Origin of the sequence: Capnocytophaga periodontitidis (assembly GCF_016126015.1) — a bacterium.
GTDB lineage: Bacteria > Bacteroidota > Bacteroidia > Flavobacteriales > Flavobacteriaceae > Capnocytophaga > Capnocytophaga periodontitidis.
This window is the reverse complement of record NZ_JAEFDB010000007.1, coordinates 57,672-115,342: the sequence shown is the minus strand read 5'-3', so window position 1 is coordinate 115,342 and position 57,671 is coordinate 57,672. Positions and strand designations below refer to the sequence as shown.

General features: G+C 40.1%; 54 protein-coding genes and 1 pseudogene (2 of these 55 cut by a window edge). 25 read left to right on the top strand and 30 right to left on the bottom strand.

Going from position 1 to position 57,671, the window contains the following annotated elements; genetic code table 11:
- The 9 genes from I7X29_RS10745 to I7X29_RS10705 form a co-directional block, all read left to right on the top strand.
- Positions 1 to 142: the final stretch of a YqiA/YcfP family alpha/beta fold hydrolase gene (locus tag I7X29_RS10745; protein WP_198474602.1), read on the top strand. The gene continues 383 nt to the left of window position 1, outside the view; the window shows 142 of its 525 coding nt (coding positions 384-525); the start codon falls outside the window, past its left edge; it ends in the stop codon at positions 140 to 142.
- A gap of 38 nt (positions 143 to 180) precedes the next feature.
- Positions 181 to 1,167 carry a porphobilinogen synthase gene (hemB, locus tag I7X29_RS10740; protein WP_198474600.1) on the top strand — a complete coding sequence of 329 codons (987 nt, stop codon included), beginning with the start codon at positions 181 to 183 and terminating at the stop codon, positions 1,165 to 1,167.
- Positions 1,168 to 1,261: 94 nt separating this feature from the next.
- On the top strand, positions 1,262 to 1,759 hold the full coding sequence (locus tag I7X29_RS10735; protein ID WP_198474599.1) for a c-type cytochrome: 498 nt from the start codon (positions 1,262 to 1,264) through the stop codon (positions 1,757 to 1,759).
- A 17-nt stretch (positions 1,760 to 1,776) separates the two neighbouring features.
- Positions 1,777 to 3,015, top strand: coding sequence for a DNA methyltransferase (locus tag I7X29_RS10730; protein WP_009413429.1), 1,239 nt, complete (start codon positions 1,777 to 1,779; stop codon positions 3,013 to 3,015).
- Position 3,016: 1 nt separating this feature from the next.
- Complete coding sequence (locus I7X29_RS10725) at positions 3,017 to 3,997, top strand: DpnII family type II restriction endonuclease (protein ID WP_009413428.1); 981 nt, start codon at positions 3,017 to 3,019, stop codon at positions 3,995 to 3,997.
- On the top strand, positions 3,987 to 5,009 hold the full coding sequence (locus tag I7X29_RS10720; protein WP_009413427.1) for a DNA-methyltransferase: 1,023 nt from the start codon (positions 3,987 to 3,989) through the stop codon (positions 5,007 to 5,009). Before I7X29_RS10725 ends, I7X29_RS10720 begins: the two co-directional genes overlap by 11 nt.
- A gap of 72 nt (positions 5,010 to 5,081) precedes the next feature.
- Positions 5,082 to 6,272: a phosphoglycerate kinase gene (locus I7X29_RS10715; protein WP_009413426.1), complete on the top strand. Its 1,191-nt coding sequence runs from the start codon at positions 5,082 to 5,084 to the stop codon at positions 6,270 to 6,272.
- A gap of 22 nt (positions 6,273 to 6,294) precedes the next feature.
- Positions 6,295 to 7,119 (top strand): helix-turn-helix domain-containing protein, encoded by an 825-nt coding sequence (locus I7X29_RS10710; protein WP_198474597.1) that lies wholly within the window; start codon positions 6,295 to 6,297, stop codon positions 7,117 to 7,119.
- Positions 7,120 to 7,204: 85 nt separating this feature from the next.
- On the top strand, positions 7,205 to 7,837 hold the full coding sequence (locus tag I7X29_RS10705) for a DUF417 family protein (RefSeq protein ID WP_009413424.1): 633 nt from the start codon (positions 7,205 to 7,207) through the stop codon (positions 7,835 to 7,837).
- Positions 7,838 to 7,929: 92 nt separating this feature from the next.
- Here I7X29_RS10705 and I7X29_RS10700 read toward each other — a convergent pair whose 3' ends face one another.
- The 3 genes from I7X29_RS10700 to I7X29_RS10690 all read right to left on the bottom strand — a co-directional run bounded on the left by I7X29_RS10700 (position 7,930) and on the right by I7X29_RS10690 (position 12,472).
- Positions 7,930 to 9,312: a vWA domain-containing protein gene (locus I7X29_RS10700; protein ID WP_198474595.1), complete on the bottom strand. Its 1,383-nt coding sequence runs from the start codon at positions 9,310 to 9,312 to the stop codon at positions 7,930 to 7,932.
- 107 nt (positions 9,313 to 9,419) lie between these two features.
- Entirely contained in the window at positions 9,420 to 10,043 is a 624-nt protein-coding gene (locus tag I7X29_RS10695) for a hypothetical protein (RefSeq protein ID WP_198474593.1), read from the bottom strand.
- Between the two features lie 128 nt (positions 10,044 to 10,171).
- On the bottom strand, positions 10,172 to 12,472 hold the full coding sequence (locus tag I7X29_RS10690; RefSeq protein ID WP_198474591.1) for an inorganic phosphate transporter: 2,301 nt from the start codon (positions 12,470 to 12,472) through the stop codon (positions 10,172 to 10,174).
- Between the two features lie 166 nt (positions 12,473 to 12,638).
- Between I7X29_RS10690 and I7X29_RS10685 the strand changes: the two genes are divergently transcribed.
- From I7X29_RS10685 to I7X29_RS10640, 11 genes and pseudogenes are all read left to right on the top strand, one after another.
- A complete protein-coding gene (locus I7X29_RS10685; protein ID WP_034555935.1) occupies positions 12,639 to 13,184 on the top strand; it encodes a CopD family protein in 546 nt (181 codons plus the stop codon).
- Positions 13,185 to 13,227: 43 nt separating this feature from the next.
- The gene (locus tag I7X29_RS10680; RefSeq protein ID WP_198474622.1) at positions 13,228 to 14,913 is read left to right on the top strand and encodes a 1-deoxy-D-xylulose-5-phosphate synthase; all 1,686 of its coding nucleotides are present in this window, start codon (positions 13,228 to 13,230) and stop codon (positions 14,911 to 14,913) included.
- Between the two features lie 53 nt (positions 14,914 to 14,966).
- Positions 14,967 to 15,986: a DUF3078 domain-containing protein gene (locus I7X29_RS10675; RefSeq protein ID WP_198474589.1), complete on the top strand. Its 1,020-nt coding sequence runs from the start codon at positions 14,967 to 14,969 to the stop codon at positions 15,984 to 15,986.
- Between the two features lie 3 nt (positions 15,987 to 15,989).
- Positions 15,990 to 16,580 (top strand): thymidine kinase, encoded by a 591-nt coding sequence (locus tag I7X29_RS10670; protein WP_002680155.1) that lies wholly within the window; start codon positions 15,990 to 15,992, stop codon positions 16,578 to 16,580.
- Positions 16,581 to 16,677: 97 nt separating this feature from the next.
- A complete protein-coding gene (locus I7X29_RS10665; RefSeq protein ID WP_198474587.1) occupies positions 16,678 to 17,022 on the top strand; it encodes a hypothetical protein in 345 nt (114 codons plus the stop codon).
- Between the two features lie 81 nt (positions 17,023 to 17,103).
- Positions 17,104 to 17,229: pseudogene (locus I7X29_RS15680) on the top strand (transcriptional regulator); the annotation flags it as partial.
- 24 nt (positions 17,230 to 17,253) lie between these two features.
- Positions 17,254 to 17,598 carry a hypothetical protein gene (locus I7X29_RS10660; protein ID WP_198474585.1) on the top strand — a complete coding sequence of 115 codons (345 nt, stop codon included), beginning with the start codon at positions 17,254 to 17,256 and terminating at the stop codon, positions 17,596 to 17,598.
- Positions 17,595 to 18,101, top strand: a complete 507-nt coding sequence (locus I7X29_RS10655) for an ankyrin repeat domain-containing protein (protein ID WP_198474582.1) — start codon at positions 17,595 to 17,597, stop codon at positions 18,099 to 18,101. The genes I7X29_RS10660 and I7X29_RS10655 overlap by 4 nt, the downstream gene beginning before the upstream one ends.
- A gap of 25 nt (positions 18,102 to 18,126) precedes the next feature.
- Positions 18,127 to 18,456 carry a transcriptional regulator gene (locus tag I7X29_RS10650; RefSeq protein ID WP_198474580.1) on the top strand — a complete coding sequence of 110 codons (330 nt, stop codon included), beginning with the start codon at positions 18,127 to 18,129 and terminating at the stop codon, positions 18,454 to 18,456.
- 129 nt (positions 18,457 to 18,585) lie between these two features.
- Positions 18,586 to 18,933 carry a helix-turn-helix domain-containing protein gene (locus I7X29_RS10645; protein WP_198474578.1) on the top strand — a complete coding sequence of 116 codons (348 nt, stop codon included), beginning with the start codon at positions 18,586 to 18,588 and terminating at the stop codon, positions 18,931 to 18,933.
- A gap of 1 nt (position 18,934) precedes the next feature.
- Positions 18,935 to 20,221: a type II toxin-antitoxin system HipA family toxin gene (locus I7X29_RS10640; protein WP_198474576.1), complete on the top strand. Its 1,287-nt coding sequence runs from the start codon at positions 18,935 to 18,937 to the stop codon at positions 20,219 to 20,221.
- Between the two features lie 271 nt (positions 20,222 to 20,492).
- Here the strand turns inward: I7X29_RS10640 and purL are convergent, their stop codons facing one another.
- From purL to I7X29_RS10515, 25 genes are all read right to left on the bottom strand, one after another.
- Complete coding sequence (gene purL, locus I7X29_RS10635) at positions 20,493 to 24,161, bottom strand: phosphoribosylformylglycinamidine synthase (protein WP_198474574.1); 3,669 nt, start codon at positions 24,159 to 24,161, stop codon at positions 20,493 to 20,495.
- A gap of 42 nt (positions 24,162 to 24,203) precedes the next feature.
- Positions 24,204 to 24,737 carry a GNAT family N-acetyltransferase gene (locus I7X29_RS10630; RefSeq protein ID WP_198474572.1) on the bottom strand — a complete coding sequence of 178 codons (534 nt, stop codon included), beginning with the start codon at positions 24,735 to 24,737 and terminating at the stop codon, positions 24,204 to 24,206.
- 90 nt (positions 24,738 to 24,827) lie between these two features.
- Positions 24,828 to 25,007 (bottom strand): hypothetical protein, encoded by a 180-nt coding sequence (locus I7X29_RS10625; RefSeq protein ID WP_009414160.1) that lies wholly within the window; start codon positions 25,005 to 25,007, stop codon positions 24,828 to 24,830.
- 154 nt (positions 25,008 to 25,161) lie between these two features.
- Positions 25,162 to 25,626 carry a hypothetical protein gene (locus I7X29_RS10620; RefSeq protein ID WP_198474570.1) on the bottom strand — a complete coding sequence of 155 codons (465 nt, stop codon included), beginning with the start codon at positions 25,624 to 25,626 and terminating at the stop codon, positions 25,162 to 25,164.
- Between the two features lie 63 nt (positions 25,627 to 25,689).
- A complete protein-coding gene (locus I7X29_RS10615; protein ID WP_198474620.1) occupies positions 25,690 to 26,946 on the bottom strand; it encodes a replication-associated recombination protein A in 1,257 nt (418 codons plus the stop codon).
- Positions 26,947 to 27,190: 244 nt separating this feature from the next.
- On the bottom strand, positions 27,191 to 28,429 hold the full coding sequence (locus tag I7X29_RS10610; RefSeq protein WP_198474567.1) for a type IX secretion system plug protein: 1,239 nt from the start codon (positions 28,427 to 28,429) through the stop codon (positions 27,191 to 27,193).
- A 130-nt stretch (positions 28,430 to 28,559) separates the two neighbouring features.
- The gene (locus I7X29_RS10605; RefSeq protein WP_317191535.1) at positions 28,560 to 29,075 is read right to left on the bottom strand and encodes a hypothetical protein; all 516 of its coding nucleotides are present in this window, start codon (positions 29,073 to 29,075) and stop codon (positions 28,560 to 28,562) included.
- A 100-nt stretch (positions 29,076 to 29,175) separates the two neighbouring features.
- Positions 29,176 to 29,631, bottom strand: coding sequence for a hypothetical protein (locus I7X29_RS10600; RefSeq protein WP_198474565.1), 456 nt, complete (start codon positions 29,629 to 29,631; stop codon positions 29,176 to 29,178).
- Positions 29,632 to 29,643: 12 nt separating this feature from the next.
- The gene (locus tag I7X29_RS10595; RefSeq protein WP_198474563.1) at positions 29,644 to 30,546 is read right to left on the bottom strand and encodes a hypothetical protein; all 903 of its coding nucleotides are present in this window, start codon (positions 30,544 to 30,546) and stop codon (positions 29,644 to 29,646) included.
- Between the two features lie 11 nt (positions 30,547 to 30,557).
- Positions 30,558 to 31,115 carry a Maf-like protein gene (locus I7X29_RS10590; RefSeq protein ID WP_198474616.1) on the bottom strand — a complete coding sequence of 186 codons (558 nt, stop codon included), beginning with the start codon at positions 31,113 to 31,115 and terminating at the stop codon, positions 30,558 to 30,560.
- A gap of 2 nt (positions 31,116 to 31,117) precedes the next feature.
- The gene (locus tag I7X29_RS10585) at positions 31,118 to 31,888 is read right to left on the bottom strand and encodes a Fic family protein (protein ID WP_198474561.1); all 771 of its coding nucleotides are present in this window, start codon (positions 31,886 to 31,888) and stop codon (positions 31,118 to 31,120) included.
- Between the two features lie 2 nt (positions 31,889 to 31,890).
- Positions 31,891 to 32,292 carry a hypothetical protein gene (locus I7X29_RS10580; RefSeq protein ID WP_198474559.1) on the bottom strand — a complete coding sequence of 134 codons (402 nt, stop codon included), beginning with the start codon at positions 32,290 to 32,292 and terminating at the stop codon, positions 31,891 to 31,893.
- Positions 32,293 to 32,400: 108 nt separating this feature from the next.
- Positions 32,401 to 34,260, bottom strand: a complete 1,860-nt coding sequence (mrdA, locus tag I7X29_RS10575; RefSeq protein WP_198474557.1) for a penicillin-binding protein 2 — start codon at positions 34,258 to 34,260, stop codon at positions 32,401 to 32,403.
- A complete protein-coding gene (gene mreD / locus I7X29_RS10570; protein ID WP_088593626.1) occupies positions 34,257 to 34,763 on the bottom strand; it encodes a rod shape-determining protein MreD in 507 nt (168 codons plus the stop codon). The genes mrdA and mreD overlap by 4 nt, the downstream gene beginning before the upstream one ends.
- Positions 34,760 to 35,596, bottom strand: a complete 837-nt coding sequence (mreC, locus tag I7X29_RS10565) for a rod shape-determining protein MreC (RefSeq protein WP_198474555.1) — start codon at positions 35,594 to 35,596, stop codon at positions 34,760 to 34,762. The genes mreD and mreC overlap by 4 nt, the downstream gene beginning before the upstream one ends.
- 74 nt (positions 35,597 to 35,670) lie before the next feature.
- Positions 35,671 to 36,699 (bottom strand): rod shape-determining protein, encoded by a 1,029-nt coding sequence (locus tag I7X29_RS10560; RefSeq protein ID WP_002680118.1) that lies wholly within the window; start codon positions 36,697 to 36,699, stop codon positions 35,671 to 35,673.
- A gap of 384 nt (positions 36,700 to 37,083) precedes the next feature.
- Positions 37,084 to 39,141 (bottom strand): S9 family peptidase, encoded by a 2,058-nt coding sequence (locus I7X29_RS10555; protein ID WP_198474553.1) that lies wholly within the window; start codon positions 39,139 to 39,141, stop codon positions 37,084 to 37,086.
- On the bottom strand, positions 39,134 to 41,158 hold the full coding sequence (locus I7X29_RS10550; RefSeq protein WP_198474550.1) for a glycoside hydrolase family 65 protein: 2,025 nt from the start codon (positions 41,156 to 41,158) through the stop codon (positions 39,134 to 39,136). The genes I7X29_RS10555 and I7X29_RS10550 overlap by 8 nt, the downstream gene beginning before the upstream one ends.
- 2 nt (positions 41,159 to 41,160) lie before the next feature.
- A complete protein-coding gene (locus tag I7X29_RS10545; protein ID WP_198474548.1) occupies positions 41,161 to 43,263 on the bottom strand; it encodes a glycoside hydrolase family 97 protein in 2,103 nt (700 codons plus the stop codon).
- A gap of 19 nt (positions 43,264 to 43,282) precedes the next feature.
- Positions 43,283 to 43,693 (bottom strand): Holliday junction resolvase RuvX, encoded by a 411-nt coding sequence (gene ruvX, locus I7X29_RS10540; RefSeq protein WP_198466747.1) that lies wholly within the window; start codon positions 43,691 to 43,693, stop codon positions 43,283 to 43,285.
- Between the two features lie 2 nt (positions 43,694 to 43,695).
- A complete protein-coding gene (locus I7X29_RS10535) occupies positions 43,696 to 44,187 on the bottom strand; it encodes a hypothetical protein (protein ID WP_225879492.1) in 492 nt (163 codons plus the stop codon).
- Positions 44,147 to 44,578, bottom strand: a complete 432-nt coding sequence (locus tag I7X29_RS10530; RefSeq protein ID WP_002680142.1) for a bactofilin family protein — start codon at positions 44,576 to 44,578, stop codon at positions 44,147 to 44,149. Before I7X29_RS10530 ends, I7X29_RS10535 begins: the two co-directional genes overlap by 41 nt.
- Positions 44,579 to 44,743: 165 nt before the next feature.
- The gene (locus I7X29_RS10525; RefSeq protein WP_088593632.1) at positions 44,744 to 46,792 is read right to left on the bottom strand and encodes a peptide MFS transporter; all 2,049 of its coding nucleotides are present in this window, start codon (positions 46,790 to 46,792) and stop codon (positions 44,744 to 44,746) included.
- A gap of 15 nt (positions 46,793 to 46,807) precedes the next feature.
- On the bottom strand, positions 46,808 to 48,772 hold the full coding sequence (locus tag I7X29_RS10520) for a putative porin (RefSeq protein ID WP_198474546.1): 1,965 nt from the start codon (positions 48,770 to 48,772) through the stop codon (positions 46,808 to 46,810).
- Positions 48,773 to 48,853: 81 nt separating this feature from the next.
- Positions 48,854 to 50,077: an exonuclease SbcCD subunit D gene (locus I7X29_RS10515; protein WP_198466745.1), complete on the bottom strand. Its 1,224-nt coding sequence runs from the start codon at positions 50,075 to 50,077 to the stop codon at positions 48,854 to 48,856.
- Positions 50,078 to 50,228: 151 nt separating this feature from the next.
- Between I7X29_RS10515 and I7X29_RS10510 the strand changes: the two genes are divergently transcribed.
- The gene (locus tag I7X29_RS10510) at positions 50,229 to 51,389 is read left to right on the top strand and encodes a THUMP domain-containing class I SAM-dependent RNA methyltransferase (RefSeq protein ID WP_198474544.1); all 1,161 of its coding nucleotides are present in this window, start codon (positions 50,229 to 50,231) and stop codon (positions 51,387 to 51,389) included.
- Positions 51,390 to 51,476: 87 nt separating this feature from the next.
- Here the strand turns inward: I7X29_RS10510 and I7X29_RS10505 are convergent, their stop codons facing one another.
- Positions 51,477 to 53,054, bottom strand: coding sequence for an NADP-dependent glyceraldehyde-3-phosphate dehydrogenase (locus tag I7X29_RS10505; RefSeq protein WP_009414130.1), 1,578 nt, complete (start codon positions 53,052 to 53,054; stop codon positions 51,477 to 51,479).
- A gap of 50 nt (positions 53,055 to 53,104) precedes the next feature.
- Positions 53,105 to 53,281: a CAL67264 family membrane protein gene (locus I7X29_RS10500; RefSeq protein WP_009414129.1), complete on the bottom strand. Its 177-nt coding sequence runs from the start codon at positions 53,279 to 53,281 to the stop codon at positions 53,105 to 53,107.
- A gap of 448 nt (positions 53,282 to 53,729) precedes the next feature.
- On the opposite strand from I7X29_RS10500, the gene murD reads away from it, so the two are divergent.
- The 4 genes in view from murD to I7X29_RS10480 are tightly spaced (at most 14 nt apart) and all read left to right on the top strand, a layout consistent with a single transcriptional unit that may run on beyond the window.
- On the top strand, positions 53,730 to 55,073 hold the full coding sequence (gene murD / locus I7X29_RS10495) for a UDP-N-acetylmuramoyl-L-alanine--D-glutamate ligase (protein ID WP_198474542.1): 1,344 nt from the start codon (positions 53,730 to 53,732) through the stop codon (positions 55,071 to 55,073).
- A 14-nt stretch (positions 55,074 to 55,087) separates the two neighbouring features.
- Complete coding sequence (locus tag I7X29_RS10490) at positions 55,088 to 56,317, top strand: FtsW/RodA/SpoVE family cell cycle protein (RefSeq protein WP_198474539.1); 1,230 nt, start codon at positions 55,088 to 55,090, stop codon at positions 56,315 to 56,317.
- On the top strand, positions 56,307 to 57,167 hold the full coding sequence (locus I7X29_RS10485) for a hypothetical protein (RefSeq protein ID WP_225883725.1): 861 nt from the start codon (positions 56,307 to 56,309) through the stop codon (positions 57,165 to 57,167). The genes I7X29_RS10490 and I7X29_RS10485 overlap by 11 nt, the downstream gene beginning before the upstream one ends.
- A gap of 2 nt (positions 57,168 to 57,169) precedes the next feature.
- Positions 57,170 to 57,671, top strand: partial view of a DNA adenine methylase gene (locus I7X29_RS10480; RefSeq protein WP_198474537.1) — the 5' portion only. 497 nt of this gene lie beyond the right edge of the window; 502 of the gene's 999 nt are visible here — the first part of the coding sequence; the start codon lies at positions 57,170 to 57,172; the stop codon falls past the right edge of the window.

The following is a 57,671-nucleotide window of genomic DNA, read 5'->3' as shown; positions in this document are numbered from 1 at the left end:
CCTGCCAAATGTTACCATCCATCTGCTCAACACTATGGAACATTCTTACCCCATAGAAATTTTCGAGAATGAAGTAAAACACTTTTTTGTTAATTGTAAATTGTTAATTGTTAATTGTAAATTGTTAATTGTAAATTGTTAATTGTAAATTGTTAATTGTAAATTGTTAATTGATTAAATATGTTCCCACTCAGAAGAAACCGCCGTTTGCGCGTAAGCGATACAATACGTAGTTTAGTAAAAGAAACTATCGTTACCCCCGATGATTTCCTCGTACCCCTCTTTGTAGTCGAAGGTACAGGTGTAAAAGAAGAAATTGCCTCTATGCCAGGTTATTATCGCTATAGCCTCGACCTCTTGGCAAAAGAAGTAAAAGAACTTTGGAGCTTAGGTCTCAAATCAGTTTTACTATTTGTAAAAGTCCCCGATAACCTCAAAGACAACAAAGGCACTGAAGCTGCCAACCCTAACGGTTTGATGCAACGCGCTATCAAAACCGTGAAAGAAGCAACTCCTAATATGCTTGTAATGACCGATGTAGCCCTCGACCCTTATTCTATCTATGGGCACGATGGCATTGTAGAAAATGGCAAGATTGTAAACGATGCTACCGTGAATGCCCTTTGTCGTATGGCTCTCTCACACGCCGAGGCTGGTGCCGATTTCATAGCCCCCAGCGATATGATGGACGGCCGCATTGTCGCATTGCGCGAATCCCTTGAGGATAATAGTTTTGAACACGTAGGAATAATGTCGTACAGCGCCAAATACGCCTCAGCTTTTTACGGCCCTTTCCGTGATGCCCTCGACAGTGCTCCTGTAGATCAGCAGGATATCCCTAAAGATAAGAAAACTTATCAAATGGACTATCACAACCGCCTCGAAGCCTTACGCGAAACCCGTATGGATATAGAAGAAGGCGCTGATATTGTAATGGTAAAACCAGGACTTTGCTATTTAGATATCGTGCGCGAGGTGAAGAATATGAGCGAAGTACCCGTAGCTGTATACCAAGTATCAGGTGAATACGCAATGCTCAAAGCCGCTGCTGCCAATGGTTGGCTCGACCACGATGCCGTGATGATGGAACAAATCGTGAGCATCAAACGCGCTGGTGCCGACCTTATCGCAAGCTATTTCGCCAAAGAAGTCGTAAAACTCTTATAAAAATAAAATTGTCTTCGTGTCACTACACTTTGTCAAAGTCCTTGGACTTTGACAAAGTCTATTATATTGCAAACGCCTAAACAAAAGATTTTCTATGAAAAAACACTTTTTAATATTCACAACTTTTACACTCCTAACCGCTTGTGGTGGCGGCACTAACAACAACAATAATAATAGCAACGATACCACCACCCCCGAAACTACTACCCCTCAGGCAACCACTACAGCCACTCCTGAACCCGATTTCCCCGATTGGCAAAACCAAAAAGGGGTAAAACCTATCACCCTCAATCCGCCTTTAGCCGATACCCCCGATGCGACAATGGCTGCCAAAGGTGAAGTAACTTTCAATAATCTTTGTATTGCCTGCCACCGCCCTAAAAAACGCTTAATAGGCCCCGCAATGATTGGCGTAATGGAACGCCGTACCCCTGAGTGGCTGATGAATATGATTCTCTACCCCGATGCAATGGAAAAACAAGACCCTATCGCTAAAAAATTAGTAGAAGAGTACCAAAGCCTAATGCTCAACCAAAATCTCACCCAGCAACAAGCCCGAGAAGTACTTGAGTATTTGAGAACAATAAAGTAAATATTAGTAGCTTGGTAATGAAATCAGTTTGTGATATAAGACCTTTTATCTCTGTCGTTTTAGGAGATAATATTACTTTATTACCTAATGTAGATGAATTATTTGAATTGGAAATGATGTGGTTAGAATATAACCTTTTAACAAAAAAAGAACTTTTAGAGCGTTCAGCTTTTATAAAGTCGATTGATAATCAATATACTAACCATTTTCTTTTGTATTCAGATTATAATGATAAGGTAAATAAAAACCGCTCAACAGCTGTACAAGCATATTTTGAAGAAGGTCAATTTTCAACAGGTTATGCTACTCACGGATTGTTTCCTTATAGAGGAAAATTCCATCCTCAGTTAATAAAAGGATTGCTCAATATTTTAGAAGTAAAGAGAGGTGATTTACTTTTAGACCCAATGGCTGGAAGTGGGACAGCTAATATAGAAGCTGCACTTTTAGGTATCAATTCTAAAGCCTGTGATATTAGCCCTTTTTGTCAGTTTATGATAAAGGTAAAATATGAATCTCTGACCATTGATTTATCATTACTTGAACATATTACACTTGATAATCAAAAGCTTTTTGACTTTTTTAAACAAGGAAATGTTTTGAGACGGATAGCTAAAGTAAAAGATTTAGAGAAGCAAAAAATTTACAATCTTGCTTTTTTAGCTTGGCTTGATGCCTTAGGATATTCAAAACGCGTAATTAGAAGTAATCACGAACAACTTTTTGCTAAAGTACTACCACGCTACACTGAAACTGTAAAAACACTTCTTAGAAATCCTCATTTTAGTACTGAATTACTTGGTGAGTTACAGATTCTATCAGATTCAGAAGCTTTGAAAATAAATATCCCTGATGAAAGTGTAGATTGTGTGATAACTTCACCTCCTTATTCATTCGCAATAGATTATATTGAAAATGATAAAGATCAATTGGAGTTTTTAGGATACAATACAAAGGAACTAAAAACAAGATTAATAGGTTTAAAAGGTAAAAATAAAACAGAACGCTTAAATAATTATTTCATAGATATGGATAGAGTTTGCGCTGAAATATCAAGAGTCTTAAAAAAAGATAAATATTTTGTAATGATAATAGGCTCAAACACTAATCAAACAGGAGGAATACGTTTAGAACAGACTATTATTGAATCAGCTAAAAAATATAAACTCTCTTTGATAAAAAACATTCTAAAGCCTATCAAAGGAATGAGAAATACAATGAAAGAGGAGTATATACTAATATTTAAAAAGAAATAATATGAGGAGTGTAGATGATAAATTTCTAACAGTTATTGATAAAAATACTTTCTATTTTTTTAATACAAAGTTCGAAGAGGGTTATGAAGGGTATATCAATTCAGTAAAAGAAACCCTTTTGATTGTTAAAAATAAAGTAGAAACAGAAGGTCTTAAGAAAGAAATTTTTGAATGGCTTTTAGCCGAAAAAGAAAATGGATTGAAAGCTTTGTTAGCTCTCACAGGATTTTCAAACGAATATCTTAAACGCCTTACCACCATTATTCGTATTGTAGATGATGCTGAACTCAATAAAATTGTATTCAAAGATAAATGGTATAATGAAAAAAATCCTAATAACATACAAGAATGGTCAGATAACACTATTCAAAAAAGAATACAAAACGATGAGTTTTTTCGCAAAGGTTTGGTGAATATTTTCTTTGAAGGAGCTTCAATACCTTTTCTCACAAATACAATCCCTCTTTTTGAACTGAAAAAACTCAGTATATCAAAACTGAAATTTGAAATTCCTGAGCTTATAGATTCTTTAGTGCGTTATAAAGAAAAAGGAAGCTATTCAGGTATGAAAGGTAATAATCCCGAAACTGTAATAGCTGAATTATTAGATAGATTAGGACTTACATACCAAACAGGCGATCTAACTGAATTGATTAGTAATGCTCCTAATAACAAACGTACAATGGATTTTATTATTCCTAACAAACAACATCCTTTAGTAATTGTAGAAAGTTCTTTTTTAGCTACTACTTCATCAGGCCAAGGGGACAAATCAAAAACTGAAATATCTATTGATGTCCTTATAAAATCACATTATCCTAATGCAAAATTTGTAGGTTTTGTTGATGGCATAGGTTGGTATGTGCGTAAAGGTGATTTGAAAAGAATGGTAACGGCTTATGAAGATGTGTTTACTTTTCATACTGATGAATTAAGACGCTTTGAAAAACTTTTAATTGAGACTTTTAAAAATGATAAATAATTACTTAAATAGAATACTCCAAGGAGATTGTTTAGAGTTATTTAAAAATATCCCTGATAATTCAGTGGATATGACTTTTGCCGACCCTCCTTTTAATTTACAGAAAAAATATACAAGCTATAAAGATAATCTTGCTTTTCAAGAATATTTAGATTGGTGTGAACAATGGATTGCTGAAATGGTTCGTGTTACCAAACCTACAGGATCTATATTTTTGCATAACATCCCTAAATGGCTTACTTTTTATGCTACTTACTTGAATAAATTTGCTCATTTTAAACATTGGATAGCTTGGGATGCTCCTACTGCCCCTATGGGGAAATCATTACAACCTGCTCATTATGGTATACTTTTTTATACTAAAGAAGCTAAAGGTGCTAAAATATATGAATTACGTTATCCTCATAAACGAGACCGTAAACAAGGTTTTTTATGGAAAGATTATGGGGGAAAAAAGGATGGATTACATCCTTTTGGTCCTTTAGTGTCTGATGTTTGGACTGATATACATCGGGTAAAACACAATTCTAAAAGAGACCCACATCCTTGTCAATTACCTTTACATCTACTAGATAGACTTATTTTGTTAACTACAGATGAAAATGATATTGTTTTAGACCCCTTCTCAGGTACAGGTACTACTGCTATCGCAGCTAAACGACTAGGAAGGCAATATATAGGATTTGAGTTAGATGAAAACTATGCTGAAATATCTCAAAAAAAAATAGCTTTTACAAAATCTGATTTTAAAATAGGAGATAGTTGGGTAAGTTTTTATCTAAACGATGTGGTAACTATCAGAAATAGAGATTGGGTTAGTTTAGAACCTTATTTTAATATTCCTGAACCTGCTCGAAGTGTTGACTTCCAAAAAACAACATTAAAACGCAATATTGTTATACCTCAAGAAAAAGTATATCCTCTTGAAAAAATAGTAGAAACTAAAACTTTTTTCAAGGAAATAGGACACTCTAAAGAGTTGGAGGCTAAACTAAATGCTGTCTCAAACTAATTTATAAATTTGCAAATTCGCTAATTAATCCGTACCTTTGTAGCTTGAAAATATTATTTATATATACAATATATGAAAACCATAGACAATTTTAACTTTGCAGGCAAGAAAGCCTTGATTCGTGTGGACTTCAATGTACCATTAGACGAAAATTTTAAAGTAACCGATAACACTCGTATTGAGGCAGCTAAACCTACTATCGAGAAAATCCTTAAGGACGGTGGAACCGCTGTTTTGATGAGTCACTTAGGTCGCCCAAAAGGTGAACGCAACGATAAGTATTCTCTCCGCCATATCGTTAGTGAAGTAGAAAAAGTATTAGGCAAAAAAGTAATCTTTGTAAACGATTGCGTAGGCGAAGTAGCCGAAAAAGCTGTAGCTGCAGCTCCTGCGGGTAGTGTAGTGCTCCTTGAAAACTTGCGATTCCACAACGAAGAAGAAAAAGGCGACGAAAACTTCTCTAAACAATTGGCTAAACTCGGCGATATCTACGTGAACGACGCTTTTGGTACCGCTCACCGCGCCCACGCTTCTACTACTATTGTAGCTAAATTCTTCCCTAACAACAAATGCTTTGGTTACCTCCTCGCTAAAGAAATTGAAAGTATCGACAAAGTGATGAGATCAGGTGAAAAACCTGTAACAGCTATCCTCGGTGGTTCTAAAGTTTCCTCTAAAATCACTATCATCGAAAATATTTTAGGAAAAGTAAACCACCTTATCATCGGTGGAGGTATGGCATATACTTTTATCAAAGCACAAGGCGGTAAAGTGGGAAACTCTATCTGTGAAGACGATAAACTCGACCTCGCTCTTGATATCCTTGCTAAAGCTAAAGCTAAAGGCGTAGAAGTTCACTTGCCTATCGATGTGGTAGCTGCCGACGCTTTCGACAATAACGCTAAAACCCAAATAGTACCCGTAAATGCTGTTCCCGATGGTTGGGAAGGTCTCGATGCAGGCCCTAAAACACTCGAAAATATTAAATCGGTATTGCTCGCTTCTAAAACTATCTTGTGGAATGGCCCTATAGGGGTGTTTGAAATGCCTAACTTCGCCAAAGGTACTATCGCTGTAGGTGATTATGTTGCCGAAGCTACTAAAAAAGGTGCTTTCTCACTCGTAGGAGGTGGCGACTCGGTAGCTGCTGTTAAGCAATTTGGCTTTGAAAACAAAGTGAGCTATGTTTCTACCGGCGGTGGTGCTATGCTCGAAAGCCTCGAAGGATTGGTACTCCCTGGTATCGCTGCTATCAATGAATAGACGATAAACAATTAGGTGAAAAATGACCTTATTTGTTGAACATATCAATTTGCAACAATTCTCCACACCCACAAGTGTGGAGAATTATTGTATATTTATGTTTGAAGGTACAGGTTCTTTTACAGTAGATGCTACTCCCTATACTTATAAGGGTTACACCTTGCTTTTTCTCTCTCCTTTTCAGCACTTTCAGTGGCAAGAAGCAAGCATTACAACCGCCGAACTCTTGCAATTTCACGGTGATTTCTATTGTATAGAATACCACAAAAAAGAAGTTGCTTGCAATGGTTTCCTCTTCAATGCCCTGTTTTTGCAACCTCATATCAGTGTGGCAGAAACTACTTTTGTAGAAGTTAAAAATCTATTTAGAAATATAACTGCTGAACTTATAGAGAACAATCCTTTTTCGGAAGCCGTACTGCGGTCTTATCTTCAGCTTATTTTGGCACTTTCTAGCAAGGAAAAAAGCCTATTACTCACTGATACTCCTCCACAAACCGACCATACTTTAGCAACCGACTTCCAAGAACTTTTAGAAAAACACTTCCTTAGTGAGCGCAATCTCTCTTTCTATGCCGAGGCGCTTTCTCTCACCCCCGATGCTTTTAGCAAAAAACTCAAAAAACTCATCGGGAAAACACCTTCTAAACTCCTCCAAGACCGATTGGTGTTAGAAGCTAAAAAACAACTGCACCTTACGCATAAGTCTATCAAAGAAATAGCCTTTGATTTGAATTTTGAAGATGAGTTCTATTTCAGTAGATTTTTCAAAAAAAACGTGGGACTCTCGCCTAAACACTTCCGCGAAAGCGTAGGTATTTCAATAGTTGCCAACGAAACACACTAAAATGTCTATGCAATCACCTTTTTTATCCATTTGTATTTGCTAAAAAAGACGTAATTTTGCACCCTGAAATTTAATACAAATTACTATGCAAAAGTTATTATCATTTTTAGCAGGAAGCGAACGTTGTTTCGTGAATTTTATCAGGGTTGCTATCTTCATCGTAATGGCGTGGATAGGAGGCTTGAAAGTATGTCAGTATGAAGCCGATGGCATTGTACCTTTCGTGACTAACAGTCCGTTTATGAGTTTTTTCTATGCTAATTCAGGTAAAACCGCAATCGATGAGAACGGTGTTACAGGTGAAGCTAACAAAGGCAAAGAAGTAGCACAATACAAATTGCACAAAAACCCCGAAGGTAAGATGGTGAAAGCCAATATCGAATGGCATAAAGAGAACAATACTTATACTTTCTCTTATGGTTTAGGGGCTTTCATTTGCTTGATAGGTTTACTTACCCTTTTAGGTATTTGGTCACCTAAAATAGGGGTGATAGGAGGTTTACTCACTTTTGGTATGAGCATTGTTACACTTTCTTTCCTCATCACTACCCCCGAGGTGTATGTACCTAATTTAGGTGGTGATATGCCTACTCCAGCTTATGGTTTCCCTTACTTATCGGGAGCTGGACGCTTGGTATTGAAAGATATTATAATGTCGGCAGGCGGTTTGATCGCCGCTTCCGAAGCTGCAAGACGAATTTTAGCAGCTAAGAAATAAGAAATAAAAAGTAAGAAAAAGAGGCAACTGTAAATCTTCTCAGTTGCCTCTTTTTTTTGGTATTGCTACACTTTGTTAAAACTTATACGACATTATTCTGTATATTTTTTGATAAGACGAATCATCAGATTGCTGAGTTTTTCGACTTGGTATTCGCCTACGCTGGGCTCTAAATGGGCGTTACCTATACCGCTGTCGTCGGTGATAAAGACATAGGTACCATTGGTATATATTGCCATAAAGCGCATTAAGAACTCGGTGGGTTTATCGATACCGCTAGCCACGATGGGGATGAGCTTGATACCTTTCTCGGCAGCGGTTTTTACAGAGGCTTGTACGCTTTTGATTACTTTATCTTCGTGATGAGGAGGGGCATCGAGTACTAAAAAAGCGATGCGGGTGCGTGCTGAGGCATTCCATTGTAGTTTGTTGAGCTCATTGAGGGCGGTATGCACGGCTTCGGGGAAGTCGCCGCCACCATCAGCTTTTTGTCCGTTGATAAATTGAATGGTTTTATTGATATCCTTAGTAAAATCGGAGTGTTTGACTACATAGTCGTCACCTTCGTCGCGGTAAAATACGGTGCCAGTACTGATTTTTAGGTTTTTATTACCTTCTTCAACCTTACTAATTACGTTCTTCAAGTCCATTTTTAGGAACTCCAGCTCGTCGCCCATTGAGCCCGTAGCATCCACCATAAAGGCGATTTGTACTTCGTTTGAAGTTTTTTCTGTGTTGTTTTTAAGGGCAATACGATTGAGGGTCGTTTCGCTAATTGGATTTTCAGTGTTTATCCATTCGTTATTGACTTTTAGGCGCAAATGCTCGGTGTTAAGCTCTTTTTCTTTTTGGAAGGCACTCACCCATAGTTCAGCTTTACCCGTGTTATCGGTTTTAGCTGTCCATAGCAGGGTATTGTTACGATAGAGCGCAACGCTGGCGTTTACAACAGGTTTGCTATTAGCGGTTAGAAGCACAGCAATGCGGTGATTGGTGTACATTTGCCAGTATTCGGGGAAAGAAGCAAATTCATTTTTATTGAGCGTTTTTTGATAGAAATCCCAACTATTAAGGTCGTTCCATTCACCAGCAGTTACCAAACCAGACTGCGGTTGAGGGTCGCTTTCGGGGTGACGTTTACGGTGTTTCGGTTCAGCGCGTTTCGCTGTCATATCGCTTGCTACCGATATTTTAGCTGACATTGTACTTTCGTCATTTCTGATAACATCGCCTGTTGTTTTAGAATGTTTTCTCTTAGTGCTCTTTTCGCCGTAGCCAACTACGGCTATCTCGGCTAATTCACCACTACTTTCTTCTCGGTAATCGCCGGAAGAGCTTTCATTTCGGTATTCGGTGATACCTCCATAATCGCCTGTGCTACTTCCGCGATCAGCGGGTTTGTAAGCTTTTCGGTCGCCACAAGCGCATACGAGTAGGACAAGGCACAATAACAAAAAATAAGATAGGTTTTTCATTTTGGAATATAGTTTTTGTGTTTCTAAAAGAAAACATACGAAAATAATGCCAAATGTTTAATAATTAAGAGAGTGTCCGAAAAGTTTTGTTTTTTTATTTTTTTTGATTACACACTTCGAACTAAATACAAAAGAATTTTACCATTTATCTTCTTAAAAATATACTTAATAGTATACCCTCCTATAACATCATCTTCTAAAAAACTAATATCTATTTGGAAAGAATTTTCTGATAAAAAGGAAAAATCAATATTTGTAGTTTTTTCCTTATTCCACCAACTAAAAATCCTATTTTCAATAATATTCTTTGTATCCAACTTTTGGAAAAGCAAAATATACTTCTTAGTGAATAATTTATCAAAGATTTTTATAAAATCTTCTTTTCCAATAGGTTTGTCTTTTGTCGTAAAACCTTCTTCATAAACTTTATCGCCATATATCATCTCATAAAGAGGACCTTCATCTTCAAGTGGATAATTTATCATATTGTTAGCGATTTCATCTATTTGTTTTTCAAATAGTGCTTTTTTTAGATTATCCAAAAAAAGAAGTAACTCTTCGTTTTCTATCTTCTGTTCATTATTTTCATTGGTTATTGTTTGATGGTTATTTTCTAATGTTATTGTTTTTAGATTACTTGTATGGTTGCTATTTGTATTACAACTGAGTGTTATAATACAAATAAATAGAAAAAATATCTTATACATTTTAGTAAGCTGTAGCCCTCTCATTTCACTTGCCTTTTTTTAAATAATATTGTCTAAGGTGTCACTTCACACAAAAAACTTCTACAAAATGACTTATTTTCCTCTTATTTCTTGTAAACCTATTTCAGGATATGACACTTACCTCTTACCTCTTACCTCTTATCTCTTACCTCTTGTTGAAGATTGATAAGGTTTATTTTCTTCTTTTTGTTTTGTTGTTTTTGGTATTCGTCAAACTGCATTAACAGGTTATTGTTAGCCCTGATAAGCGCATTGGTTTCGAGCAAAATACTGAAGTACAATTTGGTGGTTTTATGACTGGTTTCGGTGGTACGAATACGGTCGATTTGCTTTTGTACCATTTTTGATACTTCGTTTTTCAACACCTTGCAATCTTCAAAGATGATGTGTAACTTGTTATAGTCTGAACCTTTAAATATTTCGGCTTCTGCTCTAAACACTTCTTCCATCTTGTCGGAAATGTATTTTAAATCTCTCAGCTGGTTAAACTTGAGGTTCTTGTGGTTGTTATTCACGTGCTCATAGCTGTTGAGGGTAATAGCAGTGAGACACTGTGCCATATCCTGTAAGTAATCCAAAATGAGAATGTAGAACTTGCTGGAGGCTACTGAGCTCTCATTCAGTGATTTGATAAAGTAATATACATTGCCTTTTAGTTCGTCGAGTTCTTTTTCGAGTTTTTTGGCGTTCTTCTTGTTTTTGGTGAGTTTGCCCAAATCTTGTGTACCGAGGTTTTTCACCACCTTGCTATAGAGCTCATCAATGCGGTAAATCGTTTCGGATACATAGTTAGAGCTTTCTTTTATCACCCCACCGATAGTCGCCAAATCGGCGCGTTCAAAGCGTTTGCCTTGGGCTTTAGCTTTCTGCTTGTTGCGGTAAATCACGGCATTGCGGATGAGCACGAAGCCTACCACCATAATCATCACGATAAGACCAATTACACTGCCATAATACAGCACGCCAGCCACAATAAAAGCACCGATAAAAGCCACAATAGCAGTTAAGAACCAACCGCCAATTACGTTTAGCACCCCAGCCACACGATATACAGCACTGTCGCGCCCCCAAGCCCTATCGGCGAGAGAGGAACCCATTGCCACCATAAAGGTTACATAAGTGGTAGAGAGCGGTAATTTGAACGACGTACCAAAGGCAATCAAACTACTCGATACCACAAGGTTGATTGCAGCGCGCACAAGGTCGAAAGCGGGAAGGTCTTCTTCTTTTACATTAGGGTCGCGTTCAGGTTTTTCAAAACGGCGATCTATTTTACTGCTGAGCGATTTAGGCATTATAAATTCCACCGCATTGGCGCAAATCACGGTAATACGCACCAAAAAGCGCGAGAGGAAATTAGATGAGAATTTTTCTTCACCGCCTTCATTTTGGCGGGAGAGGTTCACCCCTGTATCAATCACGTGGCGTGCTTTTTTGGAGAACCAAAGGGTGAGAATCATCACAAAGCCTGTGAGCAGCAATAGGAATGTAGGGGTACTCATTTCGCTATCGGCTAAACCCTTCATCAGCAGGCTGTCGTGAGCGATTCCTGAGTTGTGCCATATTCCGTAGGATTGGTAAGCAGCCATAGGCACCCCGATAAAGTTCACCAAGTCGTTGCCCGCAAAAGCCATTGCCAAAGCAAAAGTACCACTGAGGATAATCACCCTGAAAATGTTTACTTTCATACGGATAAGCATCTGTGAAAGCACCGAATAGAAAATAAAACAGCCAAAGAGCAGCAGTACAATATTTGTATCTATCCACGCAATGGCTTCTTTAGGGATGAAAGCGACGTCCTTGAGACCTTTAAAGATAATGAAATAGGAGAGCCCCGTGAGCGACAAGCCGCCAAATACGCCTCCTACGTATTTTATATTGTCTTGATATTTAAATGAAAAGACCAATCGAGCTAAGTATTGTACGATAGCTCCTACTGTAAAAGCGATGGCTACCGAGGTAAAAATACCCGCAATCACCTTGCCTACCTCTCCTTTGTTGATATAGTCGAAAGCGGTAGTTAGTGGAGCGCCACTCATAAAAGTTTTGATGGTAGCCACACACATCGCTGCCCCGAGGAGTTCAAAAACCACAGAAACGGTAGTGGAAGTGGGCAAGCCGATAGAGTTGAAAAGGTCGAAGAGGAGAATATCGGCGAGGATAACCGACATAAAGATAATCATTACCTCATCAAAGTAGAAGAGCTGGGGGTTGAAGATGCCTTTTCGGGCAATTTCCATCATTCCACTGGAGAAGATAGCACCGATGGCTACCCCCACGCTGGCGACTATCATAATAGTGCGGATAGTAGCCACTTTAGAGCCAACGGCTGAGTTGAGAAAGTTAGCTGCATCGTTGCTTACGCCCACTACTAAATCGATAATAGCGAGCACTAAAAACACGAACAGCATAAAAATGTAAACCTGTTCCATAACACTTATACTGGTTTGAGGGGACAAAGGTAGTGTATAATTAGCAAATTAACAAATTAGCAAATTAGAAAATTGGCAAACACTTTCTGTTATATTTTAGTAGAACCGAAAAATATTACTACCTTTGTATTTTCAAATAACTAAAAACTCGTAAAAACATTTTGTAATTATGGATTATCTTATTGCTAAATGCATCCATATTATCTTTGTAGTGAGCTACTTCGCTGGACTTTTCTATATGGTGCGCCTTTTTATCTACCACACCGAAGCCTTAGAAAAAGAAGAGCCTGAGCGTTCTATTCTTCACAAACAATTCAGTTTTATGGAAGAGCGCTTGTGGAACATCATCACTGTTCCCGCCCTTATACTGATGACTACCACCGGACTTTATATGCTCTATGACGGTGGAGAATGGACATTTATGAGACAAGGCTGGATGCACGTCAAACTGCTGTTTATTGTCTTTTTATTTATCTATCATTATTATTCTTGGCGCATAATGAAACGTTTGCAAGCAGGGCAGGCAACCCTCACTTCTGTGCAATTGCGAATGCTCAATGAGGTGGCGACTATTATTCTATTTGTTGTGGTTTTTGCTGTTGTCCTCAAAGGTGTTTTTGTTGCCTATTGGTATGCCTCTTTGTTAGCTTTCGTTGCGATGGGTGTACTGATTATGTTGGTAGTAAAATTAGTGAATAAAGGGAAAAATTAGCAAATTAGCAAATTAGCAAATTAGCAAATGAGATGTGATGACTATACAACAGCTTAGAAATACTCCTATAGCAGCACTTCCTGCACTGGCACAACAGTTGCGTGAGCGCATTATAGAGGTTATCGCTACAAGGGGCGGACACTTAGGGGCGAGTCTTGGAGTGGTGGAACTCACTATCGCACTGCACTATGTGTTCAACACCCCCAACGATGTATTAGTGTGGGATGTGGGACACCAGTGCTATGCCCATAAAATCCTCACGGGTAGAGACGCTTCTTTTGCTCATATTCGCGAACAGGGAGGCATCAGTGGGTTTCCTAAGCGCTCAGAAAGTGAATACGATGCTTTCGGTACGGGACACTCGTCTACCTCTCTCTCAGCGGTTTTAGGTATGGCAATGGCATCGGCTTTGGAGGGGAATACCCAGCGCCAGCACATAGCTGTGATAGGCGATGCTTCAATTGTAAGTGGTATGGCTTTTGAGGCGCTGAACTACGCCGGCACTACCGATGCTAATATGCTTATTATCCTCAACGACAACGCTATGGCTATCGACCCTACCGTGGGTGCTCTCAAAAATTATTTCGAGCAGTTACGCCAAAGAAAAGGCGCTGATGAAACTTTCTTCAACGATTTAAACATCACTTACAAAGGTACAGTGGATGGACATAACCTCCCTGAATTGCTCAGATCTCTTGAAGCTGAAAAAAATGAGAGAGGCGTGCGACTCTTGCACGTACTTACCACCAAAGGCAAGGGATTTGCCAAAGCTGAGGCTCAACAAGTGAGTTACCATTCGCCCGCCCTATTTGATAAAATTACGGGAGAACCGCTACCCGAAAACCCATCTCTACCTGCTAAGTACCAAGAGGTGGTAGGGCAGACCCTCACCCAGCTTGCCGCACTCAACCCTAAAATTATAGCCATTACCCCTGCAATGAGCAGCGGTAGCGGACTTACCACTATGCACCAATCTTTCCCCCATAGAGTGTTTGATGTAGGTATTGCCGAACAACACGCTGTAACCTTTGCAGCAGGTTGGGCTGCGCGTGGTTTTATCCCTTATTGTGTGATTTATTCCACTTTCTTGCAACGCGCCTACGACCAACTCATTCACGATGTAGCTCTACAAAATCTCCCCGTCGTGTTCTGTATCGACCGCGCGGGACTTGTAGGCGAAGATGGCGCTACCCATCACGGGGTGTTTGATATGGCATTTTTGCGTCCCATTCCTAACCTCATTATCGCCTCACCGCGCAACGCTACCGAGTTGCGCCATTTGCTTTATACAGCTCAGCAACCATTAGAACATCCTATTGCTATTCGCTATCCGCGCGGTAGATGTAATGAAAAACATTGGCAACAACCTTTTCAGGCATTGCCTATTGGCAAGGGCGAGCAGCTAAAAGAAGGTAGCGAAATAGCGGTACTTACCATTGGTGCTATCGCCGAAGAGGTTGCTGAGCAAATCCAAATGAGTACTACTGCTGAAAAATACGCTCATTACGATATGCGTTTTCTCAAACCTTTAGATGAGGAAATGCTGCATCACATCTTCCAAAAATACAAGAAAATTATCACCGTAGAAGAAGGAGTTATAGGTGGTCTTGGCAGTGCTATAGCCGAATTTGCTACGCAACACAATTATACTATCCCTTTGAAAATCATCACACTTCCTGATACATTTATGGGGGTAATGAGCCGATTTACCGATTTGTCAATTGGCTAATTGCCAAATAATCCCTACCTTTGCACCCCGAATCATTTAGCATCACTTTTAGTATGAAAAAACTTATTATCGCACTCCTTCTTTGCAGCGTTACAACGTGGGGACAAGTGCGCAAGGCTAAGGCTTTTCAAGCCGATGTAAAAAGCGATACCATCAGGGTAATTGAAGACCCCGAAGCTCTTAAATTTACCTTCAACCGATACCAACAAGCACAACAAAAATGGTTTAAATTCAACCAAGTAGGGTTGAATATGAGCGAGGTAGCTTTCTCCAATTGGAATGCAGGGGGGGAATCCTCAATTTCGGGTATTATGAATGCCAAATTCCGCCGCCGTTATACAGAACGCACTTTCTTTTGGGATAATGAACTCGAAATCAACTATGGTATCAATGCTCAAAAAGGACGCGAAGTGCGCAAAACAGATGATAAGTTGTCGCTCATTTCTTCATTTGGCTATCGTGGCGACTCTCAGTCGTTTTGGTATTACACCGCACGTTATCAGTTTTTATCGCAAATCAGCAATGGGTATAACTATCCCGATGTAGAGAAACCTATCTCTAAATTCTTAGCGCCAGCTTACATTACCTTCGGTTTGGGAGCTGAATATGCACCTGCTAAAATCAATTTCAACCTCTTTCTTTCACCTATTACGCTCAAAACCACTGCTGTATTCAATCAGCGTTTAGCCGATGACGGTGCTTTTGGGGTAGAAAAAGCCCAGCGTGCCCCCGATGGTACTATCCTCAAGAAAGGAAAACGCACGCATAATGAGCTCGGTTTTTCAGTATCAGGGCGTTGGGATAAAAAGATAATGGAAAATATGATGCTCAACACCACCTTCAACTTCTATGGCGACTATCTCAGAAACTTTGGAAATATAGATGTGGATTGGGAAACCAACCTCAACCTAAAGGTGAATAGCTATGTACAAGCGCGTATAGGGGTGCATATCAAATACGACGACGATGTGAAATTCTATTCGTACACTGCTCCTAACGGAGAAAAACACAACTATGGAGCACGCACTCAGCTCAAACAAATTTTGGGAGTAGGGGTATTATATACTTTTTAAGCGATGTTTTTAGAAAATACAGTAAACAACAACGAAAAAGCGGGTTGGATAGAAGTGATTTGTGGGTCGATGTTCTCGGGTAAAACCGAAGAACTGATTCGCCGATTGCGCCGTGCTCAATTTGCTAAACAGAAGGTAGAAATCTTCAAACCTGCCTTCGATACTCGCTATGACGATACCAATATAGTGTCGCACAATGCCAATGAAATCCCCTCAACTCCTGTAGAAGCCGCTTCCAGTATTATGCTCTTAGCCGATGGTTGCGATGTGGTGGGTATAGATGAAGCACAATTCTTTGACGATGAAATCGTGAATGTGTGCAACGAACTCGCCAATCGCGGTATGCGTGTGATTGTAGCAGGACTTGATATGGACTACAAGGGCAGACCTTTTGGTCCGATGCCTTTTCTGATGGCAACTGCTGAATATGTTACCAAGGTACACGCTGTTTGTACCCGCACGGGCAACCTCGCCAACTACAGTTTTCGTAAGGTCGCTAACGATCAACAGAGAATGCTGGGTGAAGCCGATAGTTACGAACCTTTGAGTCGCGCAGCTTTCTATAAAGCGATGAAGTCAGGGGATAGGGGGTAGAGGTCAGGTGTCAGGTGTCAGGTTTCAGGGGGAGTAAAAAAATAAAGTTTAGATGATTTGTTGGAATAAAAAAGTTGTATCTTTGACGCAAAAAGAAATGATTACAACAGATCTATTGTTTTCACCCTCTCACCCCGATTACGCCCTGATAACAAATATTAGCAAAGTACCCAATGCCCCCTATTGTTATCGCGCTATTATGCTTGAAAATAAATTAAGCCAAGAACTTATCCACCTTTGTGAGGAATACCACCAATGCATAGAAGCCTTTAGCCCCATTCTTGCCGATATAGCTGAAGAAAAAATTGCCGCCTTTCAATTATGTCTTAAAGAAAACGCCACTAAAATATTTGATCTTAAAATTGAGGGTAATGAAGTAATATTCTATACCAAATACCGCTGTGCCGAAGGATTTTTAGACGACTATCGGTCGAAATTATAAAATAATCGAATATAAGGACAGATACAATCAAATACATCTTTGGATAGGTAGTAATTTTGAAAAAGAAGAAAACTACCAACAATATTTTTTACTTCTGAAGAAATCAACCTCAACCCTCGTGCGTCTTGGGCAGAGCTTTTGCAAATAGCTTTTATAAATAAAGAGCAATATTTTTCTATAAGTAGATTAGTTTATGAAAAAGTGTTACAACGACTAAAATAAATTGACAATATGACAATATCCCCAATTAAACAATTACAACAGTTAGGTAAAATGCCTAATGAAGATTTAGACAATGATGGAACTGATGTTCATAACTTGGTAGCACAGTATGAAACTTTGTTAAATGAAATAGAAGAGCCGATTAGCTTTGAAGATGCTTATGTACTTCTCTCTATTCTACCCGATACTAAATGTTATGGGTTAGAGGAAATTATAGAGGGAAAAATAGAGAGTATAGAACTTGATAATGAAGAATCTATAGAAGCGTATGACAAACTTATCAATTCCTGTACAAATAAGGAAGTAAAAGATTTTTTGATAGTAGGTTTTGAAAACTGGAAAGAAGAACAATGATTACAACAGAAGAGCTAAAAACAATTCTTTTAAAAGGAGATTTAGCTGTACTTAAAACAGCTTTAAAAAACTATAATATTAATGAGTGTGATAAGTTTGGCAATACTATTTTGCATTATTATCTAAAACTAAAAACTCCTATAGGGCTTTCAGCAAAGGAAGTTATTGAGGTGTTTTTAGAAAATGGGGTGGCTATAAATCAAGCGCAGGAGGATAAACAGTTTGGCAATACTGTTTTGCACTTAGCTGTTATAGGACAACAATATGAAGCCTTCTCTTACCTCATTGAAAAAGGTGCCGATGTAAATGCTCAAGATATTCACGGCAATAGCGTTTTGTCTGTAGCTGTTTTTAATTACAAAAAGAATCCTCCTCTCTATAGTGAGATGATTGAAACTTTACTAAAGCACAATGCGAATCCACATTTAGCTAATCAGTACAATGTAACTGCCCACTCGTTAGCTCACAGCATTGGGAATGCTGATGTAAAGAAATTCTTTTAAAATAGTAGATTAACAAAATAATTTTATGACCGAATCCCTATTTTTTACTTGTGAAGAAATAGACCTCAACCCTCGTGCATATTGGGGAGAACTTTTGCAAATAGCTTTTATAAATAAGGAACAATATTTTTCTATAAGTAGATTAGCTTATGAGGAAGAACTTTATTTTGAATACAATGAGCAAACTCACTATATTTATGCCTTGTGCCAAGATGTAGTGTTTGAATTGAAAGCCAATGCCTTGCATATTCATATCACAAAGAAGCTAAAAGGTAATTGCCCTTTCAGTACTATTACAATACAATTACCTTCTTTTTCTGTTGATTTAGAAGAAGTGCTACAATGGCTAAAATGAGCTAACAAGCACTCATTAAACAATTACAACAGTCAATAAAAAAAACAACACTAATGTAGTATATTTGCTACATTAGTGTTGTTTGTTATAAATAATGTTGTATATTTGCAACATTAAAAGTCGTTTTATATGGAGAATTTACAAAACTTATTTAATCCTTTGTATACTATGACCGACAAAGAATTAGCTGAAAAATTAGGGGAGTATATAAAGAAAAGGCGCATAATGATGAAACTCACACAGCAAGAACTCGCTAACAAGGCAGGGATATCGCGTTCACAGTTAGTGAAAATAGAAAAAGATGGAAAAACTTCTACTCTTACACTGATAGCTATAGCAAGGGCTTTTAGTGTGTTAGATCCTTTTTTGCAAACATTTGAGACTTCCCAACTCACTCCCAAAGAAGAATTTGAATTAGAGGAGAAAAGACAAAAAATGATTGATAAAAAGCCAAAACGTATTTATAAAGTGAATTAGGATGGATAGAGTAAAAGTTATAAAGAACAAAGAGATAGTAGGTTACTGTTCTTGGAAGGAAGAAACAGGAAGAACTGAATTTGTGTATGACCCTACCTATGTGAAAATAGGAGAGGAACTCTCTCCTTTGATAATGCCTCTTAATGAAAGGGTGTATACTTCTAATCCAAGAGAATTGTTAGAGACGTTTAAAAATCTTCCTCCTTTATTAGCCGATACTCTCCCAGATGCTTTTGGTAATAAATTAATAGCAGAATGGTTTTCCAAACAAAGTATTCATCAAGGGAACTTGAATCCAGTTGAAAAATTAGCTTTTTTAGCTAATAGAGGTATGGGGGCTTTGGAATATGAACCTATTATTGAAAGCAAACGAAACAATGGTTTAGTGAAAGTAAATGAACTACTCGAAATAGTAAATCAAATAGTTTTTGCTAAAGAGGAGTCTTCTGTTCCTCTAAATGACTATCATCAGGGGTTGGAAACACTTGTGCAAATAGGTTCTTCAGCAGGAGGGGCTCGAGCCAAAGCAGTGATAGCTATTAATGAGGAAACCAATGAGATAAAAGCAGGTGATATTCATCAAGGTGAAGGATTTAATTACTACCTTATCAAATTTGATGGTTTAAAAGATGGTCTAGGAATAGCTCCACAAGGCTACGGTATTGTTGAGTATACTTACTACCAAATAGCCAAACTATGTGGAATAATAATGACTGATTGCAAATTGTATTGTGAAAATGGTAGAAGTCATTTTATGACCCAACGTTTTGATAGAAATCCTAACGGAAGCAAAAATCACATTCAAACTGTATGTGGACTTACAGGAATTGATTTTGACCAACAAGGTCTCTTTTCGTATGAACAGCTACACCGTATGACTTTGGCACTTACTAATGATAAAGAACAAGTAGAGCAACTTTTTAGAAGAATGGTTTTCAATGTTATAGGGCTAAACAATGATGATCATATAAAAAACTTTTCTTTTATGATAAAAGACGGTAAATGGCAACTTACTCCTGCCTATGACCTTACTTTCGCCTATCACCCTACGCATCCTTGGCTTAAAAGGCATTCTATCTTTATCAACCAAAAACTAATGGGTATAGAACTTCGTGATATTCTCCAACTCGCTTCTGATTTTAATATCAAAAATGCTGATGATATAATAAAACAGACAATAGCAAGTTTTCAAGAATTCTCAAGTCTTGCTCAACAAAATGGGTTGGACTCAATTAGAAGAGAAAAAGTAAATTCTCTAATAATAGAGAATCTGAAAAAATATTTTTAGAAGATATTTTTAGACAAAAAAAGAAAGTCCGATAAAAGAATTATCGGACTTCTTCATTAACCAACCAAAACTTTAAATTATGAAAACTATTATTTGAAGTTTACAATGAGCTACCACCCTCATTGCGATGCAAAGGTACGAATAAAACAGTACTTGTCAAGTGTATTTTTAAGTTTAACAAAAGTTTAATATAAAAGGGGCTCTATAAGCCCCTTTTAGCGTAATTTTAATACTTAAAACACTTATTTTTTTAAGATTTTGTTTACCATTTTTATTTGGCATTACGTGCTTCAATCCACTTGCGGGCATTGATAAATGCCTCTAACCAAGGGCTAACCGCTGTTTTTTCACTTGGATAGTATGCCCATTGCCAAGGGAAAACCGAACGCTCTATGTGAGGCATCGTTACCAAATGTCGCCCTGTTTTGTCGCATAGCATAGCCGTGTTGTAATCAGAGCCATTAGGGTTGGCAGGGTACTCCTGATAAGCGTATTTACCTACAATATTATATTCGGCTTCTGCCAATGGCAAGTGGAATTTCCCTTCGCCGTGCGAAATCCATACCCCTAAGGTACTACCTGCAAAGGTGGAGAGCATCACCGAATTGTTTTCAGGAATGGTTACTGATACAAAGCCACTTTCGTGCTTGCCACTATCATTATGCCACATTTTTCCGTGCTCTGCGTGCTCAGGATTGATGACTTCTAATTCCATAAACAACTGACAGCCATTGCATATACCTACTGAAAGGGTATCGGGGCGGGCAAAGAAGTTATCCAATGCTTTTTTAGCTTGCTCGTTGTAGAGCAAAGCCCCTGCCCAACCTTTAGCACTGCCTAACACATCGGAGTTAGAGAAACCACCTACAGCCCCTATAAATTGTACATCTTCTAAGGTTTCGCGTCCGCTGATAAGGTCGGTGGTATGCACGTCTTTCACATCAAAGCCTGCTAAGTAAAGGGCATTTGCCATTTCGCGCTCGGAGTTGCTACCCTTTTCGCGTATCACTGCTGCTATAGGGCGTTTGCCTGCGGGGCGTGCGGGTTTTTCGCTCGTGAAATGCGCTGGGAAAGTGTATTGTAAAGGCTGTTCGGAGTAGTTTTGATAACGCTCGGTCGCCTTGTCGTTTTGAGTTTGCTGTTTGTCTAACAAGTAAGAAGTGAGATACCACACATCGCGCAATTCGGGGATGTTGAAATGGTATGATTTTCCGAAATGGTGAATAGTAAGTTCTTGTGAAGTAGTTACTTCGCCTATATTAGCCCATTCTAAGAAGTGTGCTTCTAAAGTAGCTTCAATGCTGCTATCGGCTTGAATTACTACCCCTGCGTTTTCAGCAAAAAGGGTTTTGATAAGGTCTTCATCGGCAGAGAGTCCGCTCAAATCAATGGTAGCCCCTAAGTCGTTTTCGGCAAAGCACATCTCTAAGAGTGTTGTGATAAGTCCGCCGCTACCAATGTCGTGTCCTGCTTGTATTTTACCTTCTTTTATGAGTGATTGTAATACGTTGAAAGCTGTTTTAAAGCCTTCGGCATCTGTTATGGTAGGAGCTTTATCGCCTATTTTGTTTAATATTTGGGCAAAAGCCGAACCTCCTAATTCAAATTGAGCACCCGAGAAGTTGATATAATAAATGTTGCCTCCATTGCGTTTCAATACAGGTTCAACTACTTTTTGCACGTCAGTACAATGGGCAGCCGCCGAAATAATCACCGTACCTGGGGCAATCACATCACCACCGTCGGGGTATTTTTGTTTCATCGATAGGGAATCTTTACCGGTAGGGATATTGATACCCAATTCAATCGCAAAATCAGAAGCTGCTTCTACAGCTTCGTACAAACGCGCATCTTCTCCTTTATTGCGGCACGCCCACATCCAGTTGGCGGATAGCGATACACTTTGCAAGCCGTCTTTTAGAGGCGCCCAAACAATGTTTGTCAATGCTTCGGCAATAGCATTGCGACTGCCTGCGGTAGGGCTGATAAGTGCCGTAAGAGGCGAATGACCAATACTGGTCGCGATTCCTTCTTTGCCATTGTAGTCCAAAGCCATCACCCCAACATTGTTCAAAGGGAGTTGTAGTGCGCCTGCACATTGTTGTTTGGCGACTTTACCCCCTACACAACGGTCTACCTTATTGGTAAGCCAGTCTTTACAAGCTACACTTTCTAATTGTAGCACCTGTGTTAAATAGTTCTGTAGCTGACTTGCATAGTAGTGTAGCTCTTCGTAATTAGTAACTACTGTTTCATCGGTCATTACCGTTTTTGGCGAACTGCCAAAGAGCGCGCTGAGGTCTAAATCCATTGGGCGGGTGCCTTTCTTTGCAGAAGCAATGCTAAAATGCTTGTCGCTGGTAACCACACCCACCTCGTACATAGGCGCACGCTCGCGGTCGGCAATGGTTTTTAGTTTGGCAATAGCCTTTTCAGGCAATACCAATCCCATACGCTCTTGTGATTCATTGCCTATAATTTCCTTGTCCGATAGGGTAGGGTCGCCTACGGGCAGTTTGTCTAAGTCGATTTTACCGCCGGTTTCTTCTATGAGTTCCGATAAGCAGTTGAGGTGTCCGCCAGCCCCGTGGTCGTGTATAGAAACGATAGGATTCTCGTCAGATTCTACCATTGCGCGAATCGCATTGGCAGCGCGTTTTTGCATTTCGGGGTTAGAACGCTGTACCGCATTCAGCTCAATACCTGCGCCAAAAGCGCCAGTATTGGCAGATGATACCGCTGCCCCTCCCATACCGATGCGGTAGTTTTCACCGCCTAAGATAACGATTTTGTCGCCTTCCTTGGGGGTGTGCTTTATGGCTTGTGAGGCTTTGGCATAACCCACGCCTCCTGCTTGCATAATCACCTTGTCAAAACCTAATTTGCGTCCGCCTTCTTCGTGTTCAAAGGTGAAGAGTGAGCCCGTAATGAGCGGTTGCCCGAATTTATTACCAAAATCGCTTGCCCCGTTAGAGGCTTTGATGAGGATATCCATCGGTGTTTGGTACAACCATTGGCGTTCAGGCATTCCTTTTTCCCAAGGGCGGTCTTCTTCTAATCGGGGGTAGGCAGTCATATACACCGCCGTACCTGCCAAAGGCAAAGAACCTTGTCCGCCAGCCAAGCGGTCGCGTATTTCACCTCCCGAACCTGTAGCAGCCCCGTTGAAAGGCTCTACCGTAGTGGGAAAATTGTGGGTTTCGGCTTTGAGTGAGAGCACGGCTTCAAAAGGTTTCACCTCGTAGAAATCGGGTTTATCGGCACTTTTTGGTGCAAACTGGTCGACAGTAGCCCCTTTGATGAAAGCCACATTGTCCTTATAAGCCGAAACAATGCTATTAGGATGTTCTTGTGATGTCTTTTTAATGAGTTTGAAGAGGGTAGAAGGTTTTTCCTCACCATTGATAACAAAAGTACCATTAAAGATTTTATGGCGACAGTGTTCGGAGTTGATTTGCGAGAAGCCAAACACTTCCGAGTCGGTGAGTTTGCGCCCGAGTTCTTTAGAAAGATTTTGCAAATAGGCGACTTCTTCGGCGCTTAGCGCAAGTCCTTCTTGCTGGTTATATGCCTCGATATCATCGATTTCGAGTGTTGTTTGCGGTTGAATATCGATAGTAAAACTCTCTTGAGTAAGACCGTTGTATCGCTCAGAGAGCATAGGGTCGAAAGGCATATCGGGGTCGGTTAGTTCGTGGAACTCCTCGATGCGGGTAATCCCGTGGATGTCCATATTTTGGGTAATTTCCACTGCATTGGTACTCCAAGGGGTAATCATTGCAGCACGCGGACCAACGAAAGTGCCGCTAAGGGTAGGCTGGTTAAGTTGCTGGGCATTGCCAAACAGCCATTTCAGTTTGTTGAGGTTGGCCTCAGTAAGGGTAACTTCGGTAGCTACCACATAGATAGTGTTTTTGGGGTTTTTAAAGAAGAGAAGCATCTTTTTCAATTAACAATTGACAATTAATAATTAACAATTAACCTATTCTTCATCTAATAAGTCACAAAACATTAAGCGGGTATATAATTTTCGTGGATTGGTCTTTCTTTCGGAACGTTCATTTTCGTCTTTAGGAGGCTTAGTGTAAAGATCCTCATCTATTTCGTGTGGAAATAGAGTTTTAAAGCTATTTCTTTTATAAAAATGTAAAATATTAGGTTCATTTTTGGCGTCTACTATGGCAAATCGACAACCTGTTTTGTTTTCATCATTTAAGAACCACATTTTAATAAAATCTAACACTTCTGAACCTATCCCTTTATTTGAGAATTTGGAAGCAACTGCTAAACGACCTATGAGTACACCTGGGTAACGTGTAAGCATTTTTTCGCGATGCGTAATTCCCCACATTGCATTTTTTCTGCTGTTAGGTAAATCGTAAATGCGAATACTATCATTTGATACGGTAAAACAAGCTACAATTTGCTTTGTGTCTTTTCTCAGTCTAAAACAATAAGTCTTACCCATTTTGTATTGAGTATAGGCGATAGCTTCATTTTGAAAAAAGTCGTCCATATCATCATCACCACAAATAAAAGGGGTAACTTTCAGATAAAATGTTATCAGTTAAAATTTCAAGAATACAATTTTCTTCAAGAAATGTCATTATTTATTGAAAATAGGAGATTTACTCAAAATGTTTTGCATCGCTTTATAGCGAGGGTCGGTAGTAATATCTTTTTTGGTACGCAGATCATATTTACGTTCACTCTCTTCCGCCATTTTGCGAAAGCGACGTGCTTCTTTACCATATAATGTGGGTATTGCTTTGATTTCTAATGCCATAATATTATTTTTTTAATCAACTTAGCCAAAATCTTAACCTTTGGCAAGTGTAGTGATACACCAATATTGGCACAAAGGTATAAACTTTTTTTCAATTGGCAATAAATATAAAAAACTCCCTCTTATTTTTTAGATAAGAAGGAGTTTGCATTTTTTACATTTTAGTTTTTTCTCCCTTGTACGCGACTTTACCATCGATAGAAAGTTCTTGTGTTTTAGGGTTATAAGCGTACTTGCCATTTTTGTAAGTGCCGTCTTTCTGTTGTTTTAAGAGAGGATGGGTCTCTTCCGTAGTGATGAATAGCTCTACTTGGCTGTTATCCCCTTCTTTGGCTACAATAAAGGCACTGATTACGGCCACTTCTTCCTTCTCTTCCACAGGATTGAGGCGTGTGCCTACTTCAAATACTTGTACGCACTCTTGCAGGAGCTCGCTCCACGATTGTCCTGCACTGCCTATACAGCCGTGAGCATCTCTATCACCTCCTACGGGTGGCATCTCTTCTGTAGCAGAAGGGGTTACCTCGGTGGTTTCTGTTTGGGTAGTTTGCGTTGAATTGCTGTTGTTGCAAGCTATCATTGTCATTGCCATTACGGCTACAATACTTAATTTTTTCATTTTTTTAATGATTAAAGATTAGACAAAGGTATAAAATAATTAGCAAATTAGCAAATTAGTAAATTAATACCCGTAGCGGTCGCCCCATAGTTTTTTGAGGTAGTCACGCAGCGCATTTTCACGGGGATTATCAGAGGGTTCATAGAAGGTTTCTCCTTGTAATTCATCAGGGAGGTAATCCTGAAAGGCAAAATTGCTCTCATAATCGTGAGCGTATTGATAGTCTTTGCCATAGCCGAGTTCTTTCATCAGTTTGGTAGGGGCATTGCGCAGATGGATAGGCACGCTGAGGTCGCCCGTTTGCTTTACCACTTGTTGGGCTTTGTTGATCGCCTTATAAGAAGCATTGCTCTTAGGCGAAGAAGCGAGATATATAGCACATTGACTGAGGATAATACGCGCCTCGGGGTAACCAATAGTGGTTACTGCTTGAAAAGTGTTGTTCGCTAAAATCATTGCCGTAGGATTCGCATTGCCTATATCTTCCGAAGCGAGTATGAGCATACGGCGTGCGATAAACTTCACATCTTCACCTCCTTCAATCATTCGTGCCAACCAATAGACAGCCCCATTTGGGTCGCTGCCGCGTATTGATTTGATAAAAGCCGAAATGATATCGTAGTGCTGTTCACCCGTTTTGTCGTAGAGTACGGTGTTTTTCTGCACGAGGTGCAATACACTATCGTTGGTAATAACAACAGGTTCGCCGTCGGGGGTAGCGTTTATAACCAATTCGAAAGTGTTGAGCAGTTTACGACCGTCACCGCCAGATAGTTTTAGTAAGGCTTCGGTTTCTTGCAGTTGGATATCTTTGGTTTTGAGAATAACATCTCGGGTAATGGCATTGTGGAGCAGTTGTTCTAAATCTTTGCGCTCAAAAGCCTTGAGGATATACACTTGGCAACGAGAGAGCAAGGCAGGAATCACCTCAAAACTGGGGTTTTCGGTAGTTGCTCCAATGAGGGTAATCCACCCCTTTTCGACAGCCTGTAAGAGGGAATCTTGTTGGGTTTTGTTAAATCGGTGAATTTCATCGATGAAAACGATAGGATTTTGGGTAGTAAAGAGTCCGCCGCTTTGCTTGCTTTGGTCGATTACTTCGCGCACTTCCTTAATCCCCGAACTAATGGCACTCAGGGTATAGAAAGCGCGGTTGCTTTGGTGTGCAATGATATTTGCCAACGTGGTTTTCCCCGTACCTGGGGGACCCCAAAAGATAAGCGATGGCAAAAGACCGCGTTCTATCTGTTGGCGCAAAGCCCCTTGAGCTCCTACTAAGTGCTCTTGTCCCACATATTGCGCAAGGGAAGTGGGGCGCATACGTTCTGCTAAGTTTTCCAATTAACAATTAATAATTAATAATTAACAATTGCCCCCGACTCACTTACTCGGCAATTGCCGACAACCCCGAAGGGGGACAATCTGTAAAAGCTACTTTTCTGATGAGAAAAACATCTAAAAAAGGGGGATAAAAGATTTTGTTTTATGTGGGCGTTTGCAAAACGCCCGTACAAGGTGACTAAAAGTGATGCGAAATTCGTTATTTGTCATTCGTCATTCGTCACTATTGAGTGATACTCGCGCCAGAGGCAGAGCCGATACCTACTACTTCGTCATAGAGAGCGCCAGGAGCGCGGTAGTATACAAGCACGAGGTAAGTGTTTTCTGTTTGTTGAAAATTACCACTTATCTCGTTGAAATCAACAGTGTTGCCTGCTTTGGTAGCAAACTTATAGTTGTAAAATCCCTGTTTAAGAAGTACTTTTCCTTTGAAAAGACCATCTTTTTCGTCATAAGTGAGTTTGTACTCATCGCGGAGTTCGTAGTTACTGAACTTGCCGTATACATACACTTCTTTATTCCAAAAAGTAGATTTGCCTTCTAAGGCGAAATGCACTTGGGTGTAATCGGCTTCGTTGGCAGGGTTCATTCCGTTGAGCGTACTAACCAAGAAATCGCCATTGATATCGGGATAATAGGTATAGACATTGCTCGCACGACTTACATTAGGAAAGAGGTAGCTGTTCACCCATTTGCTACGGTCGATACGCGAAATACCCGATGCAGGCACTCGTATATCCTTGCTATCGAAATAGAAATACTCATTACCACCCCAAAAAGCTGTTTCGCGGTCGTAGCGATACACGAGGTCGTTACCCATTACATACTGAGGTTTTACGTCCGTGATAGCCGTATCCCAACGGTAGTTTTGCAATATGGCTACTTTCACTGCTACATTGGGATTATCAAGCCTAAAATCTTTCTGCCGAATGGTGAATTGCACCACTTGTTGGGTATCGAAGTATTGCAAATCGCGAGCGCGTTTTACTTCGGTGAGTACATTCACTTGGGGGGTATAGAGCACAAAACGGCGTGAAAAGAGTTCTGTGCCATAACTATCGGTGATAGAGAGCATATAGTTGCCACTGAGAGTGATTTTGGTGAGTTCGTTAGGGAAAGTAAGGCGGTAATGCGAATAACCTTGCAGGGTGCCATAGGAGTTGCTCTCGGGCTGTAGCGGTTGGTTATCAATACCTTTGAGGTATTCGCTTTTCAGTAGAGAAGAGGCAGACCAATCGGCATTACAATGAGTGATTTTATAGTAGTAAGTTTCCTCATTCCCCCCGAGGTCGTCGAACTGCAAGCTAAACGACTCGTTACGGCGCACGATAGGGAATTGGTTCTTGTCGTTGGCGTCGGCTTTGAAAATAATCGTTTTGATATAGTCGGGAGGGGTTTTCTCCACCAGCGGTTGTGCATGCAGGGCTAATGGGAATAGGAGCAAAAGTATAAGTTTTTTCATAATGTATAATGTTTGTTTTTTTGTTTTAGAATTTCTATAGAGAGCGAATTGCCATTCTATAGAGGGCGAATTGCCATTCGCCCCTACAATATACCAAAAAGCGACTGATAATCAGAGAAATTAACTGCTTTCATTGCTCTTTCAATTTTTCGACTACTATTTGGTGGTAGATTTCACCTTTTGCAAATATAGAAAAAACTAAAGCTGTTGCAATTACATTTTTCTTCATATCTAACTTTGTTTTTTTGCACATTCGCTTTATAAAAGGGGCGTTTTTCTTCAAAACAACTGCTGGAAAAGAATCTTTTTCTTGTATAAATAAATAAGCAGTAGTGTCGAGTCCTTTTTTGCGATAATAGTTATGTACTTTCTTCTTTATTTTTTTAGGCAAAAAGCGTGCTACGGTATCTAAAAGAAAGAAATTATCTCCCTTTTGTCCATCTCCACAAGGGTAAAAACTCGCTTTAAATTCTTTTTGAGTATAATGAATAGTATCTATTTTGTAAACATCTATATCTGTATAAGCATAATAATCAGTATAACAAGACTTACAAGCACAGGTGTTATCCGTAAAAGTAATGCAATGTTTTTCTTGTGAGTACAAGAAAAAGGAACAAAAGTACATAAAAACAATGATATGTTTCACTTTATGAGTCATTATTTATCGATAGGTTTTGCTTCTTTGATGTAAATCATATCTTTTTGTCCTCCAGTATAAAAGGAAAAATAGTTTTTTATAAGAAATCTCATTTATCTATTACCATTAAGTTATAGTATTCTCCTGTGCTGAGTTCTAATATTTTTAAGATTTTAACTTTTAACACTACATTTTGTTGTTCACCACAGCTAAACTCTTTTGTACTATGGATATAATAGGTCTTTCCATTCTGTTCTAAAACATAAGCAGTACCGCAACTCAAGATAGATTTTTTAAGATTTCTATCCATTGAAACAAACTTCATACATATTTTATCCACATCAGATTTGCCACAGAATTTTATATCAACTTTAATTTTCGCTGATGAGACTTTCACTACTTTTGCTTTATTTTCATAGAAATGATTTAGATTTTCAATAATAGGGATTGTATCCCCATTAGTGAGTACTATATCTTTACGAAAATCCTCAGTTTGATATTGTTTATTCCTTTCTGTAAAGGAAAATAAGCAAGGGAGTAGGAGCAAGAAGAGAAGTTTTTTCATAATGAATAGTGTTTATTTTCTGTTTTTTAAGATTAATTCAAGGAAAGGCAATTCGCCACCCTGTTCTTCATATCGCAAGAACCAATCTTTCTGGTCACGGTATTCTTCGGGGACTTTTTTGAGAAGTTCCCCCTCTTTTCGTTCGGGATATTCACTTGGAGTCTTAGTCCGTATAAAGGTTTTGCCTTTGGTAGTGTAATCAGGATAGATGTATTCTATATCTTCTGTTTTATCGCTTTTATCGCCTATCCATTTCATCTTGTACAAGCCTGATATTCCTCCAAAACCAGCCTCTACTCCTCGTATGATTTTTTCTTTGGGGTAAAAAGTAGCGTTATCAAACTCGTAAGCAGTAGAAAATTTTTCGGTTTTAGGATCGAACAGATAAATATAGATAATGCTGGAACCAAAAGCACCTGTTGTCCACCAATCTATATTAAAATCATTAATACTATCGCCGTTGGCATCGAAGATAGAATCGTGTACGGCATAAGTGAAGTCTTGTATATACGAGAGTTTCTTTCTAAAAGTGCGGTTTTTTTCTATTTTGTACACTTCTACTAACGATTCTATTATCCTATCATCGATATGAACTACTACATAGGGTTGGTTGTTAAAGAACTTACCTGCTTTGATAGTAGTTTTGGCTATGCTGTCTTGAGAAAAGTAAGTGTACTGCCAATTTTCTTCTCCTTTATAAAGCGAATCGACCTTTTGCAGGGCATCTTTCACAATAGCAACAAGCTCAGGGTTAGGATCATCAGTTACCACGTTTTCAAAATTGGAAGAGGTGAGCGTTTTAATGCTATCCTGCAGGATGGTGATGCCTTCTTTTTCTTGTTTATCGGTTGTGGAGGTATTTTTACAAGCGGATAAAGCTAAGAGAGTGAATGTTATGTAAAGAAATTTTTTCATATTTTGTGAATTTACGAATTTATGAATTTGCTAATTAAGTGCGTAGGCAGTCCCATTACGTTGTTATAAGAACCTTCGATAGCGATAACGCCTATATGCCCAATCCATTCTTGGATACCGTAAGCTCCTGCTTTGTCGAATGGTTGATATTTAGTTATGTAATAGCTGATTTCGTCGTTAGAAAGTTCTTTGAAAGTTACTTTGGTGATGCAGTGCTGGGTAACTTGCTTTTCATCGGTGGTAAAGCATACGGAAGTAATTACCTCGTGGGTCTTGCCAGAGAGCGAATGCAACATTGCAAAGGCATCGGCAGTGTCTTTAGGTTTGCCCAAGGCTTTGCCCTCGTGCCATACGATAGTATCGGAAGTGAGGAGCACGCAGTTAGCAGGTATTTCTCCTGCAAAAGGTGTGGCTTTTAGCTCAGCCAAATAATCAGTGATTTGCTCGCGCTGCAAGTGTGCAGGGTAAGTCTCGTCTACGGGTTTGAGAATGACCTCATAGGGGAGGTCTAACTCTTTTAGGAACTGCTGGCGGCGCGGTGAGCCTGAGGCAAGAATTATTTTTTTCATCATTATTTTTGAAGATGTATCATCAAATCTTTATCAGTATATTTTTGTAGGTATTTGAGTTTGTTTTGTAAGAAATAGTCGGCATATCGAGTGTATTGTTCTGTTTCGTAGAAGTATAAGAGCCCTGAGCGATAATCGTTGATATCTAGATTGTTAGTAGAGAATATGGGGATGATATCTTCATTCATTAGCACAACGCTTTCGGTAATACGGGCAGTTCGTTTGTTGCCATCGATAAAAGGTTGTAACTTGGCTATATTGCAATGCAGATAAACGGCTCTCTCTAATGGATTGGAGAGGTTTGCTTGCTGCGTTATGATATGGTCTAAACTTTCTTCTATTGCTGTAGGTGAAGCCAGTGGAACATAATCGCTACCCGCTATGCGCACGGCTCTTTTTCTAATAATGCCACGCTCGCGGTCGTCAACTAACTCATCGAGGAGTTGTGAGTGCATTTGCATTAAGAACCTCTTGTCTATCATCTCTTTGTTGCCACTTTTTATATGTTGTAATTCAGCTATAAAGGTGTTGTACAAGTTCTTGAGCATCTTAGCATCTTCAAATTTTTTTGCTGAGGTAATACCGTCTTTGAGCAAGGTTTCAGTTTCTACAAAACTATAGGTATTGCCTTCTATTTTTCCGGAATAATAAGACCACACCACAGCTAACTCTCTTATTTCGTTGGAATAGAGTTCACTCAAAGGTGAGATGGCGTTATTCTCTAAAATAATATCTGATAACTTTTTTTGATAGTCGTTGAATATTGGTTTCATATTTATTTCATTTCATCGCAATAATATACTGAGATAAAATTGCTAATAGTATCTCTTTTGTCTTTGCTACCCAAAATTTTTGTCTTTTCTTTTGATGATAAATATATCCAACCACCAGCATTTACTTCGTATTCATAAATATGATTCTTATAGCGCAAAGACCCTTTTACATTAGACTGAAAAGAACCATAACACGTATGCCATTCTTGCGTAGATATTTCAGGAAGTCTTTTTAAAAATGTGATTATAGCCTCTTTAGTAGGCACTTTCCAACCAAATTCTACCTCTCCCTTATCCTCGTTAGGAATATAAGAAAGAATTTCATCCTTCCCTTTTGAAGACTGTGCATTTCCTCTATCCCAAAAGATAAAAACTACTATAAATAAAAACGCTATTTTTCTCATAAAAAATACAATAAATTAATGATTATGAAATATTTTCAGTAGTATCAATCATTAGCTTAGGAAATGTAACTGTCAAGGTAAGTTTACATTAAAGGAGCAATATACACCTTACTGATTGATATAGAATTTTTGCCCTAAATAAGGTTTTAGGTATTCGTGTTCGAGGCTTTTTTCGAGCATTTGGCGTTCGAGGTCACAACGGAATACTTCACCTTTGAGGTATTTTTCAATCATTAGGGAGGCGATAGGTCCAGCAACACGAGCTCCATAATAACCATTTTCTACAAATACGGCGATAGCTATTTTAGGGTCTTCTACAGGAGCAAAGGCAACGAATATAGAGTGGTCAGTAAGTTGCATACGCTTGCCATTGACCCTAATGAAGTTCTCGGCTGTTCCTGTTTTTGCCGCAATATTGATGCCATCAATTTGAGTACGGCGCGCAGTACCAGCTAAATAAGCCATATTCATTCCTTTGATTACGGGATCGAAGTGTTTAGGGTCTATAGTGGTGTGCTTGGGCACAGTGTATTCTTGAAAAGGTGTTTGTTTGTTGTCGATTTGTTTTACAATATGAGGAGTGTAGAAATACCCTTTATTGGCGATAGCAGCCATTACATTGGCGAGCTGTATAGGGGTGGTGAGTATTTCACCTTGCCCAATAGCGTTGGAAATGTTGCTTGTGCCGTTCCATCGTTTAACGCCATATTGTTTGTCGTACAGAGCGGTATTAGGCACTTTGCCCGCACGCCCTGTAGGGAGGTCACAGCCGAGGAAGCCGCCAAGTCCAAAACTGCGCACGTGAGCGTTCCATTTGTCCATACCTACTGCTGAGGTGGTTTTCATATCGATGACGCGCTTGTAAGTATTGGCAAAATAGGCATTACAAGAGAGTGCGATACCGTGTAAAAGGTCGTTAGAACTACGTCCGCAGTGGCAGCGCATAATATGTCCGCCATAGCGATAGCCCCCGCCACAGCTGAACACACTTTGAGGAGTGATGACCCCTTCCTGCAAGCCGATGAGTGCATTTATTACTTTGAAAGGAGACCCTGGGGGATATTCGGCGAGAAGTGTACGGTCGTAGAGAGGTTTGGCGATAGAATCGTTGTAGAGAGCGGTGTAGTTTTTGGAGCGTTCGCGTCCTACTAACAAGGCGGGGTCGAAAGTAGGGGCGGAGATGAGAGCGAGAATTTCGCCTGTTTTAGGTTCAATGGCAACAATACCGCCGTGTTTGTGTTGCATCAGTTGTTCGCCATAAGCCTGCAAGCCTATATCGATAGTGAGTTGTAAGGGTTGCCCCATAATAGGCAGGGTATCCATTGCGCCATTTTTATAACGTTCGATAGCAGCGTTGTGCTTGTCCTTTTGGAAGTATTGTACTCCTTTCTTGCCGCGCAAAAACTCTTCGTATTGTTTTTCAACTCCGCTACGCCCGATGAGTTCACCAGCGAGGTAGTAAGGATTTTTTTTGAGTTCCCATTCGTTTACTTCACTTATGTAGCCCAATACGTTCCCTGCATTGTGAGTGAGGTAACTGCGGAGCATACGTTTTTGTATATAGAAACCTTGGAATTTGCGCATTTTTTCTTGGAGTATGGCGTAATCGTCTTTTGAGAGTTGGTGTACGATTACTGATGGTTTTTTACGCGAATAGTCGCGAGCTTTTTGGAGACGTTCTCTAAAGTCGTTTTTTTCGAGTTCTAACAAACTACAGAGTTCGAGAGTATCTAAATTTTTCACTTCGCTGGGAATAACCATCACGTCGTAAGCGGGTTGATTAGAGACCAAGAGTTCGCCGTTGCGGTCGTAGATATAGCCGCGTTCGGGGTAGTCGTAAACAGTTTCGATAGCAATATTATCGATGCTGTTGCTATCGTCGTGGAAGACGATTTGCAGGAAGAACAATCGCAACAAGATTACGACGGCAGTGAATATGATAATGATGGGTAGCAGGAGTTTTCTCATTTTTTATTTTTACTAAACAGATAAATAGTGAGCAAGCAAACGATGATAGTGAAGATAGATGCCCCTATAATTTTAGTAAAAGTAAGTAGCAAATGGTTGAAATTGAATATTTCTAAGAAATAGAATAGGGTGTGATGCACTACCACCATTAGGGTTGTATAACTAAAGATTTTGGTGAATGGATAGCTGGCTAAGTCCATTTCTTGATACTCAAAATTCCTGCCAAAGACGATGAGTAAGATACTTTTTCGGCAGTAGGCTATCAATACACAACTGGCGGCGTGCAAGCCTCCAGTGTTAGAAAAAATATCTATACAGAGACCTATAGCAAAGGCAGCTAACAGATAGGGTACTTGGTTTTCACGATAAGGAGCTACCAAAAGGAACACGATGTAAATCATCGGGTTTACATAGCCCCAGTACTCTATATGATTGAAAATAAGCACTTGTAAAAGTACTAAAGCTATGAATAGAAAGGTATTTTTTACAAGTGGGTGCGTCATTTTGGGTTTTGTTTTTCTAAAGCTGAAATAGCGTCTTTATCTTTGTTTTCAATGAGGTATACATAATCGAGGTTAGACATATCGGTAAAGAGCCATACATCGATGATGAAGGTATTATCGAACTTGCTTTTCTCGAAATGCACAATTTTACCAATAGGGATTCCTTTAGGGAAAATGTTAGACATACCACCTGTTACGATGGTGTCGCCGTTTTGGATAGGGGCGATATTTGGGACTTCGAGTAATTGTACTTTGTTTACTTCTTTGGTATTCCAGTGTAGAGAACCGAAATGCTGGGTACGTTTTACCATTGCATTGAGGGCTGAACGGCTGTTGAGCACGCTCTGTACAGTTGCAAAATGACCTGAAGTGTTTTCTATAATTCCTACGACACCTCGTGGTGAGAGTACGCCCATATCCTGTTTTACGCCATCTTTACTACCTTTATCAATAGTGAGGTAGTTTTTTTGGAGGCGAAAACTGTTATTGATTACATTAGCTTTTAGGACTTTGTACTTCAGTGAATCGGTGGTGGTGAAGCCGAGGCTATCGACACCTTTTGTTTGTCGCAATTGTTCTTGCATTTGGAGTACTTGGTCGCGCAAGCTACGGTTTTCTTCGGTTAAGGCTTCATTTTGGCTTTTCAAACTGAAGTACTGCGCCCAATAGTTAGAAAAAGCATAAAGTTTCCCCGATAGGGCATTTGCCGAATTGATATAGGCACTTTGAGGGTAATAATTACTTCTAAAAACCAAACCAATAGCGCATAGAAACAGCAGGAGGAACACGAAAAAGTTCCTCGTTCTAATGAAAAATTGGATGATTTGGTTCATAGTTATTTAGCTAAGAAGTAAGAGGTAAGAGATAAGAAGTGAGGTTCCGTTTCTTATCTCTTATCTCTTATCTCCTACTTAAGTAGGATGCTTCTAAATTTATTGATATTTTTTAGGGTGATACCGGTACCACGTACAACGGCGCGCAAAGGATCTTCGGCTACGTATACGGGGAGGTCGGTTTTCATAGAGATACGCTTGTCTAAGCCGCGAAGCATAGAGCCCCCACCAGCCATATAAATACCGGTATTGTAAATATCGGCGGCGAGTTCAGGAGGTGTTTGAGAAAGGGTTTCCATAATAGCGTCCTCAATACGCAAAATAGATTTATCAAGGGCTTTTACCATTTCGCGGTAAGATACTTGCACTTGTTTAGGTTTACCAGTGAGCAAGTCGCGCCCTTGTACCATAATGTCATCGGGTGGAGCATCGAGGTCTTCGGTGGCAGCACCTACGGTGATTTTGATATTCTCGGCAGTACTTTCACCCACGTAGAGGTTATGCTGGGTACGCATATAGTGAACGATATCGGAGTTGAAGATGTCCCCCGCGATTTTCACTGATTTGTCGCATACGATACCCCCGAGGGCAATGACAGCGATTTCGGTAGTACCCCCACCTATATCGATAATCATATTGCCTTTAGGTTGCATAATGTCGAGCCCAATACCGATAGCGGCTGCCATAGGTTCGTGCACGAGGTAGATATCCTTACCATTTACGCGTTCACACGATTCGCGAACGGCACGAGTTTCCACTTCGGTAATCCCTGAAGGGATACACACCACCATACGCAATGATGGAGAAAAGAAGCGTTTGCGCAAAGCGGGGATGCTTTTGATGAGCATACCAATCATTTGCTCGGAAGCGTCGAAGTCGGCAATTACCCCGTCTTTTAGGGGGCGTACGGTAGTGATGTTAGGGTGAGTTTTCCCTTGCATCAAGCGAGCTTCTTGCCCGACGGCTATAATTTTTTTGTTTGTTCTATCTAATGCTACAATAGAAGGGCTATCGACTACCACCTTGTCATTATGAATGATAAGTGTATTGGCAGTACCCAAATCTATTGCTATTTCTTCTGTTAAGAAATCGAAAAAACCCATATTTTATTTCTTTCTGTTGTATGTTTATCTTAAAAATCAATTAGATAAGTATCTGAAAGGATACTTTTTTAGCGGGTGCAATTTTACGAAAAAAAAATAAGGTGAGCAAATAATTGAGTAAAAAAAATAAAAAATTCAAATAATAGGGAGTGTTCTATTATTTGAATTTTGAGTTATAAAGGTAAGATTTTTAATGTTTTAAGTGAATTATAAAACAGGAGTTTCTTATATTTGTTGAGAGGTTAAAAAAACCATATATCAAATTTTTAAATAGAGTGCTTGGCTAATTGTTTCTACAAAGTAGGTAAAATGACTGATTATTAAGGTAATCATTACTATGTGGGCGTTTGCAAAACGCCCCTACAAAGTATGACACAAAGGCTCTTATTGATTATGCAAAGTTAGCAGGAAAGCATATTCTTTTGCGGTTTCTTTTAGAGCTTCAAAACGTCCTGAAGCACCGCCGTGACCAGCTTCCATATTGGTGTCTAAATACAGCGGATGGTCGTCGGTTTTGAGTTCACGCAGTTTGGCTACCCATTTGGCAGGCTCCCAGTACTGTACTTGTGAGTCGTGCAAACCGGTACTCACGTACATTGCAGGATAGGCTTGGGCGCGCACTTGATCGTAAGGCGAGTAGGAGAGCATATACTCATAGTATTCAGGCACGTTAGGATTTCCCCACTCGTCGTATTCGCCCGTAGTGAGTGGAATACTGTCGTCCAGCATTGTGGTTACCACATCCACAAAAGGCACTGATGCGATAATGCCTTTATACAATTGCGGTGCCATATTCACCACGGCACCCATTAGCAAACCTCCAGCCGAGCCACCTTCGGCAAATAGATGTTCGGGAGAGGTGTAGCCTTCGGCGATGAGGTACTGAGAACAAGCGATAAAATCGGTAAATGTATTTTTCTTTTTGAGGAGTTTGCCATCTTCATACCATTGGCGACCTAAGTATTCTCCCCCGCGGATATGTGCAATAGCATAGATAAAACCGCGGTCTAACAAGCTCAAACGGGTGGTAGAAAAATAAGGATTGATGGTTACTCCGTACGAGCCATAACCGTACAGCAATAAAGGATTTTGCCCATTTTTCACTATGTCTTTGCGATAGACGAGCGAAATGGGTACTTTTACTCCGTCGGGGGCAGTTGCCCAAAGGCGTTCTTCAATATAATTCTCTTTGTTGAAGTTTCCTCCTAATACCTCTTGTTCTTTTAGCAGATGCTCTTCGCCAGTGCGCATATTGTATTCTATAATAGAAGCAGGAGTTGCCAATGATTGGTAGTTATAGCGTAGCCACTCGGTGTTGAAATCTATATTTTGGGTAGTATAGGCGGTATAAGTTTCGCTATCAAAGGGGAGGTAATGCGTTTTTGAGCCGTCCCACGAGCGTATTTGTATGCGTTCTAAGCCATTGTACACTTCTTCGACTACCAAGAAATCTTTAAAAATCTCGATATCGTTGAGGCGTACTTCGGGACGATGGGCTATTACCTCTTCCCAATGCTCAGAAGTTGTAGCACTTTCGGGGGTGCGCATCAGTTTGAAGTTAGTTGCACCATCTTTATTGGTGAGGATATAAAAATACTCCTCATAATGAGCGATATCGTACTCCAAGCCACGTGTGCGGGGTTGGAATACTTTGAAAGTCTCGTGAGGAGTATTGGCATTCAAGATTTGATATTCGGATGTAAGGGTACTCTCGCTTCCTATCACAAGGTATTTGCGAGACTTTTCGCGGTAGACGAACACATCGAAAGTATCGTCTTTTTCGTGGAAAATCAGTACATCTTCTTTGGGGTCAGTACCTAAAATATGGCGGTATACTTTGAAAGAGCGCAGGGTTTGCTGGTTGTTCTTCACGTAGAAAATGGTACGACTATCGGCTGCCCAAATTGCTTGTCCGTTAGTATTTTTGATTTTATAGGGCAGTATTTCACCTGTGCTGAGGTTCTTGATTTGCAGGGTATATTGCCGTCGAGATACCGTATCTACCCCAAAAACAGCCCACTGATTGTCGTCGCTTATGGCAAAGCTATCGAGGTGAAAGTAGGCTTTACCTTTAGCCATTGCATTACAATCGAAAAGCACTTCTTCGGGGGCTTGGAGCGTTTCTTTGTAGCGCACATAAATAGGGTAATCCTTACCTTCTTCATAACGGGTTTGATACCAATAACCGTTGTAAAAGTAAGGCACAGAACTATCATTTTCTTTGATACGACTTTTCATTTCGGCAAAGAGCGTTTCTTGCAAAGGTTTGGTGTGTGCTGTTTGCGCCTGATAATAGGCGTTTTCGGCTTCTAAATAAGCAATGACTTCAGGGTTTTCGCGCTCGCGTAACCAATAGTAATTATCGGTGCGCTTGTTGCCAAATTCGGTGAATATATGAGGTATTTGTTTAGCTTTAGGAGGGTGTGATTGAGGTTTATTCATTTGATATGATATATGTTTTTTTGTCAATTCCGATACCTTTTAAAGTGATTTTTTTCCAATGTGTAGGCATTACAGTTTTCAGTTGTTGTATGCCTTTTTCTTCGGATATATCTAAGCCTCCAAAGCCCATCATCACCGTTTGTAGTACGCCTCCTGCTCCAGTGAGGAAATAAGGAGTCTTACCATTTTTGGTTTCAGCCATTACTCTAAAAGGAGGTAAGAGGTTAGGGTGATAGGCTTCAGTAAAGTACTTATAAGCCTTTTCGCGGTCGCCTAATCGGCTGTATAAGAGAGAGAATATAGCCTGAGTCATCGCAGGAGTATCGTTGTAAGGCACTTTGTCTTTGTAATACTCTAAATCTTTGAGTATTTGGTTTTTGTCAGTAATTACTTTTAACGGATAAGCTAATAGGTTTACATCGGCTTGCTTGATTGCTTGCCCCGTATAGCTATCGTGTTCACGGGTTACACCATTATCCATTGTGCTGAAAACGAGCTGTTCGGCTATGGTTTTCCATTGAGGGTTAGCTTTTATCCCTAATACTTTAGCAGCAGCAGTAGCGTAGAGCAAATTCAGTTTAGCAGCTGCATTGGTATAGGCGTTGTTATCTACATTTTCAGCCCATTCATCGGCACATACTACGTTTTTAATTTGATAGGGAGCTTGTTCACTCACTCGGCTTTGCCAAAAGGTAGCGGTACTTTCTAAAATGGGATAGCCAATGCGGCGCAACCACTCTTTATCTTTAGTTACACAATAGTAATTCCATACAGCTATAGCTACATCGGCAGTGATGTGGTGCTCGTAAGTACCTGTGAGTGCCCACACGGGGGTGTCTTCTTCTCCTGATGTGGCACTTTCCCAAGGAAACATCGCTCCTTGATAACCGTGTAGAGCAGCATTGTGTTTGGCGCGTTCCAACCTTTGATAGCGATAGTTGAGGAGGTTTTTAGCTATTTCGGGGTGCAATAATAACAAAGGAGGATACATCCACATTTCGGTATCCCAAAATATGTGTCCCATATACCCTGTGTGGCTTAACCCATAAGGAGAAAGAGAAAAGGAATGGAGTTCACTTACCGAAGCGTATAAGTGGTATAACATATTGTGGATGTCCTGATTAGCCTGTGCATCTCCCTCAATCTCAATGTTGCTTTCCCAGAGTTTTGCCCACTGTTTGTTATGTCCTGCAAGTAGCGCCTCGTGTCCCTGCAAGAAAGCATAAGTACAGAGTCTTTCGGCTTGATTATAAGGGTCGGCAGAGTGCTGAGAGCTTATTAGGTTGCCAATTAGTGAGAAAGAATAGGTTTCTCCAGCTTTTAGTTTATGAGTGAATTGCATTAGGTGACTATTGTAGTCTCTCATTTCGTGCAATATTTTGGGAGCGTTACCGTATTTTTTATCGAAAAGAAAAGCGTTACTCACTGCTACTTTGGCATTTTCTGCTGGTGTTTGAGCTATTGTAGTGAGCAATGGGATATGAGCGTGAGGCGGATTGATTTCATTGAAGTAGTTTTGAGGGTTGCGGAAGCCATCGGGGGTGGTTAGAATGTTCTCTGCCAGAAGTGTAATATCGCGCAAAGGGGTAATGCTGATGTCTAACAGCAAGGTGTGAGGCAAGTGCCTCAAGGCATAATAAGTGTAGGTAACTTTAGCTTTGTCTTTAAAATTGAAGTGACCTGAGAACGCCCCATTGCGCATATCTAATTCTTGAGTGAAATCACTAACAGAATGAGTGTTGATATCCTCGTAATCAATAGCCATTCGCAGTTGTAATGGATTGATATTAGGCATAGCCGAAACTACCCTACTTTTGCCGTAATCGTACAACCCTGCTATGATTACTTGGTCTATTTGTAGGGGTACAGCAGAAGAACGCATCCCTATCATTCCATTGCCTATTGTAACCCCGTAATAGTTCGCGGGGTTGATGGTCTCTGCTTTGAGCAACCACGGGTCTTGGGCATTCAGTGAAGCACAGCAAATGAAGCCTATAATGAAAAAGAATTGTTTCATAATCACTTGATACTTATAGCCAAGCCACCACTGGGGGCAAGGCGTTGTTTGAGTTTGGTTTTTTGAGTTACTTTCATTGTTTTGATGGAGTAACTATTGGGATTGGTACGCCAATCGGCATTTTTACCGTCGGTGTAGAGGGTAACGGTATAGGTTTTTCCTTTGGGTAGAAAACTGAAATCAACGAGAGCTTCACGGGCGTTTTCATCGGTAATAGCACCTACGAACCACTCGTTTTTACCTTTGGCTTTACGGGCAATGGTGATGTAATCGCCGGGTTCGGCTTCTAAAATGTAAGTATTATCCCAGTCGGCTACTACATCTTTGATAAATTGGAAAGCATCGAGATGTTTTTCGTAGTTCTCGGGCAAGTCGGCTGCCATTTGCAACGGACTGTACATTGTTACGTAGAGTGCTAACTGCTTCACAAGAGTAGTACTACGTTTGGCTTTGTTGTTGCCATATCGGCTCAAATCGCCTTCAAAAATACCAGGGGTATAGTCCATAGCGCCACCCATTAAGCGGGTGAAGGGGAGGATAGTAGTATGTTCGGGGCGATTGCCGTTGAACGACTCAAATTCGGTACCGCGTGCACTCTCTTGGGCTACCCAGTTAGGGTAAGTACGGCTCATACCGGTAGGTCTCACCGCCTCGTGAGAATTGACCATTATGCGGTACTTAGCAGCGGTTTCGGCTACATAGTTGTAGTGGTTTACCATCCATTGTCCGTCGTGGTATTCGCTGCGCGGAATGATAGGTCCAACATAACCTGTTTTCACGGCGTCGTAACCGTTGTCGTTCATAAAGCGGAAAGCCTCGTGCAGGTGGCGTTCGTAATCAACTACTGAGGAGGTAGTTTCGTGGTGCATAATTAGTTTTACTCCTTTGGAAGCGGCGTATTGGTGTAGTGCTTGTACATCAAAATCGGGGTAGGCTTTGGTAAAGCTGTAGATGCGCTCTTTGTCGTAAGCATAATTATCTTCCCAGCCCTCGTTCCAACCTTCCACAAGAACGGCATCAAAACCGTGTTGAGCGGCAAAATCGATGTATTGTTTTACGTGCTCGGTATTAGCACCGTGATGTCCGTTAGGTTTTAGTTTTGTATAATCGGTAACGCCAATGGTAATATCGCGGTCATCGGAGTAAGCCCACGTACTGCCGCCTCCTATGAAATACTCCCACCAAACGCCTATGTATTTAGTAGGGTGAATCCAAGAGGTGTCGGTGATTTTACAGGGTTCGTTGAGGTTGAGGATAAGGTTAGAAGCTAAAATATCACGGGCATCATCGCTTACTACTATCGTGCGCCACGGCGTTACGCTACCCGTTTGAATATAGCCTTTTACCCCATTCTTATCGGGGACTAAATGAGCTGATAACTGATGTTCGACAGCACTGACATTGAGCATCATCGCAGGGTAATTCACCAAAGCAGCCTCGTGCAGATTGATGTACAATCCATCATTTGATTTGAGCATCAAAGGCGTTTGTACGGCTACATTGGGAGTAGGTGCTTTAGCAGCCAAAGGCTCTTCGCGCACTTTGTCGATAAGTTTAGGAATTTCCGAAATAGCAGAAGTGGTAATAGGAAACTCGTTGGTGTCGTAGTCAGCGGGAATCCAAAAAGCCTTGTGGTTACCCGAAAGTTGGAAAGCAGTAAGCTCTTCTTGAATTCTAAAGTGACGAAAGTTAGCTTGCACTGGAAATTCATAACGGAAACCTAAACCGTCGTTGAACAAGCGAAAGCGCAAGTGCAATTGTCGTCCGTTGTTTTTTTGAGTGAGACGGACGAACATTTCTTTGTGATGGTCGCGTATTTCTTTGTTTTCGCCCAATACGGGTTGCCATACACTATTAGCTTCAGCAAATTGAACATCTGTGATTTCAAAATTGCTGTTGAAATCCTCCTTTTGGTTGATTACAAACCCCAGAGCACTCTCGCTGATGACTGTTTTGCCTTTGAAAGTTAAGGCATACATAGGCGTACCTTTTTCAGTAAGCCGAAATGAGAGTTTGAGGTTCCCGTTAGGAGATGAAAGAGTTTGCGCAAAAAGAAGAGGCGCAACACACAACATATATACAATAGTGATAATAAACTTTTTCATTGGTTAAATATTTTTGTTATTATTTCTTACCTGATAAAAATTCTTGTAAGATAATGGTAGCACTTATTTCATCGATGAGCGCCTTATTTTGACGTTGTTTTTTTTTTAGTCCGCTATCAATCATCGTTTGGAAAGCGAGTTTAGAGGTAAAGCGCTCGTCTTGGCGATGTATAGAGATTGTAGGGAATTCTTTTTGTAATTGTGTTATAAACTGCTGAATGTGAGTTTCTACGCTGGAATCCTCGTTGTTGAGTCGTTTAGGTTGCCCAATCACAAAGGCTTCTACGGCTTCCTCGGCAGTGTATTGTTTTAGGAAAGCGAGTAGGGTAGGGGTTTCTACTGTGCAAAGCCCCGAAGCGATAATTTGCAGGGGGTCGGTTACAGCAATACCTGTGCGTTTGGTTCCGTAGTCTATAGCTAAAATGCGCATAATTAATTTGTTGATTTGTCAATTTGTCGACTTGCTGATTTCACCAATCGAATGGCAATAACTGTTTCTAAGGCTATAAAATAGAAAGTAGGTAAGGCTATAAAAAGTAGTTCGTATAGGGGTTGAGAGTTTGTGAGTTTTTCTAAAGGTAAACAGAAGAGAATCACAGCTATAAGCCGCAGTACAAATCCCGCTACAAAGGCAAAGGCAGTGTATTGGGGGCGTTTTAGGTGTACCGCAAGAATGATGATAAACACTAAAACTGAAATGCCACAATGAAAAAGCAATAACTTATCTAATGAATAGAACAAGCTAACACCTTGTGATTCTATACTATAGTTGTAGCAGCTGTACAAAGTACCAGTACCTATTGCCCAACCTGCCAAATACCAAAAACTACAAATGGCTATACGCATAGCCATTTGTAGTTTTGCTTGTGAGGAGTTACTCTGGTTATTTATTGACTTTTTCAAGGGGTTGAGGTTTGTTGTCATTTACAAAAGATTTAGCCCCTTTCATTGTACAAGTTACGTTGAATACAGCACCTGGTTCGATAGCAAGTTTATCGACGTGTACTTCACCTTCTACTACAGCGGTTGATTTTAAGCTGAGTACACTACTTACTTTTAGGGTACCAGTTACTTTGCCTTCGATATCGGCGTTTTCGCAAATCACAGTGCCTTTAATTACACCGGTTCTGCCTATCACCAATTTACCAGAAGTTTCAAAAGTACCTTCTACTTCTCCATCAATTCTAAAATCGGATTTAGAGTGGATTTCTCCTTTGAATTTTGTTTCCGCTACGATGCGGTTGCTGCTTCCTAATGTATTGTCTGCTGCCATAATGTTTCTATTATCTCTTTCTTTGTTGTTAAATATAGCCATTGTATTTCGTTTTACAAATACAGAGACAAAGGTATAATAATTTTTTTGAAACTACAAATTTTTGATATTGTTTTATTTTGTTATATTCTGTAAAGTATTATTTTATAGAATGTTATGTGATAAAAAACTTTGGTAAATTTTATATTGAAACCTGACGCCTAATTCCTATTTCACTCCGTGCATCAGTTTTTTCACAAATGGATTGATGAGGATGATGAGCACTCCTGCTACGGCAGGCACGATGGTGAATATCAAGAAAAAGGTAGAGAGGCTATATTCTTTGGTGATATTCTCTATTTGTCCGCCCACCACAGCTGCTAATTTATGGCCAATAGCGACGGCGAGGTACCATACGCCAAACATAAAGGCAATCATTCGAGCAGGAACGAGCTTAGAGACGTACGAAAGTCCCACAGGGGAAAGGCAGAGTTCTCCCATTGTGTTGAACATATAGGCAAATACGAGCCATAGCATACTCACTTTTATCCCTTGGGTAACGCCATACGCTCCAATAGCTAACAAGCCGAACCCAATGGAGAGCATCAGTAATCCGAGTCCGTATTTTACGGCTGCAGGAGGGTTGAAACGGCTATCCCACCAACGAGAGAATATGCTTGCTAAAGCAATGATAAAAAAGGAGTTCAGTATAGAAAACCACGAAGTAGTAGCCTCTACCCAGTTGTCGCGTTCTTCTTTTACTTGAGCGACGATGAGTCCGTTATCGGTATTGAGAGTTGTGCCGCGTTGTTTAGCCCATTGTACTTTTTCGGTATCGGCATAGGCGAAGGAAGTATTCTTGTTGTTCTTGCTGAGTAGTTTGATTTCTTGCCCTACGTTTAGACGAGCATCGGTTACACCTATAATGGTAGTGCGCTCAACGATTTTCAGTTCGGGGTGGGCGTTGCGGTTTTCCTCTGTAATAGGTATATAGGTGGTGTGGTTATCAGCATCTACTTGTTCGTAGGCTTTATACGCCACACTGTAAGCTGTAGTTTTGAAATCGCGGTTGAGCATCCACACGGCGATACCCCACACGAGAGTGAAGCACACCAAGAGCACAATTACGGCGGGGAATATCTTTTTGTACGTTTTCTTTATCAGCAGGAAAAGCACATAGGTGATGAGCAATAGCGGAATTACGGTGAGTAGTGCATTAAAAATGTTGTAAATTGTTGCCCAATTGCCGTGCAATTCACGCTCTACATTGTCGCGGGCGAAAATTACTAATGAGGAAGCTCCTTGCTCGAAAGCGAGCCAGAAGAAGACTACAAAGAAACCAAAGATAACCACGGTGAGCATACGGTCGCGCACTATGGGAGTGTAACGTACGATACGACTGCCTATCAGGTAAAAGAAGGCGATGACCCCTATAATTACCATCACGTATTGCCCTTTAAGTGCGGGCATTGAAGCCCACGCAAAGAGGTCGATGTTCCATATTTTGGAAAGAGGGTCGTTGAGGGCATAGCCAATTCCTATGATTGCGGCGAGGGCTATAAGGATTTTATCAACGGTAGTGAATGGGTTGCGTTTATCTTCCTCGTTGTGTGTTATTTCTTGTGGGGTATCAGTTGTAGTTTGCGGTTTGCTGCCTATATCACCAAAAAGCGGTTTGGCAAACCAAAACTGTATGGTACCTAAAAGCATAAAGACTCCCGCTAAACCGAAGCCCCAATTCCAGCCAATGCGTTCAGCTAAGTAGCCACAGAGCATCATCCCGAAAAAAGCACCCGAGTTTACCCCCATATAGAAAATCGTATAAGCAGCGTCTTTCTTTTCAGGGAGATCTTTGTACATCTGAGAGACAAAAGATACCATATTAGGTTTGAAAAAACCTGTGCCGATGATCAAGAGGGTGAGACCTAAGTAGAGTGAAAATTCAGTCTCAAAAGCCATCGATACGTGTCCTAAGGTGATAATTACTGCTCCTATGATTACAGCCCAGCGGTAGCCGGTAATTTTATCGGCAATCATACCGCCTAAGATAGGAGTAAGGTAGAGGAGCATCACATAAGTACCGAAGAGTGCCCCAGCATTTTCGGTGCTCCACGCCCAACCAGGATTGTAGCCTATGAGGGTCATTGTGAGGAAATTGATGAGAAGTACGCGCATCCCGTAGAAGGAGAAGCGTTCCCACATTTCAGTAAAGAAGAGCACGAATAGCCCCGCAGGGTGTCCTAATACTTGTGTGTCGAAAATTGTCTTTTTTGTCATAAAACTTGTTACCTATTAACTGAAGATATCCCACTTGATGCCTAACCTGATAATAAAATCTCTGTACGGCTGGCGTGGAGCTGAATAGTAGTTGTAAGGATTTCCCATTTTTAGCCAATTGCTCACGGGCACCTGCCATTGTTCTAAGGAGAAGAAAATACGCATTGTGCGCACTTTGGCGTTGAAGAAGAAATCAAACATCGGGAAACTACCTGTTTTTTCGGTTGTTTGTACCGCAAATTCTCCTAATAGTGGGTTGTACTGATTGGCGTAGTATTTCGTAAAATAATTGAAACCTATACCCGTTTGTAAGTACATTGCCTTGTTGAACAAGTGTGAAGCGAAGTAAAAACTATTGCGGGTTACGAAAGTAGGTACATTGAGGATGTCGTTATCTTGCACTACTTGTTGGTAGAGCATTGTATTATCCAATCCCCATTTGCCAAATTTGAACTCTTTTTGTACTTTTAGTTGCAAATATTGAATGTTACCACTGTACTGCTCAGGGCGTACTTGTCCTAAAGTTTCTACTTGAAAATAAGTGTAGTCGTTGAGGTTGGTGAGACTTAGTGAAGCATTTCCCCATTGAGTTTTCAAATCGCCATAGAGCGTTTGGGTATTCTGTTTTTTAAACGATGAATAATTGTCCCAATTAAACTGTTTGTAGTCGCTTTGGTAGAGCAAATAGTTGAAATTAGGCATAGCCGAATGTAATTCAGCACCAGCAGTAATACTGTTCTTATCGTTGAAAGCATAAGCGAGTTTGCCGCTGAGTTTAGTACCCGTCATTTTGCCTATAAAGGTTTGTTCTCCTTCAGCTTCTATGCTAAAACCTCCTACTTTTTTGTGCCATTGTATCCCTAAACTCAGGTCGGTATCTTTGATTTGGTGGCGTTGTAACACCCCCGATACGAAGTAAGCATTTTGGAAGTAATAGTTATAGAAATAAGCATTCCCAAAGAGGAAAGTTCTGCCCAAATACGGCAATTCAAGTTCAGCCCCTGCGCGGTTGGTCATTCGTTGCAAGCGTACTTTATCGTGCAGGTTTTGAGGTACATAAGCATCACCAAAATAATTATTACTTTGAGTTTCATCATAAGTATAGAACTCAGTTTCGTAATTAAACAAATGGCGGAAGCGTATTTGCTTGTATGAAGCTAACGAATCGCGGTTGCGCAAAAAAGCGTAGTCGTGTTGCAAAAAATAGCGTTTGCTCTCGCGAGAATTCTCGGCATAGAGCAATTGCACATCTATGGTTGCTCGATTTTTAAACTGCTGTTCACCTCCTTCAAACTGCTCGGGCGTTACAATGCCTCCATTCTCCTGACTGGTGATATCGTGAGAGGCAAAATGCGCAAAAGCAGTGTATTTTTTGTTAGGTGATACGTACGAAAATCCTGCCCTAAAATTGCCATTGCTCACCAAGATACGTTGGTATTTACCGAGCGAACGCAAACCTTTGTAGGCGATGAAGAAATTGAAATTTGGCTGTAAGTTTATGGAAAATAGGGTGTTTAGAAACTGACCTTGCTCCATACCGCTTTTGTAAGTGAACTCGGTAAGGGGGGTAGGCAAATGGTAGTAAGTAATCTCCTCGGGGGTGAGGTAGAGTTGTTTTTTAGCTTCAGCTCCCATTGAAGGTACATAGTCCTGATGGCGGAAATCATAAGCCATAGTATTATAAGGCTGCCCCATATTTGAGAAAGGCATCTTGCCAAACATATCCTTGCCCCATTCGTTGTTCAGGTAATACTTCTGCATCGTAAGCGAGGTGTCTATAGAGGTAGTATCGCGGGTATAGGTGATGATTTTATAGTCGCGTGCTGTGAAAGTAATACTGTCTTTCTTTTTTTTAGGGCGTAGTGATTTGAAGGTTACGCCTCCCTCTTTGCCATTAGGAGTTCCCTCCTCTTCTTGAGCAAAAGAGAGTAAAGGAAATAGTGCCCCAATGAAGAAATATATAAAGTGTTTCAAGGTCATTCTTTTCTATTTGGGGGCAAAGATACAAAAAACAATTAATAATTGATAATTAACGATTAACAATTAATGATTTTTCACTTTTCATTCTTCACTTTCCACTAACCCCATTGCCTCTTCAAACAAGGGTTTGTAAAAATCGGGTAGAGGTTCGTGGTATTTGTTTTCGTATACGCGCTGTAATACCTCATAAGGCTGTAAGTCGTTGAGGGTGAGTTCGCTTTGTAAAACTGTTTGTTGAGTTTTGTTTTGTTGCTGGTAGCGCACATCAATACGCGCTAAGCGCACGTGCTTGTTAGCAATAGTTTTTAGAATGCTATTTTTCAGTTCGGGAGCAGGCTCTTTGAGCAGTACTTTCACTTCTAAATAGGGAGCTACACTCTCACTTGTTGCTTCGGGTAAAGCTGTGAGAAGATGTAAAACCTCTTCAGGAGGAAGCGCGCGCTCAGGAATACTGAGCAAAGGGGTATAGATAGGTAGAGGAATAGGTTTGATGCCCTGTACATATCCGTTTTCTATAGAAAAAGTTACAACTTGGTGGGTATAGTGTTTTTCAGAAAACGAAAGAGGGATAGGACTCCCTGCATAACGTATATGTGTATCGCCCAAGGCTTGTGCTTTGTGAATATGCCCTAAAGCAATATACTGGAGCGCTTTTGGAAAACTTGAGGGAGATATACTCTCCATTCCCCCAATGATAGGACGTTCGGCAGTATCTTCTTCGCTGAGTTCAGCCCCCGAGGCGTGTAAGTGTCCCATAGCAATCAGCGGTTTACCGTTGGCAATAGCCAAAGCTCTTTCGGTAATTTCTTGGTAAAAAGTGGCAATTCCCTTGCTGTAATCCGAAAAATCATCAGTTTTAGGTGTATCGCCTAAACGCAGAAAAGGCACAGCAAGACAGTAAGCTACAATCTCGCCTTTGCTGTAAAGAGGAAGGATAAGAGCATCGTAGTCAATTTCGTGAATTTCGTTTCGCTTGATGTGTCCTATTAAGTGCACTTGAGTATTTTCTAAAAGAGGCTGGGGCATTTCAAGCCGCACGGGAGAATCGTGATTACCTGCAATAGCAATAATTTGTAAGTGAGGGAAACGTTCGGTAGCTTGGTGTAAGAAGTGATAGAATTGTTTAGTAGCAGCTACCGAAGGGTTAGCAGTATCGAACACATCACCACTGATAAGGAGTACCTCAATAGCTTCAGTTTCCAGTAGTTGTAGGAGAGTGTTTAGAAAAAATTGCTGTTCTTCGTAGCGGTCATATTGGTAGAATGTTTGTCCTAAATGCCAATCGGCAGTATGTAGAAAGTTCATTGTATTCCCTTATATTCCATATTTTTGGCAAAGATACTACATAATTAGCTAATTAGCAAATTTGCCAATTCAAAAAAAAGTATTACATTTGTCGCCTGAAAATAATTGTTGATGAGCAATCGGCAATTGTTAGTTGAACATTACCAGCAATATGGAAAAAAATTATAAAATGGTAGCCAAAACTTTCTTCGGTTTTGAAGATATATTGGCTGACGAACTTCGCAATTTAGGTGCTATGCACGTAACTAAAGGTGTGCGCAGCGTCCAATTTGAAGGCGATAAGGGCTTTATGTACAAAGCAAATCTCTGCTTGCGCACCGCCCTAAAAATCCTCAAACCTATCCACTCTTTCTACATCCGCAACGAAAAAGAGTATTACCAAAAACTCTACGACTTCAATTGGCAGGAAGTTTTGGATCTTAGCCAAACTTTTGCTGTAACAGCAACCCTGCAAACCGAGATATTCAACCATACGCAATATGTAGCTCTCAAAGCTAAAGATGCTATCGCCGATGCTTTTCGCAACGCTACAGGTCGTCGCCCCAGTGTAGATGTGCTCCACCCCGATGTGGCAATTCACATTCATATCCAGCGCAATGAGGTGATTGTATCACTTGATAGCTCAGGGGCTTCTCTCCACCAACGCGGTTACCGTACAGCTACTAATATAGCACCTATCAACGAGGTATTAGCGGCAGGCATACTGATAATGAGCGGTTGGCAAGGGCAATGTGACTTCCTCGACCCTATGTGTGGTAGTGGTACTTTCCTTATTGAGGCAGCGATGATTGCTTGTAATATTCCAGCCAATGTACACCGCAAAGAATTTGCTTTTGAACGTTGGAAAGATTTTGATGAGAACCTCTTCAATCTTATTTTTGGTAGTTGTATCAAGAAAATACGTGAGTTTCACTATCAAATTATAGGTTATGACAAGGCGCCTTCGGCAGTAGCCAAAGCAAAAGATAACCTTGCAAATGCCGATCTTGGTGACTATATCCAAGTATTCCAAAAGGACTTTTTTACAACTGAAAAAGAAGATAAACAAAAACCCTTGCATATAGTGTTCAACCCCCCTTACAACGAGCGCTTGCAAGCTGATACTGAACAGTTGTACTCTTCTATAGGCAACACTCTCAAACGCAATTACCCCAATACCGAAGCGTGGTTTATCACCGCTAATTTAGAGGGAATGAAATATGTAGGCTTGCGCCCCACCCGCAAAATTAAACTTTTCAATGGTAAATTAGAAAGCCGATTGTTACAGTACAAAATGTATGAAGGAAGCAAAAAAACAATGAATAAAGAATAATTGATAAATAACAAAAAAAGCTGTCTTTTGAGACAGCTTTTTTGTTATATCACTAATTTCTAATTTCTAATTTCTAATTCCTAACTCCTAAAGAATATAATCTGTATTGATGAAGTTAGACGCACCAGTACGCAATAAATTCTCTACTATCTTGTCGTTGTAATCGTTGTTTTGGAACGATACAAAAGTACGGATAGAGAATGAGCGCAAGGCATCGTGTACACTTAATGTGCCCACAGCCGAATCTTTTCTACCAGTGAACGGGAATACATCTGGACCTCGCTGACATAAACTGTTCAAATTCACGCGGCAAAGCATATTCACTAACATATCAATTAGTGGAGAAAGCTCGTGAGGGTCTTCACCAAACAAACTGATTTGCTGTCCGTATTTAGAATCCGAAATCTCATCAATAATCTCATTGATGTTAGAGAAAGGTTTTACAGGTACAAGTGGGCCAAATTGCTCCTCATTGTACACTCTCATATCCTTAGAAACAGGGTAGAGTACTGCTGGGAAGATAAAGTTATCCGTGCGTTCACCGCCTTTTTTGTTCTGAATGGTAGCCCCTTTAGCAAGCGCATCATCTATGAGTTCTTGTAAGAAAGCAGGTTTTTCTACCTCGGGTAGGGGAGTGAGGGCTACTTTCTCTTCCCACGGATTACCGAATTTAAGGGCATCTACTTTTTCAGCAAAACGCTTCAAAAACTCATCTTTTATTTTAGCGTGTACATAAAGAATTTTCAATGCTGTACAACGCTGTCCGTTAAACGATAAGGCTCCTTTTACACATTCGTCTACTGCTAAATCTAAGTTAGCATCGGGGAGGATAACCCCTGGGTTTTTAGCTTCCAAGCCAAAAACAAGGCGCAAGCGATTTTTCTTAGGGTGCTGGTCTTGTAGTGCAATAGCTGTTTTGCTGTTGCCTATGAGCGCCAATACATCCACTTTGCCACTTTGCATAATAGGCGGAGCTACTGTGCGACCACGCCCATAGAGAATGTTGATTACCCCACGAGGAAAAGAATTTTGGAAAGCTTCTAACAGAGGCGTAAAGAGTAATACCCCGTGTTTAGCAGGCTTGAAAATAACGGTATTACCCATAATAAGTGCGGGAATGATAAGCGCAAAAGTCTCATTTAGTGGGTAGTTGTAAGGACCTAAACAGAGCACAACCCCTAAAGGGCCACGACGAATAAGAGCATACACCCCATCACGTCGTACAAATTTAGACGATTCGTTGTCAAGTTCCTTATAAGCGTTGATAGTGTCATAGATGTATTCTACCGTACGGTCAAACTCTTTGCGAGAGTCATCTAAATTTTTACCAATTTCCCACATCATCAGTTTTACCACCTCATCGCGTTGTTTTTCCATCTGTTTTACAAACTTGAGCATAGCGCTGATGCGGTCTTTAACTTTCATTGTAGGCCATAAACCTTTGCCCTTGTTATAAGCCTCAGTAGCCGAATGTAAAGCTTCTAAAGCATCGCTTTCACCCAGCGAAGGTACACTGCCTAAGAGTGTGTGTGCATACTTTTCAGTAGATGAAATAGTGGAATAAATATCCGTGAACTCACCTTTCCACTCACGGAGTTCGCCATCAATGAGATAAGTCTCTTGGCGAAACGGTTTTACTTGAAATTGTTCTGGAATCATATTCATTTGTCGATTTGTAAATTTGCCAATTTGCTCATTGACAAATTAGCTAATTATTACACTCTTCCTTTAAGGGCATTGAACACCCACGCAATAGCGAAGAAACCAATGCCTACAGCTCCAAAGCCAAAGCCTGCAACTTCGTTGTATTTAAAAGCTCCCAAGGCGATAAGCCCTAAGCCTACTACAATCATTATAAGGGTTGCCCACCCCAAAACTGTATTCTTATTCATAGTATGATATTCTATTATGTTGGTTACAAAACGCAAAGATACAGATAATTAGTAAACCAACAAAAAAATATTCAAACAACACACGGCGTTTGTATTTAAAACAATAACTTATATGTCTTGGAAATAAAGGCTATAATAGTAAGAAGTATTAGATATTTTTTCAGAAAAAGTCCCAAAATCGTATTTATGTCCTATACTTTGGCAAAGTATCACACTTTACTAAAGTTGATTATTCTGATAATCAATCATTTTTCAGACTATGTTGTGTAGGAAAGCCAGCGATAGCTGGGTATGTGCTGCAAACGCCCTTAAAGAAAAAAACTTTTTCAGACAAACTCGGAATAGAAGTAAATTTCCAAATTTGCTAATTTCCAAATTTGCTAATTGACAAATTATTCTTACCTTTGCCCCAAAATAATAGTACTCCTTAGTATTAAAGGATTTAAGAATGAAACGCTTAGTAATATTAGGCGGTGGTGAGAGCGGTGTAGGTACCGCAATTTTGGGTAAACAAAAAGGTTGGGAGGTATTCCTTTCCGATAAAAATTCCCTTAAACCTCACTATCGCGAAACCCTCACTAACGAGGGAATAGAATGGGAAGAAGGTACCCACACCGAAGAGAAAATCCTCTCTGCCGATGTCATTATGAAAAGCCCTGGCATCCCCGATAAAGCCCCTATCGTGAAAAAAGCTCGCGAAAAAGGTATCCGCATTATCTCGGAAATTGAATTTGCCAGTGAGTATACACATAGTCTCATTGTGGGCATCACCGGCAGTAATGGTAAAACCACCACTACCTTGCTCACTCATCACATCTTTAAAGAAGCAGGTTTGCAAGTAGGCTTAGGCGGCAATATAGGCTATAGCTTTGCCGAATTGGTAGCTACCGAAAATCCACCCTATTATGTACTTGAAATTAGTAGCTTTCAGTTGGATGGTATTGAGCATTTCGCCCCTCATATCGCAATACTGCTCAACATCACCCCCGACCATTTAGATCGCTACGACTACAAGTTCGAGAACTATATCGCCTCTAAATTCCGCATCGCGATGAATCAAACCGAAAGCGATTACCTCATCTACGATGCCGATGACCCAGTGATTGAAGAATGGTTACAACACCATACCCTAAAAGCTAAACTCATACCCTTTTCCATAGAAAAAGAACTCCCCTACGGAGCTTTCCTAAAAGATAACAAAATACACATTATGTTAGAAAATCAAACTGCTGAAACTACTGAAATCGATGTAAAAGAAATCAGCTTGCGTGGTAAACACAATATCAAAAACACAATGGCTGCAAGTGTAGCAGCCCGCTTGGTAAATATTCGCAACAACTCTTTGCGCGACAGCCTCAAAGGATTTAAAGGTGCCGACCATCGCCTCGAAGAAGTAAAAGTGGTAGACGGCGTTACTTATGTAAACGACTCTAAAGCAACCAATGTAAACTCAGTGTATTTTGCCCTCGATACCATTAAAACCCCTATCGTGTGGATAGTAGGAGGTCAAGACAAAGGCAACGACTACAACGCCTTGTTACCCTATGTACACGAAAAAGTAAAAGCTATCGTGTGCTTAGGCGTTGATAACGAACCTATTTTGCGCTCTTTTAGCAATAGCGGAAAAGAAATGATAGAAACCCAATCTATGGACGAAGCCGTGAGAATCGCCAAAAAGTTTGCTACCGAAGGAGATACCGTACTGCTTTCTCCAGCTTGTGCAAGTTTCGATTTATTCAAAAGCTACGAAGATCGTGGCGACCAATTTAAAGCAGCTGTAGCTCGCTTGTAATCTCTGTTTAGGTGATGCAAGAATGGCTCTCTACACACATCAAAGGAGACCGAGGACTATGGGTAACTATCCTGCTCTTCACACTCGCTTCTCTCCCAGCAGTCTATAGCACTAGTACAAACTTGGTGTATGTTGTTGGGAAAGGAACAACTATAGGCTATCTCGTCAAACATTTAGTTTTTGTTGCAGGAGGTTATACAATTCTTTATTTGGTACACAAGCGCCCTTATGCTCAATTTCGCGTTTGGTCAAAATTACTACTTCCTGTTGTGGTGCTTCTCTTGCTTATCACACTCCTCAAAGGAACTACTATCGAAGGTGCTAACGCCAGCCGTTGGCTCAGTGTCTGGGGAATTTCATTTCAGCCTTCAGCACTCGCTTTAGTTGTACTAATGGCTTATGTAGCTTCCTATTTAGCTAAGAATTACGGCAAAAAACTCACTTTCAAAGAAACTTTCTTACCCCTATGGGTGCCGGTAGGACTCATCTCAGGCTTGATTATGATATCTAACCTCTCTACCGCCGTACTCATACTCACTTCGGTGGTAATTCTATCGTTCTTAGGTAAATTCCCAATGAAACACATACTCTCGGCTATGCTTATAGCCATTGCTTTTATGGGAGTTTTCTTCTTGTTTGTAAAAGCTTTCCCCGAAGTAATGCCTAATAGGGTCGATACTTGGATGAGCCGTATCGAATCCTTTACCGCCGGTGACGACGAAAAAGAAGGTTACCAAATTGAACGCTCTAAAATGGCCATAGCCAAAGGAATAGGGTTAGGTCAAGGCCCTGGCAAAAGCACAATGAAAAACTTCCTCCCTCAAAGCTCCTCCGACTTTATCTTTGCTATCATCACCGAAGAATGGGGAACTGTAGGAGCTATATTCATAATGTTACTCTACATACTATTGCTCGTTCGCATTGTAGCAATTTCACTCAAAGCACCCACCCTATACGGTCAGTTGTTAGTGTTAGGCTTAGGCATCCCTATACTCCTGCAAGCAGTTATCAATATGGGAGTAGCAGTAGAACTCTTCCCAGTTACAGGGCAAAACCTCCCACTTATCAGTAGTGGAGGAACTTCATTTTTAGTAACTTGTATAGCTTTAGGATGCATACTTTCCGTAAGTGCTCAAAAACGTAAAGACGGCAAAATGGAAAAAGACAAAACTGAAGCCGATATAGAAGAAGAACTCGCCGAAAGCGCTCTCCGCCAAATGAAGAAAAACACTAATGATGAATGATATTAGGGATATAAAAAGAACAATTGACCAAGATATTGTTAAGAAAATTTTTAGCAATAAAACTAATGCTATAGCTTTTTTAGAGTTGTACAATTACGATAAAAAAAGTCTTAACAAACAATCATCTAATGAATTGTTTAGTGAAATAGTAAAGATATGGGATTACAATGAAGCGAAAGATAAAATTAGGGACATATTTAAATCCTTACCTAAATATCAAAATGGTTTAAAAGGAGAAGAAAATATTGCTATTTTGTTAAAAGAATGGCACGCATTAGGTTTAGGAGTTCTCAATTGGCCTTTTTCTCAAGGTCAGTTTGATAATTTTGTACAAGCACTTAATGCAGAAAATAATACGCGCTCTGAGAAAGATGAAAAAGTAAAGTTAGCAGCTGTAAAGTATAGGCGTATAAAAGAGCTTAATACTGAACGCAATGATTTCTTAGAAACGTTGGTGTTTTTGAAAAACGATAATATTATACCTACTCTTTCCCATAAAAAAGGAGTCGATTTCTTTATAGACGGAGTAAGTTATGACCAAAAAGTATCGCGTAGTCCTACCAATGAATTTAAAAGAGATTTCAAAGAATATTGGAGGACAACAGCTATTGAGCACCCCGAGAAAGTAGCTGAATATCTTTATACATACCAAGATGAAGGTAGGTTTGGAGCTCAACCTCGCTTGTTTATTGTTTATTTAGACGATGAGATTTCACCTATTAGAATACAACAAATTATAGAAAATACAAACTTAGTAACACCTTCTCCTATCACATTCAAATTTAAACATAAAGATTTGGGATTGAAAACCTATAGAACAGAAGCTTTTGTAATACTCTTATATAACTAAAAATGAACTATATAGGCTCAAAATATAAACTATTACCCTTTATCAAGCAAACTATCCATAGTATTGTAGGTAAAGACTTGTCGCAAAAAATATGTTGCGACCTATTTGCAGGTACAGGAGTAGTAGGAAGAGCTTTCAAAACAGAAGTTAAACAAATTATTAGTAATGATATTGAGTATTATAGCTATGTGTTGAACAAAAATTATATAGAAAATCACATTGCTTTTAACTACTGGGAACATCTCTCGGAACTCAACTCCTTAGAAGGAGTGGATGGTTTTATTTTTGAACAATACTCTGAAAAAGGAACTGCGGGTCGTAATTATTTTAAGGCTAATAATGGTAAACGAATTGATGCTATACGCCAAAAAATTGAAGAGTGGAAAAAAGAAAATTATATTACTGAAAATGTGTACTTTTTCCTATTAGCTTCTTTGCTTGAAAATGCTGATAAGGTAGCAAATACAGCTTCAGTATATGGTGCTTTTCTAAAACATATCAAAA

Bases quoted from the DNA above. Each gene is read 5' to 3' on its own strand.
- hemB (WP_198474600.1), top strand. From the start codon at position 181: ATGTTCCCACTCAGAAGAAACCGCCGTTTGCGCGTAAGCGATACAATA.
- I7X29_RS10735 (WP_198474599.1), top strand. From the start codon at position 1,262: ATGAAAAAACACTTTTTAATATTCACAACTTTTACACTCCTAACCGCT.
- I7X29_RS10730 (WP_009413429.1), top strand. From the start codon at position 1,777: ATGAAATCAGTTTGTGATATAAGACCTTTTATCTCTGTCGTTTTAGGA.
- I7X29_RS10725 (WP_009413428.1), top strand. From the start codon at position 3,017: ATGAGGAGTGTAGATGATAAATTTCTAACAGTTATTGATAAAAATACT.
- I7X29_RS10720 (WP_009413427.1), top strand. From the start codon at position 3,987: ATGATAAATAATTACTTAAATAGAATACTCCAAGGAGATTGTTTAGAG.
- I7X29_RS10715 (WP_009413426.1), top strand. From the start codon at position 5,082: ATGAAAACCATAGACAATTTTAACTTTGCAGGCAAGAAAGCCTTGATT.
- I7X29_RS10710 (WP_198474597.1), top strand. From the start codon at position 6,295: ATGACCTTATTTGTTGAACATATCAATTTGCAACAATTCTCCACACCC.
- I7X29_RS10705 (WP_009413424.1), top strand. From the start codon at position 7,205: ATGCAAAAGTTATTATCATTTTTAGCAGGAAGCGAACGTTGTTTCGTG.
- I7X29_RS10700 (WP_198474595.1), bottom strand. From the start codon at position 9,312: ATGAAAAACCTATCTTATTTTTTGTTATTGTGCCTTGTCCTACTCGTA.
- I7X29_RS10695 (WP_198474593.1), bottom strand. From the start codon at position 10,043: ATGAGAGGGCTACAGCTTACTAAAATGTATAAGATATTTTTTCTATTT.
- I7X29_RS10690 (WP_198474591.1), bottom strand. From the start codon at position 12,472: ATGGAACAGGTTTACATTTTTATGCTGTTCGTGTTTTTAGTGCTCGCT.
- I7X29_RS10675 (WP_198474589.1), top strand. From the start codon at position 14,967: ATGAAAAAACTTATTATCGCACTCCTTCTTTGCAGCGTTACAACGTGG.
- I7X29_RS10670 (WP_002680155.1), top strand. From the start codon at position 15,990: ATGTTTTTAGAAAATACAGTAAACAACAACGAAAAAGCGGGTTGGATA.
- I7X29_RS10665 (WP_198474587.1), top strand. From the start codon at position 16,678: ATGATTACAACAGATCTATTGTTTTCACCCTCTCACCCCGATTACGCC.
- I7X29_RS10660 (WP_198474585.1), top strand. From the start codon at position 17,254: ATGACAATATCCCCAATTAAACAATTACAACAGTTAGGTAAAATGCCT.
- I7X29_RS10655 (WP_198474582.1), top strand. From the start codon at position 17,595: ATGATTACAACAGAAGAGCTAAAAACAATTCTTTTAAAAGGAGATTTA.
- I7X29_RS10650 (WP_198474580.1), top strand. From the start codon at position 18,127: ATGACCGAATCCCTATTTTTTACTTGTGAAGAAATAGACCTCAACCCT.
- I7X29_RS10645 (WP_198474578.1), top strand. From the start codon at position 18,586: ATGGAGAATTTACAAAACTTATTTAATCCTTTGTATACTATGACCGAC.
- I7X29_RS10640 (WP_198474576.1), top strand. From the start codon at position 18,935: ATGGATAGAGTAAAAGTTATAAAGAACAAAGAGATAGTAGGTTACTGT.
- purL (WP_198474574.1), bottom strand. From the start codon at position 24,161: ATGCTTCTCTTCTTTAAAAACCCCAAAAACACTATCTATGTGGTAGCT.
- I7X29_RS10630 (WP_198474572.1), bottom strand. From the start codon at position 24,737: ATGGACGACTTTTTTCAAAATGAAGCTATCGCCTATACTCAATACAAA.
- I7X29_RS10625 (WP_009414160.1), bottom strand. From the start codon at position 25,007: ATGGCATTAGAAATCAAAGCAATACCCACATTATATGGTAAAGAAGCA.
- I7X29_RS10620 (WP_198474570.1), bottom strand. From the start codon at position 25,626: ATGAAAAAATTAAGTATTGTAGCCGTAATGGCAATGACAATGATAGCT.
- I7X29_RS10615 (WP_198474620.1), bottom strand. From the start codon at position 26,946: ATGCGCCCCACTTCCCTTGCGCAATATGTGGGACAAGAGCACTTAGTA.
- I7X29_RS10610 (WP_198474567.1), bottom strand. From the start codon at position 28,429: ATGAAAAAACTTATACTTTTGCTCCTATTCCCATTAGCCCTGCATGCA.
- I7X29_RS10600 (WP_198474565.1), bottom strand. From the start codon at position 29,631: ATGAAAAAACTTCTCTTCTTGCTCCTACTCCCTTGCTTATTTTCCTTT.
- I7X29_RS10595 (WP_198474563.1), bottom strand. From the start codon at position 30,546: ATGAAAAAATTTCTTTACATAACATTCACTCTCTTAGCTTTATCCGCT.
- I7X29_RS10590 (WP_198474616.1), bottom strand. From the start codon at position 31,115: ATGAAAAAAATAATTCTTGCCTCAGGCTCACCGCGCCGCCAGCAGTTC.
- I7X29_RS10585 (WP_198474561.1), bottom strand. From the start codon at position 31,888: ATGAAACCAATATTCAACGACTATCAAAAAAAGTTATCAGATATTATT.
- I7X29_RS10580 (WP_198474559.1), bottom strand. From the start codon at position 32,292: ATGAGAAAAATAGCGTTTTTATTTATAGTAGTTTTTATCTTTTGGGAT.
- mrdA (WP_198474557.1), bottom strand. From the start codon at position 34,260: ATGAGAAAACTCCTGCTACCCATCATTATCATATTCACTGCCGTCGTA.
- mreD (WP_088593626.1), bottom strand. From the start codon at position 34,763: ATGACGCACCCACTTGTAAAAAATACCTTTCTATTCATAGCTTTAGTA.
- mreC (WP_198474555.1), bottom strand. From the start codon at position 35,596: ATGAACCAAATCATCCAATTTTTCATTAGAACGAGGAACTTTTTCGTG.
- I7X29_RS10560 (WP_002680118.1), bottom strand. From the start codon at position 36,699: ATGGGTTTTTTCGATTTCTTAACAGAAGAAATAGCAATAGATTTGGGT.
- I7X29_RS10555 (WP_198474553.1), bottom strand. From the start codon at position 39,141: ATGAATAAACCTCAATCACACCCTCCTAAAGCTAAACAAATACCTCAT.
- I7X29_RS10550 (WP_198474550.1), bottom strand. From the start codon at position 41,158: ATGAAACAATTCTTTTTCATTATAGGCTTCATTTGCTGTGCTTCACTG.
- I7X29_RS10545 (WP_198474548.1), bottom strand. From the start codon at position 43,263: ATGAAAAAGTTTATTATCACTATTGTATATATGTTGTGTGTTGCGCCT.
- ruvX (WP_198466747.1), bottom strand. From the start codon at position 43,693: ATGCGCATTTTAGCTATAGACTACGGAACCAAACGCACAGGTATTGCT.
- I7X29_RS10535 (WP_225879492.1), bottom strand. From the start codon at position 44,187: ATGACAACAAACCTCAACCCCTTGAAAAAGTCAATAAATAACCAGAGT.
- I7X29_RS10530 (WP_002680142.1), bottom strand. From the start codon at position 44,578: ATGGCTATATTTAACAACAAAGAAAGAGATAATAGAAACATTATGGCA.
- I7X29_RS10525 (WP_088593632.1), bottom strand. From the start codon at position 46,792: ATGACAAAAAAGACAATTTTCGACACACAAGTATTAGGACACCCTGCG.
- I7X29_RS10520 (WP_198474546.1), bottom strand. From the start codon at position 48,772: ATGACCTTGAAACACTTTATATATTTCTTCATTGGGGCACTATTTCCT.
- I7X29_RS10515 (WP_198466745.1), bottom strand. From the start codon at position 50,077: ATGAACTTTCTACATACTGCCGATTGGCATTTAGGACAAACATTCTAC.
- I7X29_RS10510 (WP_198474544.1), top strand. From the start codon at position 50,229: ATGGAAAAAAATTATAAAATGGTAGCCAAAACTTTCTTCGGTTTTGAA.
- I7X29_RS10505 (WP_009414130.1), bottom strand. From the start codon at position 53,054: ATGAATATGATTCCAGAACAATTTCAAGTAAAACCGTTTCGCCAAGAG.
- I7X29_RS10500 (WP_009414129.1), bottom strand. From the start codon at position 53,281: ATGAATAAGAATACAGTTTTGGGGTGGGCAACCCTTATAATGATTGTA.
- murD (WP_198474542.1), top strand. From the start codon at position 53,730: ATGAAACGCTTAGTAATATTAGGCGGTGGTGAGAGCGGTGTAGGTACC.
- I7X29_RS10490 (WP_198474539.1), top strand. From the start codon at position 55,088: ATGCAAGAATGGCTCTCTACACACATCAAAGGAGACCGAGGACTATGG.
- I7X29_RS10485 (WP_225883725.1), top strand. From the start codon at position 56,307: ATGATGAATGATATTAGGGATATAAAAAGAACAATTGACCAAGATATT.